43 protein-coding genes, 2 tRNA genes, 3 rRNA genes and 1 pseudogene (1 of these 49 cut by a window edge) are annotated in these 50,745 nt (G+C 56.5%); 31 read left to right on the forward strand and 18 right to left on the reverse strand.

Features of this window, described 5'->3' with window-relative positions; all coding sequences use genetic code 11:
* Window positions 1-155, forward strand: partial view of a glycine cleavage system protein H gene (gene gcvH, locus Q0775_RS09985; RefSeq protein WP_298859807.1) — the final stretch only. 211 nt of this gene lie to the left of the window's left edge; only the last 155 of its 366 coding nucleotides appear in the window; its start codon lies off the left edge, out of view; the stop codon is at window positions 153-155.
* A gap of 29 nt (window positions 156-184) precedes the next feature.
* On the opposite strand, the gene Q0775_RS09990 is transcribed toward gcvH, so the two are convergent.
* From Q0775_RS09990 to Q0775_RS10000, 3 genes are all read right to left on the reverse strand, one after another.
* Entirely contained in the window at window positions 185-1,096 is a 912-nt protein-coding gene (locus Q0775_RS09990) for an inositol monophosphatase (protein WP_298859809.1), read from the reverse strand.
* Between the two features lie 83 nt (window positions 1,097-1,179).
* Window positions 1,180-3,696, reverse strand: a complete 2,517-nt coding sequence (locus tag Q0775_RS09995; protein ID WP_298859811.1) for an FtsX-like permease family protein — start codon at window positions 3,694-3,696, stop codon at window positions 1,180-1,182.
* Window positions 3,693-4,388: an ABC transporter ATP-binding protein gene (locus Q0775_RS10000; RefSeq protein WP_298859813.1), complete on the reverse strand. Its 696-nt coding sequence runs from the start codon at window positions 4,386-4,388 to the stop codon at window positions 3,693-3,695. Before Q0775_RS10000 ends, Q0775_RS09995 begins: the two co-directional genes overlap by 4 nt.
* A 48-nt stretch (window positions 4,389-4,436) precedes the next feature.
* Here Q0775_RS10000 and Q0775_RS10005 point away from each other — a divergent pair, with 48 nt between their 5' ends.
* From Q0775_RS10005 to preA, 4 genes are all read left to right on the forward strand, one after another.
* Window positions 4,437-5,084, forward strand: coding sequence for an arylesterase (locus tag Q0775_RS10005; protein WP_298859815.1), 648 nt, complete (start codon window positions 4,437-4,439; stop codon window positions 5,082-5,084).
* A gap of 125 nt (window positions 5,085-5,209) precedes the next feature.
* Entirely contained in the window at window positions 5,210-6,538 is a 1,329-nt protein-coding gene (locus Q0775_RS10010; RefSeq protein ID WP_298859817.1) for an NAD(P)-dependent oxidoreductase, read from the forward strand.
* Between the two features lies 1 nt (window position 6,539).
* Complete coding sequence (locus Q0775_RS10015) at window positions 6,540-6,887, forward strand: DUF1428 domain-containing protein (protein ID WP_298859819.1); 348 nt, start codon at window positions 6,540-6,542, stop codon at window positions 6,885-6,887.
* A gap of 11 nt (window positions 6,888-6,898) precedes the next feature.
* Window positions 6,899-8,203, forward strand: a complete 1,305-nt coding sequence (gene preA / locus Q0775_RS10020; RefSeq protein WP_298859821.1) for an NAD-dependent dihydropyrimidine dehydrogenase subunit PreA — start codon at window positions 6,899-6,901, stop codon at window positions 8,201-8,203.
* 4 nt (window positions 8,204-8,207) lie between these two features.
* Here the strand turns inward: preA and Q0775_RS10025 are convergent, their stop codons facing one another.
* Window positions 8,208-8,645 (reverse strand): hypothetical protein, encoded by a 438-nt coding sequence (locus Q0775_RS10025; protein WP_298859823.1) that lies wholly within the window; start codon window positions 8,643-8,645, stop codon window positions 8,208-8,210.
* Between the two features lie 94 nt (window positions 8,646-8,739).
* Window positions 8,740-9,363: a TetR family transcriptional regulator C-terminal domain-containing protein gene (locus tag Q0775_RS10030; RefSeq protein ID WP_298859825.1), complete on the reverse strand. Its 624-nt coding sequence runs from the start codon at window positions 9,361-9,363 to the stop codon at window positions 8,740-8,742.
* Between the two features lie 161 nt (window positions 9,364-9,524).
* Between Q0775_RS10030 and Q0775_RS10035 the strand changes: the two genes are divergently transcribed.
* From Q0775_RS10035 to Q0775_RS10070, 8 genes are all read left to right on the forward strand, one after another.
* Entirely contained in the window at window positions 9,525-10,790 is a 1,266-nt protein-coding gene (locus Q0775_RS10035; protein ID WP_298859827.1) for a Zn-dependent hydrolase, read from the forward strand.
* On the forward strand, window positions 10,787-11,176 hold the full coding sequence (locus tag Q0775_RS10040; protein ID WP_298859829.1) for a hypothetical protein: 390 nt from the start codon (window positions 10,787-10,789) through the stop codon (window positions 11,174-11,176). The genes Q0775_RS10035 and Q0775_RS10040 overlap by 4 nt, the downstream gene beginning before the upstream one ends.
* Window positions 11,173-12,633, forward strand: a complete 1,461-nt coding sequence (gene hydA / locus Q0775_RS10045; protein ID WP_298859831.1) for a dihydropyrimidinase — start codon at window positions 11,173-11,175, stop codon at window positions 12,631-12,633. Before Q0775_RS10040 ends, hydA begins: the two co-directional genes overlap by 4 nt.
* A complete protein-coding gene (locus Q0775_RS10050; protein ID WP_298859833.1) occupies window positions 12,567-12,989 on the forward strand; it encodes a hypothetical protein in 423 nt (140 codons plus the stop codon). The genes hydA and Q0775_RS10050 overlap by 67 nt, the downstream gene beginning before the upstream one ends.
* 5 nt (window positions 12,990-12,994) lie before the next feature.
* Window positions 12,995-13,771, forward strand: a complete 777-nt coding sequence (locus Q0775_RS10055; protein ID WP_298860034.1) for an ABC transporter ATP-binding protein — start codon at window positions 12,995-12,997, stop codon at window positions 13,769-13,771.
* A gap of 60 nt (window positions 13,772-13,831) precedes the next feature.
* A complete protein-coding gene (locus tag Q0775_RS10060) occupies window positions 13,832-14,752 on the forward strand; it encodes an ABC transporter permease subunit (RefSeq protein WP_298859835.1) in 921 nt (306 codons plus the stop codon).
* Entirely contained in the window at window positions 14,749-15,591 is an 843-nt protein-coding gene (locus Q0775_RS10065; protein WP_298859836.1) for an ABC transporter permease, read from the forward strand. The genes Q0775_RS10060 and Q0775_RS10065 overlap by 4 nt, the downstream gene beginning before the upstream one ends.
* 67 nt (window positions 15,592-15,658) lie before the next feature.
* The gene (locus Q0775_RS10070) at window positions 15,659-16,654 is read left to right on the forward strand and encodes an ABC transporter substrate-binding protein (RefSeq protein WP_298860036.1); all 996 of its coding nucleotides are present in this window, start codon (window positions 15,659-15,661) and stop codon (window positions 16,652-16,654) included.
* A 57-nt stretch (window positions 16,655-16,711) separates the two neighbouring features.
* On the opposite strand, the gene Q0775_RS10075 is transcribed toward Q0775_RS10070, so the two are convergent.
* The 3 genes from Q0775_RS10075 to Q0775_RS10085 form a co-directional block, all read right to left on the reverse strand.
* On the reverse strand, window positions 16,712-17,350 hold the full coding sequence (locus Q0775_RS10075) for a hemolysin III family protein (RefSeq protein WP_298859838.1): 639 nt from the start codon (window positions 17,348-17,350) through the stop codon (window positions 16,712-16,714).
* A gap of 141 nt (window positions 17,351-17,491) precedes the next feature.
* On the reverse strand, window positions 17,492-18,043 hold the full coding sequence (locus tag Q0775_RS10080; protein WP_298859840.1) for a L,D-transpeptidase: 552 nt from the start codon (window positions 18,041-18,043) through the stop codon (window positions 17,492-17,494).
* A gap of 146 nt (window positions 18,044-18,189) precedes the next feature.
* A complete protein-coding gene (locus tag Q0775_RS10085) occupies window positions 18,190-18,396 on the reverse strand; it encodes a cold-shock protein (RefSeq protein WP_298859842.1) in 207 nt (68 codons plus the stop codon).
* Between the two features lie 306 nt (window positions 18,397-18,702).
* Between Q0775_RS10085 and Q0775_RS10090 the strand changes: the two genes are divergently transcribed.
* Both Q0775_RS10090 and Q0775_RS10095 read left to right on the forward strand, forming a co-directional pair.
* Complete coding sequence (locus Q0775_RS10090) at window positions 18,703-18,867, forward strand: hypothetical protein (protein ID WP_298859844.1); 165 nt, start codon at window positions 18,703-18,705, stop codon at window positions 18,865-18,867.
* An 18-nt stretch (window positions 18,868-18,885) separates the two neighbouring features.
* The gene (locus Q0775_RS10095; protein ID WP_298859846.1) at window positions 18,886-19,860 is read left to right on the forward strand and encodes a response regulator; all 975 of its coding nucleotides are present in this window, start codon (window positions 18,886-18,888) and stop codon (window positions 19,858-19,860) included.
* Between the two features lie 61 nt (window positions 19,861-19,921).
* Here the strand turns inward: Q0775_RS10095 and ettA are convergent, their stop codons facing one another.
* Window positions 19,922-21,577, reverse strand: coding sequence for an energy-dependent translational throttle protein EttA (ettA, locus tag Q0775_RS10100; protein WP_298859848.1), 1,656 nt, complete (start codon window positions 21,575-21,577; stop codon window positions 19,922-19,924).
* Between the two features lie 166 nt (window positions 21,578-21,743).
* Between ettA and Q0775_RS10105 the strand changes: the two genes are divergently transcribed.
* Window positions 21,744-22,346, forward strand: a complete 603-nt coding sequence (locus Q0775_RS10105) for a nicotinate-nucleotide adenylyltransferase (RefSeq protein ID WP_298860039.1) — start codon at window positions 21,744-21,746, stop codon at window positions 22,344-22,346.
* Here the strand turns inward: Q0775_RS10105 and Q0775_RS10110 are convergent.
* The gene (locus Q0775_RS10110; protein WP_298859850.1) at window positions 22,338-23,162 is read right to left on the reverse strand and encodes a DMT family transporter; all 825 of its coding nucleotides are present in this window, start codon (window positions 23,160-23,162) and stop codon (window positions 22,338-22,340) included. The genes Q0775_RS10105 and Q0775_RS10110 overlap by 9 nt on opposite strands.
* Window positions 23,163-23,249: 87 nt before the next feature.
* Between Q0775_RS10110 and dacB the strand changes: the two genes are divergently transcribed.
* Window positions 23,250-24,746, forward strand: coding sequence for a D-alanyl-D-alanine carboxypeptidase/D-alanyl-D-alanine-endopeptidase (dacB, locus tag Q0775_RS10115; RefSeq protein ID WP_298859852.1), 1,497 nt, complete (start codon window positions 23,250-23,252; stop codon window positions 24,744-24,746).
* Between the two features lie 2 nt (window positions 24,747-24,748).
* Here dacB and Q0775_RS10120 read toward each other — a convergent pair whose 3' ends face one another.
* The gene (locus Q0775_RS10120; protein ID WP_298859854.1) at window positions 24,749-25,171 is read right to left on the reverse strand and encodes a tellurite resistance TerB family protein; all 423 of its coding nucleotides are present in this window, start codon (window positions 25,169-25,171) and stop codon (window positions 24,749-24,751) included.
* A gap of 122 nt (window positions 25,172-25,293) precedes the next feature.
* Here Q0775_RS10120 and Q0775_RS10125 point away from each other — a divergent pair, with 122 nt between their 5' ends.
* From Q0775_RS10125 to Q0775_RS10135, 3 genes are all read left to right on the forward strand, one after another.
* On the forward strand, window positions 25,294-26,874 hold the full coding sequence (locus Q0775_RS10125) for a lysine--tRNA ligase (RefSeq protein ID WP_298859856.1): 1,581 nt from the start codon (window positions 25,294-25,296) through the stop codon (window positions 26,872-26,874).
* Window positions 26,875-26,934: 60 nt separating this feature from the next.
* Window positions 26,935-27,336, forward strand: coding sequence for a DUF4864 domain-containing protein (locus Q0775_RS10130; RefSeq protein ID WP_298859858.1), 402 nt, complete (start codon window positions 26,935-26,937; stop codon window positions 27,334-27,336).
* A gap of 106 nt (window positions 27,337-27,442) precedes the next feature.
* A complete protein-coding gene (locus tag Q0775_RS10135) occupies window positions 27,443-29,728 on the forward strand; it encodes a glycosyl hydrolase family 28-related protein (RefSeq protein ID WP_298859860.1) in 2,286 nt (761 codons plus the stop codon).
* Between the two features lie 39 nt (window positions 29,729-29,767).
* Here the strand turns inward: Q0775_RS10135 and Q0775_RS10140 are convergent, their stop codons facing one another.
* Window positions 29,768-30,436, reverse strand: a complete 669-nt coding sequence (locus Q0775_RS10140; RefSeq protein ID WP_298859862.1) for a hypothetical protein — start codon at window positions 30,434-30,436, stop codon at window positions 29,768-29,770.
* Between the two features lie 131 nt (window positions 30,437-30,567).
* Here Q0775_RS10140 and Q0775_RS10145 point away from each other — a divergent pair, with 131 nt between their 5' ends.
* Window positions 30,568-30,963, forward strand: a complete 396-nt coding sequence (locus Q0775_RS10145; protein ID WP_298859863.1) for a hypothetical protein — start codon at window positions 30,568-30,570, stop codon at window positions 30,961-30,963.
* A 6-nt stretch (window positions 30,964-30,969) separates the two neighbouring features.
* Here the strand turns inward: Q0775_RS10145 and uvrB are convergent, their stop codons facing one another.
* Window positions 30,970-33,174 (reverse strand): excinuclease ABC subunit UvrB, encoded by a 2,205-nt coding sequence (uvrB, locus tag Q0775_RS10150; protein ID WP_298859865.1) that lies wholly within the window; start codon window positions 33,172-33,174, stop codon window positions 30,970-30,972.
* Between the two features lie 156 nt (window positions 33,175-33,330).
* Between uvrB and Q0775_RS10155 the strand changes: the two genes are divergently transcribed.
* Both Q0775_RS10155 and Q0775_RS10160 read left to right on the forward strand, forming a co-directional pair.
* Complete coding sequence (locus Q0775_RS10155; protein WP_298859867.1) at window positions 33,331-33,642, forward strand: ETC complex I subunit; 312 nt, start codon at window positions 33,331-33,333, stop codon at window positions 33,640-33,642.
* 83 nt (window positions 33,643-33,725) lie between these two features.
* On the forward strand, window positions 33,726-34,688 hold the full coding sequence (locus tag Q0775_RS10160) for an MYG1 family protein (RefSeq protein ID WP_298859869.1): 963 nt from the start codon (window positions 33,726-33,728) through the stop codon (window positions 34,686-34,688).
* Between the two features lie 7 nt (window positions 34,689-34,695).
* Here Q0775_RS10160 and Q0775_RS10165 read toward each other — a convergent pair whose 3' ends face one another.
* From Q0775_RS10165 to Q0775_RS10185, 5 genes are all read right to left on the reverse strand, one after another.
* Window positions 34,696-35,532, reverse strand: coding sequence for an NAD(P)-dependent oxidoreductase (locus Q0775_RS10165; RefSeq protein ID WP_298859871.1), 837 nt, complete (start codon window positions 35,530-35,532; stop codon window positions 34,696-34,698).
* A gap of 51 nt (window positions 35,533-35,583) precedes the next feature.
* On the reverse strand, window positions 35,584-36,357 hold the full coding sequence (locus Q0775_RS10170; protein WP_298859873.1) for an aldolase/citrate lyase family protein: 774 nt from the start codon (window positions 36,355-36,357) through the stop codon (window positions 35,584-35,586).
* Window positions 36,357-38,066 (reverse strand): hydantoinase B/oxoprolinase family protein, encoded by a 1,710-nt coding sequence (locus Q0775_RS10175; RefSeq protein WP_298859875.1) that lies wholly within the window; start codon window positions 38,064-38,066, stop codon window positions 36,357-36,359. Before Q0775_RS10175 ends, Q0775_RS10170 begins: the two co-directional genes overlap by 1 nt.
* Window positions 38,063-40,198 carry a hydantoinase/oxoprolinase family protein gene (locus Q0775_RS10180; protein ID WP_298859877.1) on the reverse strand — a complete coding sequence of 712 codons (2,136 nt, stop codon included), beginning with the start codon at window positions 40,196-40,198 and terminating at the stop codon, window positions 38,063-38,065. The genes Q0775_RS10175 and Q0775_RS10180 overlap by 4 nt, the downstream gene beginning before the upstream one ends.
* Window positions 40,199-40,277: 79 nt before the next feature.
* Entirely contained in the window at window positions 40,278-41,423 is a 1,146-nt protein-coding gene (locus Q0775_RS10185) for an NADH:flavin oxidoreductase/NADH oxidase (RefSeq protein WP_298859879.1), read from the reverse strand.
* Between the two features lie 132 nt (window positions 41,424-41,555).
* Between Q0775_RS10185 and Q0775_RS10190 the strand changes: the two genes are divergently transcribed.
* From Q0775_RS10190 to Q0775_RS10225, 8 genes and pseudogenes are all read left to right on the forward strand, one after another.
* Window positions 41,556-42,596, forward strand: a complete 1,041-nt coding sequence (locus tag Q0775_RS10190; RefSeq protein ID WP_298859880.1) for a proline racemase family protein — start codon at window positions 41,556-41,558, stop codon at window positions 42,594-42,596.
* Window positions 42,597-42,743: 147 nt separating this feature from the next.
* Window positions 42,744-43,550, forward strand: a complete 807-nt coding sequence (locus Q0775_RS10195) for a crotonase/enoyl-CoA hydratase family protein (RefSeq protein WP_298859882.1) — start codon at window positions 42,744-42,746, stop codon at window positions 43,548-43,550.
* Window positions 43,551-44,240: 690 nt separating this feature from the next.
* Window positions 44,241-45,703 (forward strand): 16S ribosomal RNA (locus Q0775_RS10200).
* Between the two features lie 155 nt (window positions 45,704-45,858).
* A tRNA-Ile gene (locus Q0775_RS10205) sits at window positions 45,859-45,935 on the forward strand.
* Window positions 45,936-45,967: 32 nt separating this feature from the next.
* A tRNA-Ala gene (locus Q0775_RS10210) sits at window positions 45,968-46,043 on the forward strand.
* A 475-nt stretch (window positions 46,044-46,518) separates the two neighbouring features.
* A 23S ribosomal RNA gene (locus Q0775_RS10215) occupies window positions 46,519-49,353 on the forward strand.
* A gap of 124 nt (window positions 49,354-49,477) precedes the next feature.
* Window positions 49,478-49,592, forward strand: a 5S ribosomal RNA gene (gene rrf / locus Q0775_RS10220).
* The 16S, 23S and 5S rRNA genes sit together here with 2 tRNA genes alongside, the layout of an rRNA operon.
* Window positions 49,593-50,352: 760 nt before the next feature.
* Window positions 50,353-50,745, forward strand: a pseudogene (locus tag Q0775_RS10225) (transposase); the annotation flags it as partial.

A 50,745-nucleotide genomic window follows, 5' to 3' on the forward strand; every position in this document is an offset into this window, starting at 1 on the left:
AAATCACCGAAGTAAACGAGCGTTTGGTGGCAGCCCCCGAGATCATCTCGGAGGACCCGCAGGGCGATGGATGGTTGTTCAAGATGAGCATTGATGATGCAGGCGACATGGACGAGATGATGTCCGAGGCGGCCTATCAGAAATACATCCGTTAAAAGATATGGCGTAAGAGCCTAATCAGGCTCTATTCAGCGGTTTTTCCCGTCTCTGCGAGCAAGAAGCTAAAGGTTTTCTTGAGCTTGCTCCATGACGCTTTGTCAGGTGCGATCAGGAGGTGGCCTGTTTTGCGCGTGGCATCATAGTCACCGCCATCGAGCATTTCCACATGGGCACCTGCGCGTGCCGCGATCAGCGCGCCTGCGGCGTGATCCCATGGGTGCAGCAAGGCAGTGAGGCTGAAATCCATATGGCCTTGGGCCAGCATGCGGTATTCATGGGCAGAGCAGCGCATCGTATTCACACGGGCAAATCCGGGGAATGTGGCGGCGAGCTGTGCTTGTTTCTCTTTTGGGAAGAGGTGGAGCGGGATGATGCCTGACATCTCTTCTATCGGTTTGGTCTTTGCCGCTTTGAGCGTCCGGTTTGCGCCGAAGGGGCGTTGAAGCTCGGGCGTCATTTCTTCATCGGCTATGGCCCAGTCGTCACCAACGGGATCGTAGATTAGGCCAAAGACAGGCTGGCCGTAGCGGGTGGCTGCAACGATCACGCCGAAGATGGCCAGACCGTGGGCGAAATTCCATGTGCCGTCGACGGGGTCGATGTGGAAGGCGAGCTGTGCCTCCGCGATACCGTCGAGGAGTTCTGGCTTGGCGGCAACAGCTTCTTCGCCAATGACCAGTGCGGAGGGGAAGGCGATTTGCAGGGCGCGGGTGATCATGGCCTCGGCGCGGGTATCGGCATCTGTCACCAGATCGCTTGCGTGGGATTTTGTGCGGATGTCGCCGTCTGTCAGATTGCGAAAGCGGGGCATGATCTCGGCCTTGGCGGTGCGGCGCACGATGTTGATAATCTGGCTGCGCTGGGCTGCTGTAACCGCAGGGGCCAGTGTGGCGGGCAGGTTTTGATCTTTGGTTGCTTCGGTGCTGGTGTCAGACATATGGGCGCTCCTTGGTTACGGACAATCTACGCTGTGGAGGGCGGGAGGCAAAGGGGGAACCTGAGGAGGTTCCTCCATTATGATCATTCGCGGGCGCGCAAGACGCGGGCGGGTCGGGCCTGTAATGCGCGGCGGGCAAAGCCCAGACCTGCGAGCACGGTGGCGGTAATGCCTCCTGCGATGATTAGGAGGGCAGAAGGCCAGATGACCTGATACTCCGTCTCCATCACGAAGGTACTCACAGCCCAGCCGCCCAATGCTCCGACGACCAGCGCAATGGCACCCGCAGCGAGGCCCAGTAGGGCTGCACGCAGAATAAAGCTGGCCGCGATCATGCGGCGGGACGCGCCCATGGTTTTGAGCATTGCGGCTTCATAGGTGCGCGCGTCTGCCCCTGCGGCGGCAGCACCGATCAGGACAAGAAAACCTGTAATCAACGTAGCGGCAGCGCCGTATGACGTAGCAGCGGCAAGGCCGGCAAGCACACCAGCCACACGGTCAATCGCGTCCTTCACGCGGATGGCGGTGATGTTGGGGTAGGCCGATGCCAGATCACGCAGTATTTGCGCCTCTGCCTCAGGCTCGGCGTAGACGGTCGAGATGAAGCTGTGGGGCGCACCTGCGAGGGCAGAGGGGTTCATGGTGAGCACGAACCCGATGCCAGCGGTGGAGAAGTCGACCTCCTGAAAGCTGGTGATCGTGCCTGTGATGTCGCGACCCAGCACGTTGATCGTGATGGTATCGCCAAGGTTGAGGCCCATCTCTTCGGCTTCTTCCTGAGCGAAACTGATCTGGGGCGGACCTGAGTAGTCGGGTGCCCACCATTCGCCAGCGGTGATAAGTGCGCCCTCTTTCGGGGCGGCGGCGTAGGTGATGCCACGGTCACCGGTGACAACCCAGTGGTCGCCAGCAACTTCGATTGCGGGACGGTCGTTGATTTTCGTCAACACGCCGCGCAGCATCGGTGCGCTGTCGATGCGGCTCACGGCGGGGTCGTCCTCAAGGCGTTTGGTATAGCCTTCGATCTGGTCCTTCTGGATATCCACAAAGAAGTAGCTGGGGGCGATGGCGGGGAGGTTTCCTGCGATGGCTTGGCGCAGGTTGCCGTCGATCTGGCCTACGGCGGCGAGAACCGAGAGGCCGAGGCCGAGCGACAGGACAACTGCGCCCGCACCTTCTCCTGTGCCGCCGATGGCAGCCATGGCCCACCGGACGCGGGGACGGCCGCGCAGGCGGTGGCTGAATGCCCGCGCCGCAATGCGGATGAGGAATGCGGCGAGGGCGAGGATCGCCAGTGCGCCCGCGATGCCGCCGAGGGTCCAAAGGGTGAGGAACCAGCTGCCGTTGAACCAGCCCGCCATGCCGACGAGGGCGGCGATGGCCCCAAGGGTGGCGATGATAAACGGCCACGACGGCAGGCGGCTGGCCCCGTCCCATGCGTCGCGGAAGAGCGTTGCTGCACGGACGCGATCCGTGCGGGCAAGGGGCCATAGCGTGAAGATGAAGGCGGTGAGGATACCGTAAAGACCCGCCTCGATCAGAGGGGCGGGGAAAATGGTGAAAGCGGTAGGGATTGGCAGGCGTGCCTCAAGGATGGGGGCGACCATGATCGGGAGTGCGGCCCCAAGGATGACGCCGATGGTGACGCCGAGCAGGGACAGGATGCCGATCTGGATGAAGTAGGTCTGGAAGATGGTTGCGCGGTCTGCGCCGAGGGCGCGGAGGGTCGCGATGACTTCGGTTTTGCGGCTGAGATAGCTGCGCACGGCCGCGGAGACACCGACACCGCCCACGGCGAGGCCGGAGAGGCCGACGAGAATCAGAAACGCGCTGAGGCGGTCAACGAATTGGGCCACTTGCGGTGCGCCATTGCGGGCATCCTGCCAGCGTAGGCCGCTGCCTGCGAACTGCTCTTTGGCGGCAACCTCTAGAGCGTCGATCGCGGTCCCTTCGGGCAGGGTCAGGCGGTATTTGGAGTTGAAGCGCGACCCTTGGGCCAGCAAGCTGGATCCTTCGAGGCTGTTGCGCAGAACCATTGTGCGCGGACCGAGGGCAAATTCAGCACCTGCGCTGTCAGGTTCGATCACAAGCTCTGCACGCAGTTCAAATGATTTTGTGCCGAGGGTGAAAGTGTCGCCTACGTTAAGGCCGAGACGGTCGATCAGCGCACGGGCCATGACCGCACCGGGTAGATCGCCGCGCGGGGCAAGCGCCTCGGAGAGGGGGATCGCGGGGTCGAGAACGACAGCGCCGACCAAGGGATAAAGGTCATCGACGGCCTTGAGCTGTGTCAGTGCGCGTTCGTCGTCTTTTACGGCCATGGAGCGGAAATCGGCGATTTCGGAGACTGCGGTGGCTTGGGCTTGCATCCACGCGCGCTCGGCCTCGGTGGCGAAGCGGTAGGTCAGCTCAAGCTCGACATCGCCGCCGAGGATTGCAGCACCCTCGCGTTCCAGCCCTGCTTCGATACCTGAGCGGACGGAGCCGACCGCAGCGATTGCAGCCACGCCGAGGGCGAGACAGGCAAGGAAGAGGCGAAAGCCGCGCAGGCCGCCGCGCAGTTCACGGCGTGCGAATTTTGTCGCTAGGGAAAGGCTCATGCGACTGCGCTGCTGGTTGTGGTGTCGTCGATGCGGCCATCGCGCAGGGTTATCACGCGGTCACAGCGTTGGGCCAATGCGTCGGAGTGGGTGACAAGGATAAGAGTTGAGCCGTATTGGTCGCGCAGGTTGAACAGCAGGTCCATAATCGCCTCGCCGTTGGCGCTGTCGAGGTTGCCTGTGGGTTCATCCGCCAGAAGGATTGCGGGGCGGGGTGCTGTGGCGCGGGCGAGGGCCACGCGCTGTTGCTCTCCCCCTGACATCTGGGAGGGGTAGTGACCTGCGCGGGGGCCAAGACCTACGATTTCAAGCGCTTCGGCGGCGCGGTCAAAGGCGTCGGCGTGGCCTGCAAGCTCTAGCGGTGTCGCGACATTCTCAAGCGCGGTCATGGTGGGGATGAGGTGAAAGGACTGGAACACAATGCCCATGCGGTTACGGCGAAAGCGAGCGAGCTGGTCCTCGTCCATCGCGGTGAGGTCTTCGCCCATGGCATGCACGGAGCCGCCTGTGGCTTGCTCCAAACCGCCCATGACCATCAAGAGCGATGATTTGCCTGAACCAGAGGGGCCAATGAGGCCGATGCTTTCGCCTGCGGTGACCTCCAGCGAGATGCCGTGAAGAATATCGACTGGTCCTGCATTGCCATTCAGGCGTAGGGCTGCATCTTTAAGTGTGAAAATAGGATTACTCATGGGGGCCCCTTCGATGGCGTCCCTACGGGATATGGAGGGAATGTGGCGATGCGCAAGGCTTTGACAGGGATTCTTATGGTTTGGGCCAGTTTTGCCCAAGCTGGCGAAGTGGTGATTGCGGCGCTTGGGGATAGTCTGACGCAAGGGTACGGCCTGATGCAGTCGGATGGTTTTGTGCCACAGCTGGAGACGTGGTTGGAGCAGCAGGGCGCCGATGTGCGGCTGGTCAATGCGGGGGTGTCCGGGGATACCACGGCAGGCGGTCTGAGCCGCGTGGACTGGACCCTGACACCAGATGTGGACGCGATGATTGTGGCGTTGGGGGGCAATGACCTGCTGCGCGGTCTGTCGCCAGAGCAGGCGCGCAGCAACCTTGAAGGCATTCTGAAAGCAGCGGAAGCAGCGGATGTCGAAGTGCTTTTGATCGGGCTGGATGCGCCCGGGAATTATGGTGCGGAGTACAAGCAACAATTTGATGCGATCTATCCTGAGTTGGCGGAGGCCTATGGCACAGGATATTTGCAAAGCTTCTTTGCGGGGCTGGTGGAGGAGGGTGAAACGGCGGACCCTGCCAAGCTGGGCGCGTGGTTTCAGGCGGATGGTATCCACCCCAATCCCGACGGCGTGAAGCGCATTGTGACGGCCATTGGCCCATTGGTGCTTGAGTTGATCGAAAACGTAGAGGCGGTCGATTAAACCGCTTTGCCTGAAAATTGTGCAGCGTTGTTTTTACGGGCCGTGCAATAATTTTTACCAGTTGATAAAAAAATAGACCTGTGCCAGCGTTATCGTGAAACGTGTAGTTGGCGGAGGATCGACATATGGCAGACAGGGTTTTTGAACCGGGTGTGACGGCGGGGCGCTTGGACCCTGCGGCATATGAGGCGCATTTCAGTGACTTGCATCCGCCGCTGGACAAGCATGAAGCGGTGGTGGCGGCGGATCGCTGTTACTTTTGCCATGACGCGCCGTGCATCACGGCCTGTCCTACGGATATCGACATACCGCTGTTCATTCGCCAGATCGCGACGGGCACGCCCGATGCGGCGGCCAAGACGATCCTGAGCCAGAATATTATGGGCGGTATGTGTGCGCGGGTGTGCCCGACGGAGCAGCTGTGCGAGGAAGCCTGCGTGCGGGAAATGGCGGAGGGCAAGCCTGTGTTGATTGGGCAATTGCAACGTTATGCCACGGATCATTTGCAGGTGCAGGGTGTGCATCCCTTTGTACGCGCAGAGCCTACGGGCAAGCGTGTGGCTGTTGTGGGTGCTGGGCCTGCGGGTCTGTCTGCGGCGCACCGCTTGGCGATGTTGGGGCATGATGTGGTGGTCTATGACGCCAAGCCCAAGGCGGGCGGGCTGAATGAATACGGGATTGCGACCTATAAGACGCCTGACGGGTTTGCCCAAGGCGAGGTGGATTGGCTGCTCAAGATTGGCGGGATTACAGTTGAAACGGGCAGGGCGCTGGGCGCTGATCTGAGCCTTGAAGGGTTGAGAGCGAAGTTTGATGCGGTATTCCTTGGCATGGGCCTTGGTGGTGTGAATGCGCTGGGCGTGGAAGGGGCTGACAAGGATGGCGTGCTGGATGCGGTGGATTTCATTGCTGAGTTGCGGCAGGCCAGTGATGTGGCCAGTGTCCCTGTGGGGCGTGATGTAGTGGTGATTGGTGGCGGAATGACTGCCATTGATGCGGCGGTTCAATCCAAGCTTTTGGGCGCGCTGAATGTCACACTGGTCTACCGCCGTGGGCGTGATGCGATGAATGCAAGTGTGTTTGAGCAGGATTTAGCAGCAAGTAAAGGCGTGCGGATTGTGACTCATGCGACGCCCAAGGCTGTGCATGGGAATGGCTCGGTACGCGAGATCGAGTTTGATTATGTTGGCGACGATATGATGCCGACGGGCCAGACGCTGCGCCTTGCTGCTGATCAGGTTTTTAAAGCGATTGGTCAAACGTTGGAGGGCGATGCGCTGCCTGATCTGGAAGGGCGCAAGATCGCTGTGGATACCAATGGGCGGACATCGGTTAAGGGTGTTTGGGCAGGGGGCGATTGTGCCTCTGGCGGCGATGACCTGACGGTGACTGCGGTGGCCGAGGGGCGCGATGCTGCGATGGATATTCATGCGGATTTGAGCGGGAGTGTGTGAGATGTATGTGATGAGCTTTGTGGCCGCAGTGCCAACGGATCAGAAAGACGCGTACCTTGCGCATTGCAAGATGGCGGCGGAGATTTTCAAATCACATGGAGCGACGCGGGTCGTTGAGCTTTGGGGTGATATGGTGCCTGAGGGCGAGAAGACTTCATTTCCCATGGCTGTTGCGGCCGAGGAGGGGGAGACCGTTGTGACGGGCTGGCAGGAATGGCCCGACAAGGCGACCTGTGATGCGAGCATGGAAAAAGCGATGCGTGATCCGCGGCTGGCCGATATGGGCAGCATGCCGTTTGACGCGGCGCGGATGATTTACGGCGGGTTTCAGACCCTCGTTGATGTTTAGGAGCGTATGAAATGGCTGATCTGACAACTGATTTTCTGGGCATCAAATCTCCAAATCCCTTCTGGCTCGCCTCGGCGCCGCCGACGGATAAGGAATACAACGTGCGCCGCGCCTTTGAGGCGGGCTGGGGTGGTGTTGTGTGGAAAACGCTTGGTATGGAGGGGCCGCCTGTCGTGAACGTCAACGGGCCACGATACGGTGTGATCCATGGGGCGGATCGGCGGGTGCTGGGCCTCAACAACATCGAGTTGATTACAGACCGCGATTTGCAGACCAATCTGGATGAGATCACGCGGGTCAAGCGCGACTGGCCGGACCGCGCGATGATTGTGAGCATCATGGTGCCCTGTGAGGAGCAGGCGTGGAAAGATATTTTGCCGAAGGTTGAAGCGACTGGTGCGGACGGAATCGAGCTGAACTTTGGCTGTCCGCACGGGATGAGCGAGCGGGGCATGGGTGCTGCCGTGGGGCAGGTGCCCGAGTACATCGAAATGGTCACGCGCTGGTGCAAGCAATATTACTCCAAACCAGTGATTGTGAAGCTGACGCCCAACATCACCGACATTCGCAAACCTGCGGAAGCGGCACGGCGGGGTGGGGCGGATGCGGTGAGTTTGATCAACACGATCAACTCGATTGTGTCGGTCGATCTGGATACGATGTCTCCGCACCCGAGCATTGACGGCAAGGGCACGCATGGCGGTTATTGCGGGCCAGCGGTCAAGCCGATTGCCCTGAGCATGGTGAGCGAGATTGCACGTGCACCTGCGACAGCGGGGATGCCGATCAGCGGTATTGGTGGCGTGACGACATGGCGCGATGCGGCGGAATATATCACTATGGGCTGTGGCAATGTACAGGTCTGTACGGCGGCAATGACCTATGGTTTCAAGATCGTGCAGGAGATGATCAGTGGTTTGTCGGAATGGATGGACGAAAAGGGTCATACCTCCATTGATGATTTCATGGGGGCAGCGGTGCCGAATACGACGGATTGGCAATATCTGAACCTTAACTACATCGCCAAGGCGCAGATCAATCAGGAGGATTGTATCAGTTGCGGGCGCTGTTACGCGGCCTGCGAGGACACCTCGCATCAGGCGATTGCCATGTCGGAGGACCGCACTTTCACCGTGATTGAAGAGGAATGCGTGGCCTGTAACTTGTGTGTCGAGGTCTGCCCTGTTGAAAATTGCATTACGATGGTTGAGATGGATGCAGGGACAGTCGATCCGCGTACCGGAAAGGTTGTTGAGGATACTTATGCCAACTGGACAACGCACCCCAACAACCCGTCGGCCACAGCGGCAGAGTGAGAGCTTAGTCAGGTTTCGCGGTGAGCGCGGCGTAGGAGGCTGCGAGTTGTAGGATCGGCGCTGTTGGTAGCGGATTGGGTGGCGCATAGCGGTCGAGTTCTGATTGTCTTGATGCATTCTGTTTACTGGTTTGTGGCAGTTCTGTAGCCGTTTGCTGCAGGGCTGTTTCGGGCTGAGTTTGCGCAGCAACGATTGATTCCGGCTCTGCCTGCGTCGGTGTTTTTGTCGCTGGTTGTGTTGTGCGTTGTTGGAGCATCAGCGCGTGTTGCTCTGATCTGCCTTTGTTCAACCCGCCCCCATCGAAGGCATTTCCGCTTGATCCTGCGCTACTGGTGGTTGGCTGGATGGTAGTGACAGCGGCAATTGCTGCACCGCTGTTGGTAGCTGTTTGAAGTGGTGGTGCGGATGTATTCATCAGATTGACTGGAATATTTAACGCCATCTTTTGCCCCTTTTCATTAAAAAGAAGCCCGCACCCACATACAAGATACCCAGTATAGGGTGAACAGTGTATTAATTTTGCCCTGAAAAGTAACCTATTGGTTAACGGGCTGGAGCAGTTTGCGGAACATCTGCTCTAGATGGGCATGGGCGCGTTTGGCGGGATCCTCTGTTCCGAGCAGAACGGAGGTCTGGGCGCCAAAATCGGCGTAGTGCTGGGTTGTGGACCAGATCGAAAAGATCAGGTGCGCGGGGTCAATCTGGGCGAGGTGGCCTGCGTCAATCCATGTCTGAATGACTTTGCATTTGCGGTCAAAAAGGGGTTTGAGATCATCCGTGAGGTGGGCAGTAATGCGTGGGGCACCTTGTAGGATTTCACCTGCGAAGAGTTTGCTTTCAAGGGGCAACTCCAGCGCCATATCGAGTTTGTGGCGCACATAGTTGAGCAGTTCCTCGACGGGGTCGCCTTTAGCGTCCAACTCGATCAGCGGGTCGAGCCATGTTTCCAAGAGTTGGCTCAGCAGGGTTACGTAAATCTCGGTTTTGCCGTCGAAATAATAGAGCAAGTTGGGTTTGCTGAGGCCTGCCCCTTTGGCTATCGCGTCAAGTGTAGCACCGCCATAGCCGTCGCGGGAGAAGACTTCCAAGGCGGCGTCGAGAATCAGGCGGCGGTTGCGGGTCTGGATGCGGCTTGGCTTTTTCGGGAGAATGTCGTTCACGGCGGCTCGCTTGGTGCTGGGAAAATAGGCAGATGGTAGACGGCTGTGAAGCTGAGCCTAAACCAGTTCTTGACAGACAGGAAGGCAGGGGCAATCGTTGCTTTACCATTTGGTAAAATTTAGATCGCCGTCAGACGATACCGATAGATAGGAGCCAGCCGATGCCAGCGCCCAATTCTCCAACACCGGGACAGAACCTCAAGATTAACCCTGATCGTTTGTGGGACAGCCTGATGGAGATGGCAAAGATCGGGCCAGGTGTGGCGGGGGGCAACAACCGTCAGACGCTGACGGATGAGGATGCGGAGGGGCGTGCGCTGTTCCAGCGGTGGTGTGAGGGTGCGGGATGCACGATGGGCCTTGACCAGATGGGGAATATGTTTGCGCATCGCGAAGGGACCGACCCTGAGGCGTTGCCAGTCTATGTGGGCAGCCATCTTGATACGCAGCCGACGGGCGGTAAGTATGATGGCGTTCTGGGTGTTTTGGGCGGATTGGAGATTTTGCGCACGCTGAATGATCTGGGGATCAAGACCAAGCACCCGATTGTTGTGACGAATTTCACGAACGAAGAGGGCACACGCTATGCCCCTGCAATGCTGTCGTCGGGCGTGTTTGCGGGCATCCATACGCAGGACTGGGCGTACGGCAAGACGGACGCCGAGGGCAAGAGTTTTGGCGATGAGTTAAAGCGGATTGGCTGGCGTGGTGAGGAAGAAGTCGGCGCGCGCAAGATGCATGCGTTTTTCGAGCTGCACATCGAGCAGGGGCCGATTTTGGAGGCTGAGGGCAAGGATATTGGTGTGGTGACGCATGGCCAAGGGCTGTCGTGGACGCAGGTGACGGTGACGGGCAAGGACGCGCATACAGGCTCTACCCCGATGCCATTGCGTAAAAATGCTGGACTGGGCATGGCGCGGATATTGGAGAAGGTGGAGGAAATAGCACTCAGCCATGCGCCGCATGCTGTGGGAGCGGCAGGGCATATTGATGTCTTTCCAAACTCGCGCAATGTGATCCCCGGTCGTGTGGTGTTTACGGTTGATTTCCGCTCCCCCGAGTTGAGCGTGATCGAGGATATGGAGGCGCGGCTGCGGGTTGAGGGGCAGGCGATTGCCGACGCGATGGGGCTGGGCATCGAATTCGAGAAGGTGGGTGGGTTTGATCCCGTGGCGTTCGACGAGGGCTGTGTCACCGCTGTGCGCAACGCGGCGGAGCGGTTGGGGTATAGCCACATGAACCTGATTTCAGGGGCGGGGCATGATGCGTGCTGGATCAACCGCGTGGCACCTACGGCGATGGTGATGTGTCCGTGCGTGGACGGTCTGAGCCATAACGAGGCGGAAGAGATCACGAAGGAGTGGGCCATGGCGGGGGCGGATGTGCTATTGCACGCGGTTGTGGAGACGGCGGAGATTGTGGGGTGAGGAACAACGGCCTCAAATTGATATCTTATCAGTTTTTGATCTTGGCTTTTGTAGCATATGGCTGGGCTTTTGAGCCTGCCCTTGGTGCGGTGATTGGCGGCGCAGTCGCGCATCTGCTCTCACTGCTTTTTCTATCTATTCTTGTTGCCGCCGCTCTGCTTTACAGATGGTTCGATGCGGCAGTCTTGTCTATTCTGTGTGCTGGTCTGTATTCTTTGATTAGCCTTAGAGGGCAGTTGCGCACGCTGGAAATGCTTGGGTTAAGCGGGGATGCTGCCTCGGTATTCACTCAAACTTCTGTGTATGCATTATTTGCATATTTCTCGTGCTTTACCTTCTATTATCTCATCAGGTTCATCTTTGAAACAAAAGGAATTGACGCATGACCAAAGTAATCAAAGGCGGCACGGTCGTCACGGCGGACCGGACTTGGAAAGCGGATATTCTGATTGAGGGCGAGAAGATCGTTCGCATTGATGAGGACCTCAAGGGGGATGAGTATATCGATGCGGAGGGGGCTTATGTGATCCCTGGTGGGATTGATCCGCATACGCATCTGGAGATGCCGTTTATGGGGACCACTGCGGCCGAGACGTTCGAGAGTGGGACGTGGGCGGCGGCCTGTGGTGGGACCACGATGATTGTGGATTTCTGCCTACCCGGTGAAGACGGCTCGATCAAGAATGCGATCAATGAGTGGCACCGGAAAAGCGCGCCGCAGATTTGTTCGGACGTCGGCTATCACATGGCGATCACGGGCTGGAACGAGAATGTCTTTAACGAGATGAAAGATGCCGTGGATATGGGCGTGAATTCGTTCAAGCATTTCATGGCCTACAAAGGCGCGTTGATGATTGAGGACGACGAGATGTTCGCCTCTTTCAAGCGTTGTGCCGAGCTTGGTGCGCTGCCGATGGTGCATGCGGAGAACGGCGATCTGGTTGCGGAATTGCAGCAGAAGTATTTTGACGAGGGGATTACGGGGCCTGAGGGTCATGCCTATTCGCGGCCTCCAGAGCTTGAAGGCGAAGCGGCCAACCGTGCGATTACGATTGCGGATACGGCGGGCGTGCCTTTGTACATCGTGCATGTGTCGTGTGAGCAAACCCATGAGGCGATCCGCCGTGCGCGGCAAAAGGGGATGCGGGTTTATGGTGAGCCGCTGATCCAGTTTCTGACGCTGGATGAGAGCGAGTATTTCAACAAGGATTGGGACCATGCGGCGCGGCGTGTGATGTCGCCGCCGTTCCGCAGCAAGGACCATCAGGACAGCCTTTGGGCGGGATTGCAGGCGGGGTCGTTACAGGTGGTCGCGACGGATCATGCGGCGTTCAGCACCGAGCAGAAGCGGGCGGGGCGCGATGATTTCCGGATTATTCCGAACGGGTCGAACGGGCTTGAGGAACGACTGGCCGTGCTGTGGACCGAAGGGGTCGAGACGGGGCGGTTGACGATGAATGAATTTGTCGCTGCGACCTCGACCAACGTTGCGAAAATCCTGAACATCTACCCGCGCAAGGGTGCGCTGGTGGAAGGAGCGGATGCGGATATAGTGGTGTGGGATCCGAAGATTACCAAGACCATTTCGCCTGCGAACCATCATTCGGTTCTGGATTACAACGTGTTCGAGGGGTTTGAGGTGCGCGCGCAGTCGCGGTTTACGCTGAGCCGTGGGGAAGTGATCTGGGCTTGGGGGCAGAACTCCCAGCCGAATCCGGGACGGGGGCGGTTTATTCCGCGGCCTGCGTTCCCGAGTGCGAATGTGGCGTTGAGTAAATGGAAAGAGTTGAATTCGCCGAAGATGATCAAACGCGATCCGTTGAACATTCCGGCGGGGATTTGATGTTATTTGGGATGATCGCTGCGTTGTTGATAACCATGACTATTGCCGTGTTGCTTGTCTGGGCGCTCTTATGGGCTGCAAGGCTATATGTGCACCGCTATTTGGCGCTCGTAATTGGGCTAATTGTGATTGGGTATCTTGTACAGAATATTGTAAACGGGATGATATTTTGTGCACAAGAACCCGTATTCATTCCGCCTACGGATGGTGGTGAAGGAATGATGAAGTTCAATTGTGATGCACCATTTGGCATCGCTGACCGCCTCTATTTATATGTAGTGGGACCTGTATTGGTCCTAATTTCTGCTCTGTTGACGTATCGCTTTTCGCGTCCTTTAAGACCGGTGGTGATGTGAAGAATATAGTGAGCGTAGTAAGCGCCCGAAACCTCGACCTAACCTTCCAAACAAACGATGGCCCTGTGCATGCGCTCAAGGGTGTTGATCTGGACATCAAGCAGGGCGATTTTGTCAGCTTTATCGGGCCTTCGGGGTGTGGGAAGACGACTTTTCTGCGGGTGATGGCGGATTTGGAACAGCCTACGGGGGGGGAGATTACTGTGAACGGTGTGTCTCCGCGCGCGGCGCGGGAGGCGCGGGCGTATGGCTATGTGTTTCAGGCGGCGGGGTTGTATCCTTGGCGCACGATTGGCGGGAATATCCGGTTACCGTTGGAGATCATGGGGGTGCCGAAAGCCGAGCAGGCGGAGCGGGTGGCCCGCGTGCTGGAGCTGGTGGAGCTTGGGGGGTTCGAGAACAAGTTTCCTTGGCAGTTGAGCGGGGGGATGCAGCAGCGGGCGAGTATTGCGCGGGCGCTGAGTTTTGACGCCGATTTGTTGTTGATGGACGAGCCTTTTGGTGCGCTGGACGAGATTGTGCGGGACCATTTGAACGAGCAATTGTTGCATCTATGGGAACGGACGCGAAAAACGATTGCTTTTGTCACGCATTCGATCCCCGAGGCGGTGTATTTGAGCACCAAGATTGTGGTGATGTCACCGCGGCCAGGGCGGATTACGGATGTGATCGAGAGCACGTTGCCGAAAGAGCGGCCATTGGAGATACGTGAGAGCCCCGAGTTTCTGGCGATTGCGCACCGTGTGCGTGAAGGGCTGCGAGCGGGGCTTTCCGATGAGTGAGGTCGTGCGGCACGCGTCTGCGACGGCGTCCCGCCCACCCTCCCGTATGGGGGGTGTCGTGTGAAGTCTGTTCTGCCTGTGTTGACTGTTGTGGCGGCGATCCTTGGGATTTGGCTGCTCGCTGTGATCCCGATGAATATGCATTTGGTGGCAGATCAGGCGCAGCGAGACGGCGCGGTTGTGGTGCCTGATACGCCAAAAGTGCGGCAGGAATTTAGTGGGCTTGGGCTGGCGGTGCGCAATGTCGAGTTGATCCCGCTCACCTATCAGTTCAAGCGGCCGCGTTTGCCCAGCCCGCAGCAGGTTGCGGGGGAGATGTACGAGACGATTTTCAACAAGAAGATCACCTCGAAGCGGTCCTTGGTCTATCATGGCTGGGTGACGCTTGCGCCGACCTTGTTGGGGTTTGTGATCGGTACGGGGCTGGGGATATTGCTGGCGGTGGGGATTGTGTACAGCCGTGTGATGGACCGCTCTGTGATGCCTTGGGCGATTGTGAGCCAGACGATCCCGATCCTCGCACTTGCGCCGATGGTGATTGTGGTGCTGGGTTCGATGGGGGTGCAGGGGCTGTTTCCGAAGTCATTGATCGCGGCCTATCTGTCTTTTTTTCCTGTGGTCGTGGGCATGGTGAAGGGGTTGCGCAGTCCGTCTGCAATGCAACTGGATTTGCTCAGGACGTATAATGCCTCGGGGTCACAGGGGTTTTGGTCTTTGCGGTTGCCTGCGTCAGCGCCGTATCTGTTTGCATCGTTGAAGATTGGTATTTCGGCCTCGCTGGTGGGGACGATTGTGGCGGAGCTGCCGACGGGGGCGCGGGCCGGATTTGGGGCGCGGATGTTGGTGGGGGATCAGTATGGTCAGCCGCTGGTGTCTTGGGCAGCCTTGTTTGCGGCGGCTTTGACGGCGGCGGCATTGGTCGCGATATTCAGTGCGGTTGAGCGCGTCACCCTGCGGCGTATGGGGATGGCGGCGGCATGATGTATGTGGTGCTTGCCCTTGTGATCTGGGCCGCGGGATGGTGGTTGAATGTGCGGCTGTCCAATGGGGCGTCGTCGGATGCGATGGCGGTGAAGCTGGCGGTGCCTGCGATATTTGGGCTGACGATCGTGGTGGTGTGGGAGTTGATGGTGCTGGGGTTCGAAGTGAACCCTGTGATCCTGCCTGCGCCCTCCTCGGTCATGGAGCGGATCGCGCAGGAGGGGCCGATCTTGTGGGCGGATTTCAAGCAGACCGTGCTCAAGGGAGCTTTGATCGGGTATATCATCGGGACAGTTGCGGCCTTTGCTGTGGCTGTGCTGGCGGACCGTTCGGAGTTTTTGACGCGGGGGATTTTGCCTGTGGGAAGTTTCATGGCAGCGTTGCCAATTGTGGGGACTGCGCCGATTTTGGTGAAATGGCTGGGAAGTGACTGGGAGTCAAAGGCGGCAGTGGTTGCGGTGATGGTGTTCTTTCCGATCCTTGTGAATACGGTTGCGGGGTTAAAGGACACGGACAACATGCAGCGCGACCTGATGCGGACTTATGCGGCGGGGTATTGGGCCTCGCTGTTCAAGCTGCGCCTGCCTGCGGCCTTGCCGTTTATCTTTAACGGGCTCAAGATCGGGACCACGCTGGCGCTCATTGGCGCGATTGTTGCTGAATTTTTTGGCTCTCCCACTTTGGGAATGGGGTTTCGCATCTCTACCAGCTTTGGGCAGCTTGCACTTGATATGGTCTGGGCCGAGATTGTGGTGGCAGCTGTGGCGGGCAGTGCGTTCTATGGCTTGGTGACATTGATCGAGAAAAGGGTAACCTTTTGGCACCCCTCGCAGCGATAATAGGAACGATAACGATGATCCCGAAAAACGGGACGTGAGTTTAACCAACCGACTTGGAGGTCGAATGATGAAGAACTTTATGATTGCAGCGGCATGTGCCGCAGGATTGGCCGCGACGCCTGTGTTTGCGGATGGTCATGCGAATACGGTTTCCTTGCAGCTTCAGTGGGTCACGCAGTCCCAGTTTGCGGGCTATTATGTGGCTCTGGATAAGGGGTTTTACGAGGAAGAAGGTCTGGACGTGACGATTCTGCCCGGTGGTCCTGATATCGCCCCGCCGCAGGTTCTGGCCGGTGGTGGCGCGGATGCGATGCTGAACTGGATGCCGAGCGCCTTGGCTGCCCGCGAGAAGGGTCTGCCTGTTGTGAATATTGCGCAGCCGTTCAAGACATCGGGTCTGATGCTGACGTGCTGGAAGGATACGGGGATCACCTCCGTACAGGATTTTAAGGGCAAGACGATTGGTGTCTGGTTCTTTGGCAATGAATATCCGTTCCTGTCGTGGATGTCTCAGGAAGGGATCAGCACGGATGGCGGCGAGGATGGTGTGACCGTTCTAAAGCAAGGCTTTAACGTCGATCCACTGTTGCAGCGCGAAGCGGATTGTATCTCGACCATGACCTATAACGAATACGGTCAGGTGCTGGACGCGGGCGTTAACCCTGACGAGTTGGTGACGTTCAAGTACGAGGATCAAGGTGTTGCGACACTTGAGGATGGTATTTGGGTGCTTGAAGATAACCTCAAAGATGAAGTGTTTGTCGACAAGATGACCCGCTTTGTTCGTGCTTCCATGAAGGGCTGGAAGTATGCCGAGGGCAACCCTGAGGAAGCGGGCGCGATCATTATCGAGAATGACGAGACAGGCGCGCAATCCGAGGAAGCGCAGGTACGTATGATGAAGGAAGTGGCCAAGCTGACGGCAGGGTCCGATGGATCACTGGCCGAGGCGGATTTCCAGCGCACAGTGGACACGCTGCTGGCGGGTGGTTCTGATCCCGTGATCTCCAAGCAGCCGACTGGCGCGTGGACCAGCGTAATTACGGATGCTGCGTTGAAGTAAGCTCTTTACTTTGAAATCTTTGAGGGGCTGGCGCGGGAGTGCCGGCCCTTTTTTCGTTTAAAAGAGCGCTAGCCAAACGCCTATGAACATCGCAATGCCACCAAAGTTCACCCAAGAGTGCCACAGTGCATATCGGAAGGGCATGGATTTACGCACGTAGAATGCAGTGCCGATGACATAGCAGAGCGCGCCGATGATGATGCTCCACAAAGTTGCAAATGGAACAGTGGTCATATCTGGCAGAGCGCTGAGGCCGATTGCACCTAGCCCGAGGTAGGATGCAGTAGACCAGCGAGACTGGACCGTTTCATTAGTGATCTTATTCCAGATGGCGATAACGGTGAGGACCCAGCAGACCCAGAGCAGGGTGATTGTCCATGTGGTGTCGGCGTAGACAAAAAACGGGGTAAAGGTACCCGCGATGCTGGGATAGATGGCGGCGTGGTCGATACGGCGCAGAAGCTTGCGCTGCGCATGCCATGGGGAGAAGTGGTAGGCGATTGAGGCGAGATTGGATGCGAGCGCGCAGAGGATATAAACCGTGATGGCGACGAGCAACTTTGGCTCGAGTGTTGCGGAGGCTTTTACGATCAGAATGGCACCTGCAATCAGGACCAAGGCCAGTCCAAACATATGCACGGCTAAGTCCGCTCTGCGGTGGTTTTTGATCGGGCTGGGGTAGGTTGTGGGTATCATGGGGTGCTCTAAAAAACTGGGTCGCTTTGCGATAGGGGGTGTGGGCTTGGGTGTCCAGAATTCCGATACGGCACTTTGGCGCATGCACAAAAAAGGGCCGGTGAAATCACCGACCCTGTTCGAATTTGGAAGAAATATCGCTTAGACGACTGTTACCTTTGTCCCGATTGGAACGCGCTTGTACAGGTCTTGGACGTGGGCGTTCAGCATGCGGATACAGCCGTTGGATACGGAGCGGCCGATTGAGTTAGTCGCTGTTGTGCCGTGGATGCGGAAGTATGTGTCGCGACCGTTTTGGAACAAATACAGAGCGCGGGAGCCAAGCGGGTTGCCAGGGCCGCCAGGCTGGGCGTCTGTATTGCCAACGAAACGCGCATATGCTTTTGGATCACGTTCGATCATCTCATTGGTCGGGCGCCATGTGGGCCACTCTTTTTTCGCGCCGATCAAAGCGGAACCCGTGAATTCGAGGCCTGCTCGGCCAACGCCAACGCCATACCGCATGGCCATACCTTTTTCTGTAACCAAGTACAGGTAGTAGCTGCGTGGCAGGATTAGCAACTCACCCTTATTATATTGCTTTTTGATGCGAACCATCTGTGGTGTGGGATCAAAAGCGGCAGACTGTGCGGAGACAATCTGCGGCAGGGCGGTTGCAGCGGCAGTGCTTGCGATGAAGGTACGACGGAGCATTATTGTGTCCTTATGGAATATATATTTTCGGCTATTTTCACCATATGTAGCGATTTTTCAACCCGAGAACACAAAAACCGACCATCCGTTGCAGAATGGTCGGTCAAATTTTCGTGTAAAGCGGGTGTTTAACCTGCTTTACCAGCTTAGGCGAGGGCGATGTTTGTCGCCGACTCACGGCCATCACGGCCTGCTTCAATGTCGAAGGTCACTTTCTGGTTGTCGGCCAGACCTGTGAGGCCTGCGCGCTCAACAGCAGAGATGTGTACGAATACATCGTTGCTGCCGCCATCGGGTGCGATAAAGCCGAAGCCTTTTGTTGTGTTAAACCATTTTACGGTGCCAGTAGCCATTCCGTAGTCTCCTGAGTTTTAGTGCCATCCGCGGTGTGCGATGGCTCGGCATGGTCGGTCTGTAATCGAGAGACTGAGCGCAGATGCGAAGACAGTGGTCTGGATAACGGTAACGATTGCACCTGCCAACATGGCACGGATGCCACTTAATTTCAAGAGTGGTGCGCAGGGATGGCGAAGAACTGCCAATTTTCGGGGGGTGGATTCTTTAATGTAATATTGATGCTTAGTTTCTGATATAAATGAATAAAATTCATAAAGCCACCTTGCCTCTTAGACGTGTTGCGTTGCATTGAACTCTGCGACATGTGGTATCGCAAGGGTGCAAGCGATGAAGGTTTGCCGCGTGAGGCGATTCCATGTTTGCCCACCATTCTCGTAAAATCAGAAGTGGTTTTCGTATGGCTGACACCCCTGTGCCGCAGCCTTGCCCTGTTTCGCGCCGATCCTCTGACCGAAGCGATAGTTTGATTTAAGAGGGTTTGGGTAATGCGTATTCTAGCGGTAGATGATGATCCGGTCATGCTCGATATTTTGGGGACTGCGCTGGAAAGCAGCGGTTTTGATGACATTACATTTGCCGCTTCGGCAGAGGATGCGCTGGAACTGATTGAAGTGGCCTCAAAGCCTTATGAGGTTTTCCTGCTTGATGTGATGTTGCCCGAGATCAGCGGGATTGAAGTGTGTCGCAGGCTGCGTACCATTGAGCAGTATCGAGCGACGCCCGTTCTGATGATCACCGGCAGCCGCGCACGGGATATGATGACCCGTGCGTTTGAGGCGGGAGCCACTGATTTTGTCAGCAAACCGTTCGACGTGTTGGAACTGGTGACGCGGATCAGGCTCGCCGCCCTGCTTAACGACGGGTTGGCGCGTGAGAGGATGAACGAAGTTGCACTGGAGGAGATCGGGCGACTTGCGGATGTGTCGTTTGACGATCGGTTTGACCTTAAACGCGGACCCGGAGTGCGGGGGTTCCTTGCACTGGAAAACGAGCTGTTACGCCACGCGGACGCGCTTTATGAGATGACGTTGTTTACGGTGCAGATCGACAACGCGCTGGGTCTGTACCGTGGCAGCAGACCTGCCCAATTCCGCGACAGCGTGGATGCGGTTGCACGTGTACTGAGCCACAAGATCGACAATGACACGACGCGTTTTGCTTATACCGGGCGGGGGGCGATGATCTGCGTGACCCATGGAGTTGCGGAGATTGATCTGAATGATCTGCAACAGCGGGCGAATACCCTATTGGTGCAAGGGTGGGATGCCTTTGCGATCGGGCACCCCACTGCGCCCACGGTGAGCATTCGCCGCCTTGATGGGCCGCCTATTTGGTCGGGCAAAGCCGCCGCAGACAAGATGCGTAGTTTTCAGGGGCGTGCGGACCTGACAGTGCAGGCAGCGCCCTACGAGGTGGACGGATTGTTCGAGCGATTGTCCATGCGCATTTCGGGTGGGTGAACAGAAAAGGGGCGGCATTACTGCCACCCCTTGCGTCATGTAAATACAGTCAATCTCAAGATTAGCGGACAAACTTTTTGTGTTTGAGGCGCTTAGGCTCAAGGGCATCGGCACCAAGGCGGCGCTTTTTGTCATCTTCGTAGTCGGAGAAAGCGCCTTCGAACCATTCCACGTGGGCTTCGCCCTCGAATGCGAGGATGTGGGTACAGATACGGTCAAGGAAGAAGCGGTCGTGAGAGATGACTACGGCGCAACCAGCAAAATCAACAAGCGCGTCTTCGAGCGCGCGGAGGGTTTCGACGTCGAGGTCGTTTGTCGGTTCATCGAGGAGAAGCACATTGCCGCCTGATTTGAGCAAGCGCGCCATGTGCACGCGGTTACGCTCACCACCCGACAGAAGACCGACTCTTTTCTGCTGATCGCCGCCTTTGAAGTTGAAGGACGAGCAATAGGCGCGGGAGTTGATTTCCGCGTCTCCCAGCTGGATCAGCTCTGCGCCGCCCGTGATCGCCTGCCAGACGTTATCGTCGGGGTTCAGGTCATCGCGGGACTGATCCACATAGGAAAGCTGGACCGTGTCGCCGATCTCGATTGTGCCGCTGTCGGGCTGTTCTTGACCGGTGAGCATTTTGAACAGCGTGGATTTACCCGCACCGTTGGGGCCGATCACGCCGACGATGCCACCGGGCGGCAGGGAGAAGCTGAGGTTTTCGACCAGAAGCTTGTCGCCCATGTGTTTGGTCAGGCCCTCGACCTCGATCACTTTGGAGCCAAGGCGCTGGCCGCTTGGGATGACGATCTGGGCATTTGCCAGCTTTTCGCGCTCGGACTGGTCGGCCATCTCGTTATAGGATTTGATCCGCGCCTTGGACTTGGACTGACGGGCCTTGGCCCCTTGGCGCATCCATTCGAGCTCACGCTCAAGCGTTTTCTGGCGGGATTTATCTTCGCGGGATTCTTGGGACAGGCGCTTTGCTTTGGCTTCCAGCCAATCGGAGTAGTTGCCCTCGTTCGGGATGCCGCGGCCACGGTCGAGTTCCAGAATCCACGAGGTGATATCATCGAGGAAGTAACGGTCGTGGGTGACGATAAGGATCGTACCTTTGTAGTCGATGAGGTGCTGTTGCAGCCACGCGATTGTTTCGGCGTCGAGGTGGTTGGTCGGCTCGTCGAGGAGGAGCATTTCTGGTGCCTCTAACAGCAGTTTGCAAAGCGCTACGCGGCGCAGCTCACCACCAGAGAGTTTGGAGATGTCAGCGTCGTCTGGCGGGCAGCGGAGTGCTTCCATGGAGACGTCGATCTGGCTGTCGAGGTCCCAGAGGTTCTCGGCGTCAATCTGGTCTTGGAGGGCGGCCATCTCGTCGGCCGTCTCATCCGAGTAGTTCATTGCCAGCTCGTTATAGCGGTCGAGAACTGCTTTTTTCTTTGCCACGCCAAGCATCACGTTTTCACGGACTGTCAGCGTTTCGTCGAGTTTCGGCTCCTGCGGGAGATAGCCCACTTTTGCGCCCTCGGCGACCCACGCCTCACCTGTGAAGTCCTTGTCCAGACCTGCCATGATTTTCATTAGCGTGGATTTACCTGCGCCGTTGACGCCAACCACACCGATTTTCACACCGGGGAGGAAGTTCAGGTGGATGTTTTCAAAGCATTTCTTACCACCAGGATAGGTCTTGGAGACCCCTTGCATGTGATAGACGTATTGATATGCGGCCATGGTGCGACTCCTCAAGCGTGTCAGAATTTTCACTGCAATATCTGGAGCGCCTGTAATGATCAACGGGCGGTGTCGCGTCGACGTGCGGCAAGGGGCAAGATTGATTGACAAACGGGGGGGCATCCCGTCACTTCACGCTTTGAGATACTGCGGAGTTATCCACGTTTTGCGCTATGACATTCCATATGCGGCCTCTGGTCAGGTGATCGGATTGCTGGGCGGGTCGTTTGATCCTGCCCACGCGGGTCACGCGCACATCACGCGTGAGGCGCTCAAGCGGTTCGGGTTGGATCAGGTGTGGTGGCTGGTTAGCCCAGGTAATCCGCTCAAAGAACGTGGACCTGCGCCGATGGAGGCACGGATTGCACAAGCTAAGGCGGTGATGGACCATCCGCGTGTGACTGTGACGGGGATCGAAGCACGCCTTGGCACGCGCTATACCGCGCAAACTTTACGGGCGTTGCAACAGCTTTACCCCCAGCAGCGGTTTGTCTGGCTCATGGGGGCGGATAATCTGGCGCAGTTTCATCTGTGGCAGGATTGGAAAAGCATCGCAGAGACTGTTCCTATGGGTATTCTTGCACGACCTGGTCAGCGGATATCGGCACGGATGAGCCGCGCTGCCTCGTTTTATGCGCCTTACAGGATTGCGGGGCGGTATAGTCATTTGTTGGGGCGTGCGGACCCGCCTGCGTGGTGTTTTGTGAATGTACCGATGATGGATGTATCGTCCAGTGAGATTCGCGCGCTGGGCGAGTGGTCAGCGTAGGCGCGCGGAAGCGAGGCCAGCCGTTATAATCACCACAAGGCCTGTCCACGTCCAGATATCGGGCAGGTCGTTAAAGATGAGCCAGCCGAGGCCCACAGCCGCGACCAGTTGGAAATAGACCAGTGGGGCGATGCGTGTGGCAGGCACCAGTTGGTAGGCATAGAGCAGCAGCAGATTGCCCGCCATGGAGCAGAACGCCGAGATAAGCGTGAGGCCCGCGACGGTGCCTGTGAAGGTCGGCAGGTTGCTGAGACCGAGGGGGAGCAAGACGAGGGCGGCGATAAAGAGTTGTATGAAAGTCATCGCAAGCGGTGAAGCCAGTGGACCCAGCCAGCGCGACATGGTGAGGAACACGCCGTAGCAGGTGCCTGCCGCGACTGCCCAAAGGACACCGATGCTCGCACCCATGCCGGGGCGAACTACGATCAGAACACCGATGAAGCCCAAAACGATGAGGGCCGAGCGCATGGGAGTGACGGGTTCGCGCAGGAAAATCACGGCCAGAACATAGCTAATGAGCGGGCCAATGAAGAAGGCTGCAAAGACAGTGGCGATTTCCTCGGTCTGCAACGCCGTCTGGATGCAGCTGATACCCAAGGCAAGGATCGCGGCGCGAACCCAGATTCGCCAGTTGCGCAGCAAATTCCATGCGCTTTGTGGAATAAACGGGAGAATCAGCAAAGCGCCTACAAGGAAGCGTGACCATGCGACAAACAGGGGAGCCGTGCCGTGCATGCTGGTAAGGAGTTTGCCTGCGCTGTCCCCTGCGGGGATCATCGACATGGCTAAAAACATGATTAATACGGCGCGTTGCATGCCGCTGAGCTATCACGCAAGTATCTGCGAGGGAATGTGATTTATGGGTGCTTGTGGCGCTGGCCTGTCTTGAGGTAACTCTGGACTATGAAACGCGTATTCTCACGACGGTATTTCCTTGGCACGGCGGCGGCAGCGGGTGTGCTTGGTCCCCAAGCGGTAGCAGCGGCACCGCCGACGGCATCGTTGCGCCCAGTTTTGCGCAGGGAGGATTTCTTCAAGCGGGCCGTGCGCAGTGTCGAGGATATTCTGGGCGAAGCAAAGCTGGCGGGTAAAGTCTCCTTTGCTGTGACGGATATGAATACCGGCATGGGGCTTGAGACCCAAGACGCCGCTGTTGGTCGCCCCCCTGCGAGTGTGACCAAAGCGATTACCGCGCTTTACGCGCTGGATGCGCTGGGCGCGGACCACCGTTTCGAGACACAGCTGCTTGCTACGGGCGGTGTGGTGAATGGCGAGATCGAAGGCGATCTGGTGCTGGTAGGTGGATGCGACCCCACGCTTGATACAGATACCCTCGCCAATATGGCGGCCAACCTCAAGGCGGCGGGGATTATTGGCGTTAAGGGTGATTTCAAAGTCTACGAGGCTGGTCTGCCCGTCCTTGCACGGATTGATCCCAAGCAGCCCGATCAGGTCGGCTATAACCCCGGTGTGTCGGGGCTGGCGCTGAATTATAACCGTGTGCACTTTGAGTGGAAGCGCACCGATGGGAACTATAACGTCACAATGCAAGGGCGCAGTGAGAAGTATCGCCCTGCTGTGCGTATGGCAGCGATGCAGATCAGGGATCGTGCGTCGCCAGTTTATACCTATGAAGATCGTGGCGGCATTGATGCGTGGTCGGTTGCGCGGGGCGCATTGGGGCGCAATGGTTCGCGCTGGTTGCCTGTGCGCAAGCCGGGTCTGTACGCAGGCGAGGTGTTTCAGACATTGGCAGGATCACAAGGCATTCGCCTCAGCGCACCGAAGATGATTGATGCGGTGCCTGCGGGTGAAGTTCTAGTGCGCCATGAAAGTCCTGATCTGCGCCGTATTCTGCGCGACATGCTCAAATGGTCCACCAACCTGACAGCGGAAATGATGGGCCTTGCCGCGACAGCGGCGCGGGGCGACAAGCCTGCCAGCCTCAAAGCCTCGGCCGAGCAGATGAACATTTGGGCGCGTGAGAACATCGGCATGCAATCGGCCGCCTTGGTCGATCATTCGGGCCTCGGAGATGACAGCCGCGTTACGGCAAATGATATGGTTGCTGCCTTAGCCATGGTGCACAGCAAAGGCCTGCGCGATATCCTGAAGCCGATTGCGATGCGCGACGACAAGCGCAAAGTGATCAAGGATCATCCGATCAAAGTTGATGCAAAGACAGGCACGCTCAACTTTGTCTCCTCGCTGGCGGGATACCTCACGGGACCGGACGGCACCGAGATGGCATTTGCAATTTTCGCAGCGGATGAAGAGATTCGCGCGACGTTGTCACGGGCGGAGCGCGAACGCCCTCCGGGAGGTGCTGCGTGGAACCGCCGCGCGAAGCGTATGCAGCAGCAGCTCATTGAGCGCTGGGGTGTTCTTTACGGTGCGTGAGATCAGGTGAGGTGACGCGCACGTGCGCCCCGCTCGATCGCGGCAGCATGCAGACGGTCGAGTTCAAGTTCATACCGGATCTCTTCGAGGATACGCAGCTCAACCTCTTCGAGTTTGCCATCTGCGGCGGCCACATCACAGGCCAGCGCATAAGCCGTCTCGAACAGGCGGTCGGGAAGTGCTTCGCGGACCAACCCGAATAGAGCATCAAGGCCATCTTCCTGCTCGAAAAGGTCAAAAACCATCTGGCTCACAGTCTTGATCCGGTCGACGTCGAAGCCTGCGAAAATGGGCAGTAGATTTACGGCGCTCTGTATTTTGATCAACTCAGCTGTTCCGATATCCTCGTCCGAGGCAGAAACGGCAACCATTACAGCGACAAGGCAATCCTGCGCGCTGAGCGCAAGGGAGGGGTTCTGTGTCATCTTTGGCAATCCTTTGCGCAGCTTTGGTTGTTACCGAGATTATTGACGGCATGGGTCTTGAGCAATAGATGATGCCACAGCCGTGCGATAGGGTACTGCTGATTATTTTCGGGAAGTTTGATATGACTGAGATGCGGGATGCAGCGATGCAGAGCAAAGCGTGGCCTTTTGAAGAAGCGCGCCGGTTGCTCAAACGCTTTCAGGGTAAGATGCCCGAGAAGGGTTATGTCCTGTTCGAGACGGGCTATGGCCCGTCTGGTCTGCCGCATATCGGAACCTTTGGCGAAGTTGCACGCACGACGATGATCCGCTGCGCGTTTGAGGCGATCAGCGATATTCCAACACGCCTTGTCTGTTTCTCGGATGATCTGGACGGCATGCGCAAAGTGCCGAGCAATGTGCCGAATCCTGAGGCGTTGACCGAGCATTTGCAGCGTCCTTTGACGTCTGTGCCGGACCCGTTTGGCGAGTTCGAGAGCTTTGGGCATCACAACAATGCCATGCTGCGCAGGTTTTTAGACACTTTTGGGTTCGAGTATGAATTTATCTCGGCCACGGAGTTTTATCGTGCGGGCCAGTTTGACGAAATTCTGATGCGGGCTGCCGAGAAGTACGACGAGATCATGGAAGTGATGCTCAAGTCCTTGCGCGAGGAGCGGCGGCAGACGTATTCGATCTTCCTTCCAATCCATCCCGAGACGGGCCGTGTAATGTATGTGCCCATGAAAAAGGTGGATGCGAAGGCGGGAACGATCACGTTTGACACCGAGGACGGTGAAGAGATGACGCTGCCTGTGACGGGCGGTAATGTGAAGTTGCAGTGGAAGCCTGACTTTGGCGCGCGCTGGGCGGCGCTGGGTGTTGATTTCGAGATGTACGGCAAGGACCACAGCACCAATACGCCGATCTACGATTCGATTTGTCGGATTCTGGGCGCGCGTGCACCCGAGCACTTCAGCTACGAGCTGTTTCTGGATCAGGATGGGCACAAGATTTCGAAGACTTCGGGCAATGGCCTGTCGATTGATGAATGGCTCACCTATGCCTCTGCGGAATCGTTGTCGTACTTTATGTATCTCAAGCCGAAGACAGCGAAGCGGATGTATTTCGATGTAATACCGAAGGCTGTGGACGAGTATCACCAGCAGCTGCGCGCCTATGAGACGCAGGATATCAAAGGGCAGCTCAACAACCCTGTCTGGCATATCCACGGCGGCGATGTGCCTAAGTCGGATATGGTCGTGCCGTTTTCAATGTTGCTTAACCTAGCGTCTGTATCATCGGCTGAGGATAAGGAGCAGCTTTGGGGCTTTATCCAGCGGTATGCGCCAGAGGCCACGCCAGAGACGAACCCCGGGATGGATGCGGCGGCGGGTTTTGCAGTTCGGTACTACAACGACTTTGTGAAACCTGAAAAAGTGTTCCGTGCGCCAAGTGATCTGGAGCGTGAGGCCTTGGAAGACCTGCGCGCGCAATTGGCTGTTTGGGATGGCGGACTGAATGCGGAAGCCTTGCAGACTATGGTGTTTGCCGTTGGCAAAGAGCGGTTTGATCCGCTTCGCGATTGGTTCACTGCGCTTTATGAAGTGCTGCTCGGTGCGTCCCAAGGGCCGCGTTTTGGCGGGTTTATCGCGCTTTATGGTGTGGATGAGACTGTTGCGCTGATTGATGATGCGCTGGCGGGAAAGCTCGTTCAGGTCTGAATCCTTGCCCTGACGCCTGTGTGATTTAGGTAATATTATACAGGCACAGGGAGCGATGGTATGAAAACGGTATTCTTGGCAACGGCGTTGGTTCTTGGCGTGGCCTTTGGTGCGCAGGCGCAGGACGCGGAAATTCGCGGCACGATCAGCCAGCAGTTTGAAGCGTTCAAGGCGGATGACTTTGCCACGGCATTTACCTTTGCCAGCCCGAGTTTGCAGCAGTTTTTCCAAAACCCGCAGAATTTTGGCAGGATGGTCACGCAGGGCTATCCGATGGTCTGGCGCCCTGCGACTGTCGGCTACCTCGAATTGCGCGAGGCGGATGGCAGCTTTTTCCAGAAGGTGCAGATCACGGATGAAAACGGACGGTATCACATTCTGGAATATCGCATGATAGAGACGGCGGGCGGATGGCGGATCAGTGGTGTGCAGATTCTGGATGCGGGTGGTGCAGCCGTCTGATGCGCAACAGCACCGTCACGGTGATATAGTCGCGCCTTAACCCCTTATTGATATTTCACTCAAGTCTGTCCGGCAGTTGCGCCGGAGAAGCGCGAAAGGGATATCAATGAACACGAGCGTAAATCAACTTACCCCCGCCCCTTACTCCGAGGGGCTGTCGGCATATTCGACTGGAAATGGCACTCCGGGATCACCAAGTTATGCCACATCTGGTAATGCGACATTTGTTCCGGCAGATCAGGACTTTGGCGGTGCGTTAGAAATCTTGAAGACCGCAAGCACTCAGCAATTGCGCTATATAGGACAGACGCCGATCGAGCCGGGATGCTATGTGCAAATCAAGGCGCGGCTTAAAGCGATCAGTGGGAATTTACCCTCGGTGCGGATTGCGGCATATGCCGCCCAGTCGAATGGAAACCCTGTGGCTGGCGTTGTGACGCAAGGCACCATTGTGCCGCTCACGGCATATGGTGAGATCGTCGAGGTCAGTGCGATCGTTGGAATTGGCAACCGGTCTGGCGTTGATATGGTTTGGGGTGCGAGCGCGGAATACGGTCACTTTGGTATTGATCTGGTAGGTCAGAACGGTGGGTTGGTCCGTGTCGATGACATCGAAATCACGGATGTCTCGGGACTGTTTCTGGGCGATATCGTTGCCACGATCGATGTGCGCGATTATGGCGCGGTAGGTGATGGTGTGACCGATGACACCGCAGCGTTTGAGGCGGCAAACAGGGCGGCAAATGACCGTACGGTTCTCATTCCTGCGGGAACATTTCGCCTTGAGGGGGATGTCACGTTTGATACACCGACGAAGTTTGAGGGCACTGTGAGCATGCCAACAACCGCTGTGCTGTTGCTACGCCAGAACTTTGATTTGCCAAATTACATTCAGGCATTCGACGATGAGGAACTGGCGTTCAAGAAGGCGTTTCAGGCTTTGCTTAACAACTCGGACCATGAATCGCTTGATCTTGGGGGGCGTAAAGTCGCCCTGACCGCCCCGGTTGACCTGCAAGCTGCTGTGCCAAACCGAACCAGATACGAGACCCGGCGTGCCATCCACAACGGCCAGTTGATCGCTCTTACGGGGGGTGACTGGGACACTACGACGGTTACTTCCCAAGCGACATATAGCCCTACCAATTCACGCACACTTACTAATGTGGCAAACGTGGCAAGTATTCCATTGGGTAGTCTTGTTTCCGGTGTGGGAGTGGGCCGCGAGATTTATGTGCGCGGCAAGAACGAAGCACGCGGTGAGCTTACGCTGAACGGACCGCTTTATGATGCGGCAGGCACGCAGAACTTCACCTTCCAACGGTTTAAATATATGTTGGATTTCAGTGGATTTGATGTGATTGCCAAATTCATTATCCACAATGTGGAGTTCCAGTGCCAAGAGTTGTGTAGCGCGATCATGCTGGCAAATGCGGGGACCATCTTTACGATCCGCGACTCCTTTATCACTACGCCAAAAGACCGTGGCATTACATCGATGGGTGGCGGCTGTCAGGGCATGTTCATTGAACGCTGTCAGTTCCTGTCCGCTGAAAATGACCTGCCTGTGTCCCAACGCAAATCGATTGCGTTGAATGTGAATGCTAATGACGTGAAGCTGCGCAACTGCCGTGCCGAGCGGTTTCGCCATTTTGCGGTGATGACGGGACAGAACCATCTGATTGTGGGGAACCACTTTTTCCAAGGGGATACAGTCAACGGTGGCATCCGTTCGGCGGGGGTTGTGCTGGCGGAGGCTTATGCGTCCTGCGTGTTCACAAATAACTATGTGGATAATGCGTTCTTTGAGTGGACGAACGAGCGTGACCCTTCCCCTCAGTTCAGCGGCGGATTCTCGTTCAGTTCATTGGATGTGACCAGCAATATCTTCCTCTCTGGTGAGGTCGCAACCAGCTTTGCCTATCTGGTGGTAAAGCCATATGGCTCTGGGCATTTCATCAACGGGCTGAATGTATCGGGCAACCGTTTTCGGAGCATCAACGGTTTTACCGAGCGGGCGGAGCGTGTGGATACCAGCTTTGCTGATCTGAATTATACCCGCATGCGCAATGTTCGGTTTACGGGCAATTCCTTTCACGGGATCAGCAAGCCAGTTGCCAATCCGCTGTTGATCGAAACGACCGAGAGTTCGAACCAGCAGACGTGGGTTGTAGAGACAGGGCCGGGTTTGCCGTTCGAAGCACGCTCGCTCAGCGTGGATTCAGTTGTTGTGAGGGGCGGCGTGCGCAATGCATCCAACCAGCTCAACTATGATAATCCGTTCGTGCGTGCGCAGCAGGGGCCTGATGCCGATCAGGTGCATGTCGTGTGGTCCGAGCCTGTGCGCGGTAAGATCGCTGTCATGGCGCGGATGGACAACGACACGGTTTAAGTGAAGCCGGTTTCGGCATTCAACATGCCGGAGCCTACCCTAGAATTCGCGCCAGAGACCAAGTTTTAGCGCGGTGTTCCCGAGATTTCCAAGCTGGCTTTCAGTGCCGATCTGGATGCGGAACTTACTTTCCCTCGGGCTGATGATGACAGAGGGCGCGATGGTGGCAATGTTTTCGTCGAACATATGGGCTGTGTAGAGTTGGATCATTCCTGCGGTGACCTCCGTGATGTTCATGCCGATTGTCATGTCAACCTTTGCAATGTGTCGGGCATAGGTGAGATCCCAGACAGCAGAAGCCTCAACCGTGGCCCAGCCTGATTTGTCACCCCATTTCATGCCGCGTCCCCAACTGATGCCGGTGCGCAGGTGTGGCAATGTTTCAGCACCGATCCAGCCAACGCCGACACCCAATTCATAGGCCCATTTTGAGGTGGCGTCAGGTTTGGACAAGGCACGCCGTATCGATAGGGTGGCATAGCCGCTCTCGGGGGTGTTTTGGAGGCGTATCATACTCAGATCACCGACGAGGGTCGTTGCATCGGTGAGGCCGTATTCGAGATACGTCTGGCTCGACGTGTCGAGATAGTATGTCACGGCGACCGAAGCTGCTGTGAACGTGCTCCCCTTTTCGCGCAGCCAAGGACCTGCTTGGGCGCTGCATGCGACAGTGATGGCCAGTAGTGTCGCGAGAATTCGGTTAAGCACGTGGGTCAGTCTCCTGACCTTGATCTTGGTTAAGAGGCATTAACAAACAGTTACCATCAGCACAGAAACAACGATTTCATGGTGAAGTTGTGCAGATGCCCCTATGTTGCGTTGAGGAAGTGGGGAATGCTTTGGCACAAATACTTGTGGACGGGTCTAATGTCTTGTTTTGGCGCGGTGGGCAGGCGCAGTCAGAAGTTCCCACATTGGTGGTGCGCGCATTGATGCTGCGGCGCTTTGCACCGATTGTGTATTTCGATTATACTGTGTCGCTGCATTTGAGCTCACTTGAGCTTACAAGCTTGAGCAAAGTGGCGGAGATCAATATCGCCCCGCGCGGCACACCTGCCGATGTGCTGTTGCTGGATGCCTGTTGTGACGGGCGTATCCAGATAGTGAGCTGCGACAGGTTTTCTGCATGGCGCACGTATTATCCGCGATTGAAGGCCGATTGGCTTGTGACAGGGCGGGTAGAGCGCGGCGGGCGGATAAGCTTTTCCAAAAAGCTCAGAGCCGCACCGATTTAGCGGTGTCTAACGACCGCGCCGTTTCACGCCACCGCGCATGCCGCCACGGCCCATGGTGCTGCGACCTGACTTTTGCTTGGCATCGTCAACGGCCTTCTCCACCGCATATTGGCGCGCCATAGGATCGTCCGCGATGGTAAGATCGACGGCTTCGAGACGCTTGACTTCGTCACGAAGGCGGGCGGCCTCCTCGAACTCGAGGTTCTCTGCCGCTTTGCGCATGTCTGTGCGCAGCCCCTCAAGGACGGACTTAAGATTGCCGCCTGCAAGCGGGTTGTCGATTTTGGCGGTGACGCGGCTTTGGTCGGTGTCGCCTTTGTAGAGGCCTGCCAGAATATCCTCGACATTTTTTTTCACAGTCGTTGGCGTGATGCCGTGCAGTTCATTGTAAGCGAGTTGTTTGACACGGCGGCGCTCTGTCTCGCCCATCGCGCGTTCCATGCTGCCCGTTATGCGGTCGGCATACATAATCACACGGCCTTCGGCGTTGCGCGCGGCGCGACCGATGGTCTGGATGAGAGACGTCTCGGATCGAAGGAAACCTTCTTTGTCGGCATCAAGAATAGCGACCAATCCACATTCGGGAATGTCCAAGCCCTCACGCAGCAGGTTGATCCCGATCAGCACGTCGAACGCGCCAAGACGCAGGTCGCGCAGGATTTCGATCCGCTCGATCGTGTCGATGTCGCTGTGCATATATCGCACGCGGATGCCCTGTTCGTGCATGTATTCGGTGAGGTCTTCGGCCATGCGTTTCGTGAGCGTGGTGCAAAGCGTCCGCATGCCTTGCGCACTCACCTTGCGCACTTCGTCGAGCAGGTCGTCGACTTGCATTTCTACGGGGCGGATTTCAATCAGCGGATCAATGAGACCAGTAGGACGAATGATCTGTTCGGTGAACACGCCACCTGTCTGCTCCAACTCCCATGCAGCGGGGGTTGCCGAGACGAAAACGGATTGCGGGCGCATAGCGTCCCATTCCTCGAACTTGAGCGGGCGGTTGTCCATGCATGATGGCAGGCGGAAGCCGTGTTCGGCCAATGTCATTTTGCGTCTAAAGTCACCCTTATACATACCGCCGATTTGTGGAACGGAAACATGGGATTCGTCTGCAAAAACAATCGCGTTGTCGGGGATGAATTCGAACAGTGTGGGGGGTGGTTCACCCGGTGCGCGGCCCGTGAGATAGCGGGAGTAGTTTTCGATCCCGTTGCAGACGCCTGTGGCTTCCAACATCTCCAGATCAAAGTTGCAGCGCTGCTCAAGGCGCTGTGCCTCCAGCAGTTTGCCCTCCCCGACAAGCTGGTCGAGGCGCAGGCGAAGTTCCTTTTTGATGCCAATGATCGCTTGATTCATCGTAGGCTTTGGCGTGACGTAATGGGAGTTCGCGTAGATGCGAATCTGCTCCATCATGCCGGTCTTTTCGCCCGTCAGCGGATCAAACTCGGTGATGCTTTCCAACTCTTCGCCAAAGAAAGACAGACGCCATGCCCGGTCATCAAGGTGGGCGGGGAAAATCTCGAGACTGTCACCGCGCACGCGGAAGGCACCGCGCTGGAACGCCGCATCGTTGCGTTTGTAGGCTTGGGCCACCAGATCGGCGATCACTTGGCGCTGATCATAGGATGTGCCGACCTTCAAATCCTGAGTCATCGCGCCGTAAGTCTCGACTGAGCCGATACCGTAGATGCATGACACTGAAGCCACGATAATCACATCGTCACGCTCCAGCAGCGACCGCGTGGCGGAATGGCGCATACGGTCAATTTGTTCGTTAATCTGTGATTCCTTCTCGATGAAGGTGTCGGAGCGGGCGACATATGCTTCGGGCTGATAATAATCATAGTAGCTGACAAAATACTCGACGGCGTTGTCAGGAAAGAAGCCTTTGAACTCGCCATAAAGCTGGGCGGCCAGCGTCTTGTTCGGGGCAAGGATGATCGCGGGGCGCTGTGTTTCTTCGATCATCTTTGCCATGGTAAAGGTTTTACCCGTGCCAGTCGCACCGAGCAGGACCTGATCACGTTCCCCATTGCGGATACCCTCGGACAGCTCCTTGATCGCTGTTGGCTGATCGCCTGCGGGCTCAAACTCGGTCTTGAGCACGAATGTCTTGCCGCCCTCAAGCTTGGGGCGGGTGCGCACGTCCTCGGCAGGATTGGCGAGATAGATCTCGGTCGCTTCAGATTTGTCGGTTTGCGCATAGGGCATGGGGCAGTCTCCGGTGTGTTGTCCTATACCTGTCATGTTTTCGCGGGGGTTCAAGGTGCGAGGGCTGTTCACTTGCCATAAACTGTCAGCAGCACGCACCCTTGATCGCGCAGCCCCCGCATGCCATATCCATTCCAAACGTAACGGAGACTTCCCATGCGCGCGAGAATCTATCAGCCAGCCCGTACCGCCATGTCCTCAGGCACGGCCAAGACCAAACATTGGGTTTTGGAATTCGCTCCTTCCGAGGCGCGTGAAGTCGATCCGTTGATGGGATGGACCTCGTCCGCCGACACACAAAGCCAGGTAAAGTTGCAATTCGCAACGAAGCAGGATGCAATGGATTACGCTGCCGAGCATGGCATTGACGCGCAGGTGCAAGAGCCGAACAAGCGCAAGCCTGTGATCCGCAACGGCGGCTACGGCGAGAATTTTGCCACAGGCCGTCGCGGTGCGTGGACCCACTAAGCAGCTTCCAACGCTTTGACTCATTTAATTGTGGGCGGCCCCTCAGGTCGCCCTTTTTCATTCTCGACTGATAGGACGCCCAAATGACCATCACCCATCTCGTTACCCACTCTGGCGGCTTTCACGCGGATGAGGTACTCTCCTCTGTCATCTTGACACGGCTCTTTCCCGATGCACAGATTGTACGCACCCGGGATGCGGCGTGGACGACACCATCGGCGGAGAAAATTATCTATGACGTGGGTCGCGATTATGATGCGGAGCGCCAGATTTTTGACCACCACCAGCGCCCCACTCCCCTGCGGATCGATGAGCAGCCTTATAGCTCCTTTGGTCTGATCTGGGCGCATTACGGGCGCGACTATTTGCGTGCGCTGGACATTCCAGAGCCGGATATTGATGATATCCATGCCAGTTTCGACAAAGGCTTCGTCCTGCCGATTGATCTGGTGGACAACGGTGCTCTGGCGCCTGCGACGGCAGGTGATCTGGCGGGCCTAACGCTGCCCTCGCTCATCGGATCACTCAAGCCTGTGTTTGATAACGACAGTCCGACCGCTGATGATAACGGTTTTGCCGTGGCAGTGAACATTGCGCGTGCGTTTGTCGAAGGGTCGTTGGCCGGCAAAGCGGCGAAGCGCCGTGCAGAGGCTATGGTGATCGAGGCGATTGAGAAGACAGGCGACGGCCGCGTGCTGGAACTGCCGCGCGGCATGCCGTTTCGCGGGGCGATTGAGAAGACAGGCGCGGATCATCTGCTGTTTGTCGTGAACCCGCGCGACGACGATTGGGCCATCGGCGGGATCCGCATCACGGGCGATAGTTTTGAGCAGCGCGCCGATCTGCCTGCGGCATGGGCGGGTTTGACCGATGAAGCGCTGGAGCAAGCCTGCGGCGTTAAGGGGGCAAAGTTCTGCCACAACGGACTGTTCATCGCTGTGGCGTCAACGCAGGAAGCCGCGTTGAAGATGGCCGAGCTTGCCGTGATTGAAGCGGGTGAGCGGGCAGTCCTGACCGCGACACTTGCGCCGCGGCCAGCATTCTAAATCAGAGCTAGATTTTTTTGGTGTCGTCCACGATGTTCATTGTGGCGACACCGCTGTTGCCCAGCTCGACCGAGGCGAAGGGACCGCCGTGGCACATGTTGCCGGGGTCTTGGTTGTCCATCGGCTCTGTCTCCGCCAAAATCTTCTCCGCAAACTGCTCTGCGTTATCCTTCGGGCGGTAGCCGAGGAAACTGGCCTGTGCATTGTCCACTGGCGCGCGGTCATTGTTCGACACGCCGTAAACGATGGAGAAACCTGTGACTGGCGTCTCAATGCTGCGCTGCACCAGTTGGATCAGATCATCATAGGACAACCACGACCCCAGCGCACGGGCATTGGTGACTTGGGCGCAGGACAGGATGCGCATGTGGACGCTCTCTAGTCCGCGCTTGTCCCAATACATAGAGCCAAGGTCTTCGGCAAAACACTTTGCCAGCCCGTAGAAGGTGTCGGGGCGGTGGCGCACATTGGTGTCGATAAATTCGTTCTTGGGGTGCATCCCAACTGCGTGGATAGAGCTGGCATAGACCACGCGCTTGAGCTTGTGCTGATAGGCTGCCTCCCAGATGTTATAGGCCCCGATGAAGTTCGGCCCCAGCAGCTGGTCAAACGGGCCTTCATCCGCATAGGCGCCCATGTGGACCACCATATCTGCGCCCTTCAGGACGCGCATCATGTCGTCAAGGCTGGCCAAATCACCCTTTGCATAAGTCTCGCCGTCGTAGAGCGTACCGATGTCGTCACCGATGTCAGTCGAGACAAGCTCGTCACACATCTTCGAGAGCGGTTCACGCAGGTAAGAGCCGAGGCGGCCCGCAGCGCCGGTAAGAACAAGTTTTTTCATGGTGATATGCCTTTGGTTTTTTGTAATTTGAATGTTTCGCAAGAACGATAGCTAGCCCAACGCGCCTTTTACAGCCGCGAGTGCGGCGTCGGATGCTTTTGCCAGCAGCCCCGCATCAGAAGCGCAGGCGACAAAGGTAAACCCTTCGCGCAAAAGCTCGGCGGCGAAATCTGTGTCCATGACCAATGTCCCGACGGGCACGCCTTTGGCAATGAGTGCTTGCGCGGCAGGTTTGATCAGCGCCCATACATCCTTGTGCATCGGTTGTCCCAGCAGGCCGATATCAGCGGCAATATCCGCAGGGCCAAAGAAGATGCCGGAAACACCATCGACAGTTCCGATCTCGACGGCACGACCCACGGCCGCAGCTGTTTCAAGCTGGAGGATAACTGTCGTCTCGTCCTCAACTCGGGTGGTGTAATCCTTCACACGTCCGAATTTATTCGCACGGGTAGAGCCCGAGACACCCCGCACGCCATGCGGTGGATAGCGTGTGGCAGCAATGGCCTTTTCCGCTTCCTCTACTGTCTGAATCATCGGGAACAACAAACCCGGCGCACCGAGATCAAGCAGGCGTTTTACGATCACAGTGTCGTTCCACTCTGGCCGCACAATCGCAGTTGTTGTTGTATTGGCAAAAACCTGAAGCTGGCCCAGCACAGTCATATAATCGTTGGGCGAATGCTCCATATCAATGAGCGCCCAGTCGTATCCGGCAGGGGCCGTGACTTCTGCGGCGAAGGGGCTGGAGAGAGTGACCCAAAGGCCGACCTGCTTATCACCCTGTGAAAGTGCGCGCGTGAATGTGTTGTTTGCCATTTTCATCAGAGGTCCTCTCCCTTTGCGATTGCGGCCTCGACCGTTGCAATATCGGCAGACCCGAGCCCGTAATCCCGCGCTGCTGTCTCGGCAGAGATATAGCCCCGCGCCAGATCGCGCATCACGGCGTCCTTGCTCCGCTCGCTCGGATCGCCGTAGCCAGCCCCACCAGGGAAGGCCATGACGACCTTGCGCCCATGGGCCACGAACTGCTTGCCCTTACCGTTCATTTTTGTGCCGTCGTCTTGAACGATGCTTGTTGGCGCACCTGCACCGCCGCCACGTCGCCCCAAAGCAGGATGATCGACGCGGTCAAACATGGCCTGAATGTCAAACTCATGCCCCTCACGCGCACCAACTTCCATGTACTGTCCCAATCCGCCGCGCTGCTTACCCGCGCCACCTGAATCCGGCCGCAGCTCTTTGCGCCAGATGATGACAGGGCCGGCATGCTCGGTCGCTTCCACAGGCATGGTCATCACACCCGATGGAAAGGCCGTTGCGTTGAGCCCGTCATAGGCGGGCCGAGCGCCAGAGCCGCCGGAGTTGAACGTCAGTACTTCGGAACGCCGCGCATACGCGGGGGCAGGGGCGTCACTACGCGGGCGCAGGGACACTTGGAAATTGCACAGACATCCCGCCCCCTCGGCAGGAACCAAACCGGGTACAAGTTGGTCAAAGGCGTTGAACACTGCATCAGGCACAAAATGCCCGACGATGTGGCGCAGGGCCACGGGCGCAGGGTGCACCGCATTAACGATGGTATCCACAGGTGCCACAATCTCGAACGGGGCGAGCGAGGCAGCATTGTTAGGGATTTCCGGCGCAATCGCGACTTTGAGCGCATAGCAGGCGTATGCTTTGGCATAGACCAGCGGGCAGTTAATTCCCTTTTTATCCAGCCCCGAAGTCCCTGTGAAGTCGGAGACTATGCGATCCTCGTGCACCGTGACTTTTACCTTCAATGTGATTGGCGTAGCGAACCCGTCCACGGTCAGCACCCCGTCCGCAGAAGCGCGGGGCAGGGCCGCGATCCGCTCAAGTGTGGCGCGGCGGGAGTTATCGAGGATGAAGGTGGCGATGCCGCTTAGGTCGGAGAGGTCAAACTCCTGCATCATATCAATGAGGCGGCGATGACCAATCTCGTTACAGGTGGCAAGCGCATACATATCGCCAACTAACTGATCAGGTTCACGTACGTTTCCGCGTACGATGCGGATGAGGGTTTGATCCACCTCTCCGCGCTCTGCGAATTTCATGATCGGTAGGTAGAGCCCCTCTTCATACACGCTTGCCGCATCCGCACCAAAACCGCGCCCGCCAATGTCGACGATATGCGCCGTGCAAGCAAAGAACCCGACCAACACGCCGCGGTGAAAGGACGGCGTGACCATGGTGATGTCGTGCAGGTGGCCCGTCCCCTCCCAAGGATCGTTGGTGATATAGACGTCACCCTCAAATATATTGTCGCGCCCGATGCGGCGGATAAAATGGGGCACGGCATCTGCCATGGCGTTTACATGGCCGGGTGTGCCAGTGACCGCTTGAGCCAGCATTTGACCCTGCACATCATAGACACCTGCGGACAAATCCCCCGCTTCACGCACGGAGGTCGAGAAAGCAGTGCGTACAAGAGCCTGTGCCTGCTCTTCCACAACCGAGATGAGGCGGTTCCACATGATTTGGTGGGCGACGTTCATATCTTTTGCGATCATGTGTCCAACCTTTCGCTTCCACGGTATTTAGGGGGGGCAATGCGGGCGTTCGGGCCGGGGACGACGATATCTATACATCCGTCGGGCTGGCAAATGGCCACGCGGCTTTTGGGTACGATGATGGTTGTCTCGGGTTCGGTGATCTGGGCCGCCCCTTTTACCAGCGTCCCGACCTTCAGCTTGTCGCGGTCATATCGGTAACTGGGCAGGTATCTGCCCTCGGCGGGATCAAATATTGTACATTTTCCGCTGATCACGGCCGTTTTCAATGGCGATGGTGCCTCAGGACTTCTGCTTACGGGTTCGGGTGGTGTGGTGGCGTTCACGGACCAAACTGTAATTTCGATGTCCATCCCCTCAACGGCACGGCCAAATAACTTGACGTAGTCTTCGATGAAGCGCGCCTCGAACGTGGCAGCCTCGGGGTTCAGCGCCTGCTCTTGGGTCAGAGTGATCGGAATTTCCCAACCCTGACCTGAATAACGCATATACACTTTGAATTCCGACAGTATCGGGCTGTCTGCATCGCAGTTGCGGACAAAACCTGTGGCTTCAGCCTGAAGCTCTGTAAGGAGAGCTTTGATCTTGTCGGGGTCAAAACCAGCCAGCGTCATATAAACCGAACGATTTGCCTCAAAGCTAAACGGGGCACGCAGGAAGCCGATGGCGGACCCGACACCAGCGCCGGGCGGCACGAGCAAGCGGTCAACGCCTAGCTTTTCACACAGACGCCCTGCATGCAGAGGGGCGGCACCACCAAAAGCAATCATGGTGTATTCTGATAGGTCCTCACCGTTTTCGACGGCATGGACTCGCGCGGCATTGGCCATATTCTCGTCCACAACTTCGGCCAGACCGAAGGCGGCGGTTTTCGCATCCATTTCCAACACATCGCCCAAAACATCTGTTAGGGCTTTTGCGGAGGCTTGCAGGTCGAGCGTCATGGAACCGCCTGCAAAATTCTCCGTATCCAGCTTTCCCAATACAACATCCGCATCTGTTACGGCTGGTTTTGTTCCGCCGCGGCCGTAACACGCAGGACCGGGTTCGGAGCCTGCGCTCTCTGGTCCCACTCGGATTTGGCGCATGGCATCGACGTGAGCGAGTGACCCGCCACCTGCGCCAATCTCCACCATGTCAATCACAGGGATCGATATCGGCATGCCGGAGCCTTTCTTGAAGCGATAGGTGCGGGCGACTTCAAACACCCGCGACGTCTTGGGTGTCTGGTTTTTGATCAGACATATCTTGGCGGTGGTGCCGCCCATGTCGAACGACAATACTTTCTCCAATCCATAACGTGCCGCGATATTGGCGGCAAAGACCGCACCCCCCGCAGGGCCGCTCTCCACCAGACGCACGGGGAACTCTGCCGCGTTCTCGATCGAAATGATGCCGCCGCCCGAATGCATGAGGAAGATGTTACAATCGACCCCCTCATCGCGGAGCCGCCCTTCGAGCCGCCCGAGGTACGATTTCATCAATGGTTTGATATAGGCATTTGCCACGACCGTATTGAACCGTTCGTATTCGCGCATCTGCGGCGAGACTTCGCATGATAGCGATACCATCGCGTCGGGCAGCATCTCGGCCAGGACCTCACCGATCAACCGCTCGTGCGCATCGTTAAGATAGGAGTGGATCAGACCCACGGCGACACTCTCGTACCCCGCCGCTTTGATCTGCTCCACAACAGGTTCAATGTCGGCGCGGATCAGGGGCAGAAGTTCATTGCCGCTCGCGTCCATCCGGCCCGGCACGGTATAGCGCATCTGGCGCGGCAACAGCGGCTCGGGCAGGGTGAGATTCAGATCATACTGCTCGAAACGGCTTTCGGTCCGCATCTCGATCACATCACGGAAACCCTCGGTGGTGATCAGTGCCGTCTTGGCCCCGCGCCGCTCAATCAGCGCATTGGTCGCCAGTGTTGTGCCGTGGATAATCTGCCCAATCGCCGAAGGGCTGATCCCTGCCTTGGTGCAGACCTGATGCATCCCGTCGATGATCGCGTTTTCGGGGGCGATATATGTCGTGAGTACCTTTGTCGAAAATGATGCGCCATCAACCTCCAGCACAACGTCGGTAAACGTTCCGCCAATATCAACGCCAAGGCGTACGGAGTGCTGTGTCATAAAAGGTCCTTTGTATGCAATTTTGTGCACCCTATTGCCCTGCGCTGCGGGTGCAATTCAATTATTGCCATGTCGGTGATTAGTCAGGTGTATAGAAGTCGGATGTCTTTTGACGGCTGGCCAGCCACCAGCCTGATTGCTCTGGCCATGTTTCGAATGTGGTATCATGGCCTAGATCACGTGCCGCATGCAGCGCCCACATGGGGTTGACCAGCGCCTCGCGCCCGATCGCGATCAGATCGGCGCGACTCTCTGCCAGAATGTCCTCGGCCTGTTGTGCGTGCGTGATCAGCCCCACGGCCATTGTCGTCATCTGGGCCTCTTTGCGCACCCGCTCGGCATAGGGGACCTGAAAGCTGGGCTGGCGCTTCGAAGGCGCACCCGTGGTTGCCGATCCTGCAATGCCACTCGACGAGCAATCCATCACGTCAACGCCAATGCGTTTGAGCGCGGAGGCCAGTACAACTGTATCGTCGAGCGACCAGCCCTCTGGGGTTCCATCCACCGCTGAAGTGCGAAAGAAGAGTGGCAGGTCGTCGGGCCAGACGGCGCGCACCGCATGGGTAACTTCGAGGGCAAGGCGCATGCGCCCTGCAAGATCCCCACCATATTCATCCGTTCGCTTATTCGACAACGGCGAGAGGAAGCTGTGGATGAGATAGCCGTGTGCGCCGTGGACTTCGGCGATCTTGTACCCCGCCGCCAAAGCCCGCTCAGCCGCCGAGACAAAGTCGGCGATGAGCATGGCGATATCCTCACGGGTCAGGGCATGTGGCATAGGCCAGCCTTCGGCCACACGGATCGCCGAGGGGCCAACGGGCGCCCATGGCATATCGCCCCGCGCCGTGTCATCCTCATTCAAGGGTCCGTTTCCAAACCACGGGCGCTGCATCCCGCTTTTGCGACCTGCATGGGCCAGCTGGATCGCGGGGATCGCACCGTTGCGGAGAGCAAACTGTGCCACCCGCGCGTGACCTGCAATCTGGCTGTCGTTCCACAATCCGGGGCAGCCGTGGGTGATCCGCCCTGATTTTTGCACCGCAGTCGCTTCGGTAAACACAATGCCCGCGCCGCCGGTCGCGAAGCGTCCCAGGTGGACAAGATGCCAGTCGTCCATGTGACCTTCATGCGCCGAGTATTGGCACATAGGCGAGATAACGACGCGGTTGCGGGTGGTAATGCCGCGCAAGGTGAGAGGCTGGAACAGATGCGGGGTCGGGGCCATGGTGCATTCCTTATATATGTAGTCTGTACGCTAGCCGACGGGACGGCGGGGTTGCAATGGCATGCGGGATTGCGTCTGCGCTAGGGCAGGGCCATGCTGCTTTGAAGTTCTGAGCGGTAAAAGGGACCAGTCATGCGCAGCACCAAAACTATTCATGTTGTCTCCTGCCATGCGGAGGGTGAAGTCGGCGATGTGATTGTAGGCGGTGTCGCGCCACCACCGGGTGAGACGCTTTGGGCGCAGCGCAACTGGATCGCCAAGGATCAGACGCTGCGCAACTTCATGCTGAACGAGCCGCGCGGCGGTGTTTTTCGCCATGTGAACCTGCTGGTCCCGCCGAAACATCCCGAGGCCCAGATGGGGTGGATCATTATGGAGCCTGACGACACGCCGCCGATGTCAGGATCTAATTCCATATGTGTGGCGACCGTTCTCCTCGACAGTGGTATCATTCCGATGGTGGAGCCTGTGACCCACATGACGCTTGAGGCACCCGGTGGCATTGTACGGGTGCGCGCGGAATGTCGGGATGGAAAGGCGCAAAGCATTACCGTGCAAAATCTGCCCTCTTTCGTGGGGGAGGTTGGTGTGATGCTCGATGTGCCCGAGTTGGGGCAGATCAAAGTGGATACCGCTTATGGCGGCGACAGTTTTGTCGTGGTGGATGCTCAGGCGCTTGGATTTACACTTGAAGCGGCGGAGGCGGGTCAGCTGGCCGAGCTTGGCGTGCGGATCACTAATGCGGCGAACGATCAGCTACGGTTTCACCACCCCGAAAACCCCGAATGGAGGCATTTCTCCTTTTGCTTGTTTGCAGGGCCGATCATGCGGCAGGGCAGTCATCTGAGCACGACTGCGGCAGTCTCTATCCAGCCCGGGAAAATTGACCGCTCTCCTACAGGAACAGCAGCATCGGCGCGCATGGCCTTGCTGCATGCTGCGGGGCAGATGCATGTGGGCGAGACATTCACCGCCCGCTCCATCATCGGGTCGGAATTCCACGGCAGGATTGTAGGGACAACACGCGTGGGGGACAGAGCTGCTATTATCCCCGAGATCACAGGCCGCGCATGGATCACGGGCACACATCAACACATGCTTGATCCTGATGATCCGTGGCCAGAGGGATACCGCCTGACGGATACATGGCCACAGCACCGCGGACAAAAGTGACGCGGCGACGGTTTTCCCCAGCGTTACCTAAAGGGAATTGAAACCTGCAAATCCCATCATTAGCGTGCAGAGCAACGATATACAGACACATTACCATACACTGGTCTGACTAATCAGATCCAAACAGATTACGGCAAGGAACTGCACATGGCCCCTACAATTGATCCGACACGTTTTACAAACCTCGCCGTGGAAGAGCGTGAGAGCGGCATTTGGGTCGTGACCCTTAACCGCGCCGCCAAACGGAACGCACTGGACAGTCATACGGTAGAGGAGTTGGTGGAGTTCTTTTCCGCAGCACCGCGTGCAGGTGTGCGGGCTGTCGTTCTGGCGGGGTCGGGGGATCACTTCTGCGCCGGTCTCGATCTAATCGAGCACCATGACGAAGATCGCAGCCCTGCCGACTTCATGCACCTGTGCCTGCGCTGGCACGAGGCGTTCAACAAGATGGAATACGGTGGCGTCCCCATTATCGCAGCTCTGCATGGCGCTGTTGTCGGGGGGGGGCTTGAACTGGCAAGCTCAGCCCATGTGCGTGTGATGGACCAGACTGCCTACTTTGCCCTTCCCGAAGGCCAGCGTGGTTTGTTCACAGGGGGAGGGGCAACAATCCGTGTTACCGACCTGGTGGGAAAATCACGTATGATCGACATGATGCTGACTGGCCGTGTCTATCAGGGACAAGAAGCAGCTGATCTGGGGTTTGCACAGTATATAGTAGAAGGCTCCAGTTTTGATGCCGCGATGGATGTTGCGCGCAAGGCGGCGCAGAACCTTCCACTGTCAAACTTCGCCATCTGTTCCGCCGTGAGCCACATGCAGAATATGTCCGCAATGGATGCCGCTTATGCAGAGGCAGTTGTGGCGGGTGTTGTGAACACCCAGCCTGATGCACGCGCCCGTTTGGCTGCATTCGCCGATAAGAGTGCTGCACGTGTGCGCCGCAACGATTGAGATTCGCATTAATGCCCGGCTGATTCCGCGGAATCCAGGGTATGTCTGGTTCAAGAGGGGTGATTCACCGGCCGATATCGCTCAGGTACGGATTTCGAACGTCGGATTTCATACTTTTTTCTACCGTTGTCGAGAAAGAGTGCGAAGGAAATTCTAAAATTTAGCCATATAAATATGGACTTCTAGCAGGGGCAACGTGACTGAATTTGAAAAACTCGACCTTTCGGTCAGTTTCTTAAAAAATCTGCTTGCGGCCATGTGGAACTAACACTAGAACCCCTTTTACCGGAGGCGCAAACGAGCGTCACACGGGGCAGCGGAGGGAACGGAGCGGAGACGCCGAGGACTTTGAAGCGAAGCAGAATTCGGAGAGATTGACTGGCGGGCGCGCAGTGAGAATTGCGCATCGGTTTAGTTTTTGTCTCCACGTTATTTGAAAATAGAATATCTGAAGAGATATGTGGGCGGTTTGGTCTATTTCGATGGATCAACGTCTGTATATCGCGCTTTTAGAGAATGTCACTTAGTGGCGCTATCGATTATAAAGTGTCAGCTTCACTGTTTGAACGGCTTTCGGTTACTTTGGTAACTTTAAGTACATCAAACAGAAAAGACGCCTAATTTGTTCAGTAAGCAGATTAGGTCGATGTGCAGAGGTTCGACGTCAAGGATATGATCGCAAGATCATTTCAACTTGAGAGTTTGATCCTGGCTCAGAACGAACGCTGGCGGCAGGCCTAACACATGCAAGTCGAGCGCACCCTTCGGGGCGAGCGGCGGACGGGTTAGTAACGCGTGGGAACATACCCAATGGTACGGAATAGCCTCGGGAAACTGAGAGTAATACCGTATGTGCCCTTCGGGGGAAAGATTTATCGCCATTGGATTGGCCCGCGTTAGATTAGATAGTTGGTGGGGTAATGGCCTACCAAGTCTACGATCTATAGCTGGTTTTAGAGGATGATCAGCAACACTGGGACTGAGACACGGCCCAGACTCCTACGGGAGGCAGCAGTGGGGAATCTTAGACAATGGGCGCAAGCCTGATCTAGCCATGCCGCGTGTGTGATGAAGGCCTTAGGGTCGTAAAGCACTTTCGCCAGAGATGATAATGACAGTATCTGGTAAAGAAACCCCGGCTAACTCCGTGCCAGCAGCCGCGGTAATACGGAGGGGGTTAGCGTTGTTCGGAATTACTGGGCGTAAAGCGTACGTAGGCGGATCAGAAAGTATGGGGTGAAATCCCAGGGCTCAACCCTGGAACTGCCTCATAAACTCCTGGTCTTGAGTTCGAGAGAGGTGAGTGGAATTCCAAGTGTAGAGGTGAAATTCGTAGATATTTGGAGGAACACCAGTGGCGAAGGCGGCTCACTGGCTCGATACTGACGCTGAGGTACGAAAGTGTGGGGAGCAAACAGGATTAGATACCCTGGTAGTCCACACCGTAAACGATGAATGCCAGTCGTCGGGCAGTATACTGTTCGGTGACACACCTAACGGATTAAGCATTCCGCCTGGGGAGTACGGTCGCAAGATTAAAACTCAAAGGAATTGACGGGGGCCCGCACAAGCGGTGGAGCATGTGGTTTAATTCGAAGCAACGCGCAGAACCTTACCAACCCTTGACATCCTGTGCAAACCCGAGAGATCGGGCGTTCACTTCGGTGACGCAGTGACAGGTGCTGCATGGCTGTCGTCAGCTCGTGTCGTGAGATGTTCGGTTAAGTCCGGCAACGAGCGCAACCCACATCTTTAGTTGCCATCATTTAGTTGGGCACTCTAAAGAAACTGCCCGTGATAAGCGGGAGGAAGGTGTGGATGACGTCAAGTCCTCATGGCCCTTACGGGTTGGGCTACACACGTGCTACAATGGCATTTACAATGGGTTAATCCCCAAAAGATGTCTCAGTTCGGATTGGGGTCTGCAACTCGACCCCATGAAGTCGGAATCGCTAGTAATCGCGTAACAGCATGACGCGGTGAATACGTTCCCGGGCCTTGTACACACCGCCCGTCACACCATGGGAGTTGGTTCTACCCGACGGCCGTGCGCCAACCCTTCGGGGGGGCAGCGGACCACGGTAGGATCAGCGACTGGGGTGAAGTCGTAACAAGGTAGCCGTAGGGGAACCTGCGGCTGGATCACCTCCTTTCTAAGGATGTTTCTAGTAGGTTAGCTTGCTAACTTCGTGAAACACTTAGCAGGACAGCAAACAAAGCTGTCCATATTTGGAACATCTTAGGATGTTCTTCGGACCGAGCCGTCCTCATATCTCTTCAGAAACAGAACACGAGCTACCGCTCGTATGGGTCGGTAGCTCAGGTGGTTAGAGCGCACGCCTGATAAGCGTGAGGTCGGAGGTTCAAGTCCTCCTCGACCCACCATGAAATCATCTACTTCGGTAGGGATAAGTGATGGGGCCTTAGCTCAGCTGGGAGAGCGCCTGATTTGCATTCAGGAGGTCAGGAGTTCGATCCTCCTAGGCTCCACCAAGCACTCACGAAGTGAGTGCGAAGCCCCGGCAGGGTATCAGCGAAGCTGATGTACCGAGAAGGGCAGTCAACACCAGACACAATAGCCAGAACACATCTTCAAACACTCATTTGAGTGCTTGAACGTCTGTTCTGCAGACGAATTAACATCGTAAAGAGAGATACAAAATAACAACACTGTTTGATCGTGCCGAGTGTGGCGATGATCTCAGTTTGGTGTGTTGGGTTTAGGCCCCGCACAAGCATTTACCATAGACTGTTTCCTCGGTCTCGTGAGTGTTTGCCATCTGAAAGCAGCAGTGTTGTCCAAGTCAAGTACACTAACCGGAGAGGTCGTAAGGCCTCTCGAAAAAGCTACATTCCCGCACGGGTTTGTAGCAGTTATGTATGTTTTTGATCTGGGAACAGGGATAAACAGTTTCTTACCAGCTTCTGTTGTCCACGAGGGACGATAAGTCCTTCTCTTTCTGGATCAAATCAAGCGCGAAAAGGGCGTTTGGTGAATGCCTTGGCAGTAAGAGGCGATGAAGGACGTGATACTCTGCGATAAGTCATGGGGAGCCGAGAATAGGCTTTGATCCATGAATTTCCGAATGGGGCAACCCACCTGATACTATGTTATTACTACTCATTCGTGAGTAGCTAATAATGTGGTTAACCAGGTATTTCTTTGTTGAATATATAGACTCAGAAAAGCAAACCCGGGGAACTGAAACATCTAAGTACCCGGAGGAAAGGAAATCAATATGATACTCCCCTAGTAGCGGCGAGCGAACGGGGACCAGCCGAGCCATGAGTGTGGTTAGAATGCGTTGGAATGCGCAACCAAAGTGGGTGATAGTCCCGTATAAGAAGCATGATTGGACGTATTAAGTAGGGCGGAACACGTGAAATTCTGTCTGAAGATCGGAGGACCACCTTCGAAGGCTAAGTACTCCTTACTGACCGATAGTGAACCAGTACCGTGAGGGAAAGGTGAAAAGCACCCCGACGAGGGGAGTGAAACAGTACCTGAAACCGAACGCCTACAATCAGTTGGAGGGCCCTTGCGGCCTGACAGCGTACCTTTTGTATAATGGGTCATCGACTTGGTCTCTCAAGCAAGCTTAAGCCGTTAGGTGTAGGCGCAGCGAAAGCGAGTCTTAATAGGGCGAATGAGTTTGAGGGATCAGACCCGAAACCGAGTGATCTAGGCATGGCCAGGTTGAAGGTAAGGTAACACTTACTGGAGGACCGAACCCACATCTGTTGAAAAAGATCGGGATGAGCTGTGCCTAGGGGTGAAAGGCCAATCAAACTCGGAGATAGCTGGTTCTCTGCGAAATCTATTTAGGTAGAGCGTCGACCGAATACCATCGGGGGTAGAGCACTGGATGGGTAATGGGGCCCCACAGGCTTACTGATCCTAACCAAACTCCGAATACCGATGAGTACTAGTCGGCAGACACACGGCGAATGCTAACGTCCGTCGTGAAGAGGGAAACAACCCTGACCTACAGCTAAGGCCCCTAATTCATGGCTAAGTGGGAAAGCAGGTGGGACGACCAAAACAACCAGGAGGTTGGCTTAGAAGCAGCCATCCTTTAAAGATAGCGTAACAGCTCACTGGTCTAAATAAGTTGTCCTGCGGCGAAGATGTAACGGGGCTCAAGCCATGAGCCGAAGCTTAGGATGCATTTATTGCATGGTAGCAGAGCGTAGTGTGACATAGTTCCATGTGTCCTTACCTACTTCGGTAGGATTGGACACGCGGAGCTTTCTGTGAAGCGGGCCTGTGAGGGATCCCGTGGAGAGATCACTAGTGAGAATGATGACATGAGTAGCGACAAAGAGTGTGAGAGACACTCTCGCCGAAAATCCAAGGGTTCCTGCTTAAAGCTAATCTGAGCAGGGTAAGCCGACCCCTAAGGCGAGGCCGAAAGGCGTAGTCGATGGGAACCAGGTTAATATTCCTGGGCCAGATGGAAGTGACGGATCTCGAGGGTAGTTCATCCTTATCGGATTGAATGGGCTGCTTAGAGGTTCCTGGAAATAGCTCCATCGTTAGATCGTACCCTAAACCGACACAGGTGGATAGGTAGAGAATACCAAGGCGCTTGAGAGAACTATGTTGAAGGAACTCGGCAAAATACCTCCGTAAGTTCGCGAGAAGGAGGCCCGGTCGAAACGCAAGTTTTGGCTGGGGGCACAAACCAGGGGGTGGCGACTGTTTATTAAAAACACAGGGCTCTGCGAAGTCGTAAGACGACGTATAGGGTCTGACGCCTGCCCGGTGCCTGAAGGTTAAAAGGAGGGGTGAGAGCTCTGAATTGAAGCCCAGGTAAACGGCGGCCGTAACTATAACGGTCCTAAGGTAGCGAAATTCCTTGTCGGGTAAGTTCCGACCTGCACGAATGGCGTAACGACTTCCCCGCTGTCTCCAACATAGACTCAGCGAAATTGAATTACCGGTCAAGATGCCGGTTACCCGCGGTTAGACGGAAAGACCCCGTGCACCTTTACTACAACTTCACACTGGCATTAGGCCGAACATGTGCAGGATAGGTGGTGGGCTTTGAAGCAGGGACGCTAGTCCCTGTGGAGCCTCCCTTGAGATACCACCCTTGTTCTGCTTGATGTCTAACCGCGGTCCGTTATCCGGATCCGGGACCCTGTGTGGTGGGTAGTTTGACTGGGGCGGTCGCCTCCTAAATCGTAACGGAGGCGCGCGAAGGTTGGCTCAGACCGGTCGGAAATCGGTCGTTGAGTGCAATGGCAGAAGCCAGCCTGACTGCGAGACTGACAAGTCGAGCAGAGACGAAAGTCGGTCATAGTGATCCGGTGGTCCCGAGTGGAAGGGCCATCGCTCAACGGATAAAAGGTACGCCGGGGATAACAGGCTGATACTGCCCAAGAGTCCATATCGACGGCAGTGTTTGGCACCTCGATGTCGGCTCATCTCATCCTGGGGCTGGAGCAGGTCCCAAGGGTACGGCTGTTCGCCGTTTAAAGAGGTACGTGAGCTGGGTTTAGAACGTCGTGAGACAGTTCGGTCCCTATCTTCCGTGGGTGTAGGATACTTGAGAGGAGTTGCCCCTAGTACGAGAGGACCGGGGTGAACGATCCACTGGTGGATCTGTTGTGGCGCCAGCCGCAGTGCAGAGTAGCTATGATCGGACAGGATAACCGCTGAAGGCATCTAAGCGGGAAGCCCCCCTCAAAACAAGGTATCCCTGAGAGCCGAGGTAGACTACCTCGTCGATAGGCCAGAGATGTAAGCGTGGTAACACGTTCAGTTGACTGGTACTAATGGCTCGATAGGCTTGATTTGATCCAGTAACAGAGAGACTTAACGCCTCACTGAAACTGATCAGCGAGACATTCTTCGAATGCTCGTTATCAAAAGCATACACACACAATCAGCGTACTGACTTGGACATGAGGAATTTATTTGGTTTGGTGATCACAGCGTAAGCAAAACACCCGGTCCCATCCCGAACCCGGCAGTTAAGTGCTACTGCGCCGATGGTACTGCGTCTTAAGGCGTGGGAGAGTAGGTCATCGCCAAACCTAATAAGTTCCTCATGAGTATCTCTCTTCGATGTAATCAAAACGCCGTTCAGTGAAAACTGGGCGGCGTTTTGCTGTTTGAAGCATCGAGCTTTGTCAGCTGTTGCGCATGAAATAACTCGGGAGTGGGAAAAGGCTTCGCAAACAATACCTGGCCTATTACCGTCAGCATGCCCTGTGGCACGTTGCTAGGGCCCGGCAGACAGGTGCGACGGATGCCCCCTCTGCTGTCGGTATGCTCTTGATGACACTGTCAACCAGCCGATCATCGCAGACCTTCCAAGGTTCTGAAATCGGCCTTTCTCTATACCATGATTGCTGAAAACGTCGTTTGCCAGAAAGTTAGTGGCAATCTCCGTCTCCCAAAATGGACCACATTTATCCTGATCCAGCGCAAACCCTCCGGATCACCCCGTTCTTGTAGCAACACATCCAAAACCAAAATCCCAATACCAGCATCGCCTCCACCCATCCTCCGATAGATCAGAGACCTGTCAAACCATCCAAAACGCATACCCACCAGCCCAAAAAAAAACCTCCCCAAAAACTTCCAATGCAAAAAAATACTAACTACGAAACAAGCCAGCAACAAATACCTCACTATCCCTATACGAAGTCCCCCTTGACTTCATACCCCTCGGCCTTCGGTCACGCGTGGAGTAATACATTTTCACTCACCAGGCCTGCAGACATAGTTTGGACCTGTCGCGGTTTGATGCCGCTCCTTTGATAGCATTTACTGCAACAAAGTAGACTGACTATGGGACTGAAACGAACGGACGAATTCCGAACAGATGCGGTGCGTATCGCACTGACCAGCGGGCTAACGCGTAAGCAGGTGGCGGATGATCTTGGTGTTGGTATGTCGACGCTAAACAAATGGATCACCCAGCATCGGGACACGGACGTGGTGTCAAAAGAGGATATGAGCCTCGCTCAAGAGAATGACCGGCTTCGGCGCGAGATCCGCATTCTCAAGGAGGAGCGGGACATCCTAAAAAAAGCCACCCAGTTCTTTGCGGGCCTAAAGCAATGAGATTTAGGTTTGTCGAGGAACACATTGCCAGTTTCCCGATCAAGCGATTGTGCCAGGTTGTCGGCGTCAGCGCGCGTGGATTGCGGTCCTTTCGAAGTCGCCCTGCCAGCCGCAGGC

It is taken from the genome of uncultured Sulfitobacter sp. (assembly GCF_947499945.1).
GTDB lineage: Bacteria > Pseudomonadota > Alphaproteobacteria > Rhodobacterales > Rhodobacteraceae > Sulfitobacter.

Bases quoted from the DNA above. Each gene is read 5' to 3' on its own strand.
- Q0775_RS10050 (WP_298859833.1), top strand. From the start codon at position 12,567: ATGGAAAGAGTTGAATTCGCCGAAGATGATCAAACGCGATCCGTTGAA.
- Q0775_RS10165 (WP_298859871.1), bottom strand. From the start codon at position 35,532: ATGAAAAAACTTGTTCTTACCGGCGCTGCGGGCCGCCTCGGCTCTTAC.
- Q0775_RS10090 (WP_298859844.1), top strand. From the start codon at position 18,703: ATGTGGTATCGCAAGGGTGCAAGCGATGAAGGTTTGCCGCGTGAGGCG.
- Q0775_RS10095 (WP_298859846.1), top strand. From the start codon at position 18,886: ATGCGTATTCTAGCGGTAGATGATGATCCGGTCATGCTCGATATTTTG.
- Q0775_RS10180 (WP_298859877.1), bottom strand. From the start codon at position 40,198: ATGACACAGCACTCCGTACGCCTTGGCGTTGATATTGGCGGAACGTTT.
- ettA (WP_298859848.1), bottom strand. From the start codon at position 21,577: ATGGCCGCATATCAATACGTCTATCACATGCAAGGGGTCTCCAAGACC.
- Q0775_RS10185 (WP_298859879.1), bottom strand. From the start codon at position 41,423: ATGGCCCCGACCCCGCATCTGTTCCAGCCTCTCACCTTGCGCGGCATT.
- dacB (WP_298859852.1), top strand. From the start codon at position 23,250: ATGAAACGCGTATTCTCACGACGGTATTTCCTTGGCACGGCGGCGGCA.
- Q0775_RS10065 (WP_298859836.1), top strand. From the start codon at position 14,749: ATGATGTATGTGGTGCTTGCCCTTGTGATCTGGGCCGCGGGATGGTGG.
- hydA (WP_298859831.1), top strand. From the start codon at position 11,173: ATGACCAAAGTAATCAAAGGCGGCACGGTCGTCACGGCGGACCGGACT.
- Q0775_RS10110 (WP_298859850.1), bottom strand. From the start codon at position 23,162: ATGCAACGCGCCGTATTAATCATGTTTTTAGCCATGTCGATGATCCCC.
- Q0775_RS10035 (WP_298859827.1), top strand. From the start codon at position 9,525: ATGCCAGCGCCCAATTCTCCAACACCGGGACAGAACCTCAAGATTAAC.
- Q0775_RS10085 (WP_298859842.1), bottom strand. From the start codon at position 18,396: ATGGCTACTGGCACCGTAAAATGGTTTAACACAACAAAAGGCTTCGGC.
- Q0775_RS10025 (WP_298859823.1), bottom strand. From the start codon at position 8,645: ATGGCGTTAAATATTCCAGTCAATCTGATGAATACATCCGCACCACCA.
- Q0775_RS10130 (WP_298859858.1), top strand. From the start codon at position 26,935: ATGAAAACGGTATTCTTGGCAACGGCGTTGGTTCTTGGCGTGGCCTTT.
- Q0775_RS10170 (WP_298859873.1), bottom strand. From the start codon at position 36,357: ATGAAAATGGCAAACAACACATTCACGCGCGCACTTTCACAGGGTGAT.
- Q0775_RS10070 (WP_298860036.1), top strand. From the start codon at position 15,659: ATGAAGAACTTTATGATTGCAGCGGCATGTGCCGCAGGATTGGCCGCG.
- Q0775_RS10155 (WP_298859867.1), top strand. From the start codon at position 33,331: ATGCGCGCGAGAATCTATCAGCCAGCCCGTACCGCCATGTCCTCAGGC.
- Q0775_RS10010 (WP_298859817.1), top strand. From the start codon at position 5,210: ATGGCAGACAGGGTTTTTGAACCGGGTGTGACGGCGGGGCGCTTGGAC.
- Q0775_RS10160 (WP_298859869.1), top strand. From the start codon at position 33,726: ATGACCATCACCCATCTCGTTACCCACTCTGGCGGCTTTCACGCGGAT.
- Q0775_RS10190 (WP_298859880.1), top strand. From the start codon at position 41,556: ATGCGCAGCACCAAAACTATTCATGTTGTCTCCTGCCATGCGGAGGGT.
- Q0775_RS09990 (WP_298859809.1), bottom strand. From the start codon at position 1,096: ATGTCTGACACCAGCACCGAAGCAACCAAAGATCAAAACCTGCCCGCC.
- Q0775_RS10005 (WP_298859815.1), top strand. From the start codon at position 4,437: ATGCGCAAGGCTTTGACAGGGATTCTTATGGTTTGGGCCAGTTTTGCC.
- Q0775_RS10175 (WP_298859875.1), bottom strand. From the start codon at position 38,066: ATGATCGCAAAAGATATGAACGTCGCCCACCAAATCATGTGGAACCGC.
- Q0775_RS10000 (WP_298859813.1), bottom strand. From the start codon at position 4,388: ATGAGTAATCCTATTTTCACACTTAAAGATGCAGCCCTACGCCTGAAT.
- Q0775_RS10120 (WP_298859854.1), bottom strand. From the start codon at position 25,171: ATGACACAGAACCCCTCCCTTGCGCTCAGCGCGCAGGATTGCCTTGTC.
- Q0775_RS10080 (WP_298859840.1), bottom strand. From the start codon at position 18,043: ATGCTCCGTCGTACCTTCATCGCAAGCACTGCCGCTGCAACCGCCCTG.
- Q0775_RS10075 (WP_298859838.1), bottom strand. From the start codon at position 17,350: ATGATACCCACAACCTACCCCAGCCCGATCAAAAACCACCGCAGAGCG.
- Q0775_RS10015 (WP_298859819.1), top strand. From the start codon at position 6,540: ATGTATGTGATGAGCTTTGTGGCCGCAGTGCCAACGGATCAGAAAGAC.
- preA (WP_298859821.1), top strand. From the start codon at position 6,899: ATGGCTGATCTGACAACTGATTTTCTGGGCATCAAATCTCCAAATCCC.
- uvrB (WP_298859865.1), bottom strand. From the start codon at position 33,174: ATGCCCTATGCGCAAACCGACAAATCTGAAGCGACCGAGATCTATCTC.
- Q0775_RS09995 (WP_298859811.1), bottom strand. From the start codon at position 3,696: ATGAGCCTTTCCCTAGCGACAAAATTCGCACGCCGTGAACTGCGCGGC.
- Q0775_RS10195 (WP_298859882.1), top strand. From the start codon at position 42,744: ATGGCCCCTACAATTGATCCGACACGTTTTACAAACCTCGCCGTGGAA.
- Q0775_RS10135 (WP_298859860.1), top strand. From the start codon at position 27,443: ATGAACACGAGCGTAAATCAACTTACCCCCGCCCCTTACTCCGAGGGG.
- Q0775_RS10125 (WP_298859856.1), top strand. From the start codon at position 25,294: ATGACTGAGATGCGGGATGCAGCGATGCAGAGCAAAGCGTGGCCTTTT.